Genomic DNA, 57,671 nt, shown 5'->3' with positions numbered 1-57,671 from the left:
CTTCAACAATCACATCGAGCCGCAGCCGCTCGGCCAACATAAAGATGGCCTCGCTCATCGCCCAGTTCTTATTGCGAATAAACGAGCGATCGATTTTAAGGGTGTCAAAGGGTAGGTCTTGCAGCCGTCCCAGGGACGAATAACCCGTGCCAAAATCGTCGATGTAGAGCTGTATGCCCAGCTGTTGCAGTTCAACTAGAGCCCTCAGGGCTAGGTCCTTGTTCTCAATCAGTGCGCTCTCGGTAACTTCGAGCTTAAGGCTGTGGGGGGCAATGTGGTGGCGCTCAAGAATTTGGCCAATGTGCTCTACCAGCTGAGGATGGCGTAGCTGCACCGCTGAGAGATTGACGCTGACGCTGAGGGGAGTCACCGCCGGAAACTGCACCTGCCACTGGTGCAGCTGTTGGCAAGCCTGATCGAGCAAAAACAGCCCAAGGGTATCGATCAGCCCAGCCTTTTCGGCTAGAGGAATGAAGACCTCTGGCGAAATAATGCCCCGGCTGCTGTGCTGCCATCGAGCCAGGGCCTCAAAGCCAATAATCTGGTTGTGCTCGATCGACACAATTGGCTGGTAGTCCAGGTGAATGGCCTGCTGCTCCACCGCCTGGTGCAGGTCGTTTTCGAGCTGAAGTAGCTCTAGCTCGGCAGTTGAGAGCAGCGTCAGTAAAGGGGTGGGCTGGTTCTCCAGAGCGTTGGCCAGCCGGTTGAGGCGATCGGCGTTGTTGATGGCGATCGCCAGCAGCCTTTGGCCATCGTCGGAGAGCGACCCCGACTGCTGATACCCCAAAAGCTTAAGCGCCCCCTGAATCGAGGCGAGGGGAGTGCGTAGCTCATGACAAATTAGTAGCGAGATGTCGTCAAAGGGGTGGGTTGAGCAGTCGGCAATCGAACACAAATCCTCACTGGGCCGGGCCGAGTTGGAGTACGCCATGGAAGATGCTTAAGATTCTTGAAACGTTAGTGGGTTGAGACATTGGGGGCGGGGGTAGGTGGAGTAAACGGGGCGGGGGCTAGGCGATCTGCGATCGCATCTCGACCCAGATGGTGTAGTGGGTCTTTGACACGGTGATGCACACCTTAAACCCTTTATTACTTTCCCGAGTAGCTTGGCGGTAAGCCTGGAGCCGGTCAGCCAAAGGAAACTGCTGCAAGCTAATGTAAAAGTCATTTCGGTAGAGCATGCCATCGTGGATGCCCTGATTCCAAAATTTAAAGGGCGAGACAAACTCCTCGACGACTATTAGGGGGAGCATAGCGGGGCTGCTGGCAAGACGTCTTCTTCAGAATAGAAAACAAAAGTGACAGCTATGTGAACACCCTGAATCTCCTCACAGTAGCGCTACTGCCATCCCAGGACTGCCTCAATTTGTCCGCCCAGCAGGCCGGGATCAAAGGGTTTAATCAGCACGGCCCGCGCCCCCGCCGCCACGAAGGACTGTTGGGTGGCCAGCCGCAGGGTAGCCGTCAGTAAAATGACTGGAATGTGCCGAGTTTCAGTATTTTCACCGAGTTTGAGCAGGGTGGCGAGACCGTCAACCTTGGGCATGACCACATCGAGCAAGATGGCGTCGGGACGGTAGGTGGCCGCCAAGGCCGCGCCCTCCTCCCCGGAGGCGGCGGTTGTGACCTCCCAGTTTTTAGTGATTTCTAGGCTAACCTTGGCGATCTCGCGCACGTCGGCTTCGTCATCAATAATCAAAATGCGTTTGGCGGCCATATACAAATGCCGGTGTGTGCAGGTTAAACAATACGGAGCGCGATAACTAGATAACGACAGGGCTAACTCACCCAGAGCCAGCCTTCGGCCAGTCTACCCGAGGGGAGCTAGGCGGTGAGTTGCCTGTCGATATAGGCCGTCTAGGGTATGGCCATCGGTGGGAAACGTGGCTGCGCCCAAGTGTAAGCCCAGGTGCAGGTCCAGATTGCCTGGGCTGGAGCGTAGCCGGTCGGCTAAGAACTGAGCCAGGGGTGGCCCCAGCGCATCCTGAGGGGATGACCAGGTGGGAGCTAGCGCTCCGATTAAAATTTCCTGAGTTCCCCAGCGGGCGATCGCATCGCCCCGGCGCGTGAGGGTCGGCAGCACCGCCGCCAAAGCCACCATTAAATCCTTCGCTGAGTCAGGGGTGAGGGCCAAATCAGGGCTCAGGTGTAGCAGCACCAGGCTGAGGGGCTGTGGGTAGCGATGGGCCAGGTGCAGCAGCAGGTCGAGCTCAATGGTGCCTTTGCGGCGGTTGGCCAAGCCGGTGAGCGGGTCGGTGCCCGCTAGGGTTTGCAGCAGGCGGCCCCGCTCTAGCCGTTGAAACAGGCGGTTGACCAGCTCTGGCTCCAGAATAGGTTTGGGCAGATAGTCGTCGGCCCCAGCCTGGTAGAGTTCGTAGACGGCAGTGGCCTCGCGGCAGGCGGTGAGAAATAAGATCGGCAGGGTCTGCCAGCGCTCCTGTTGGCGCAACTGCCGGCAGAGCTCCACACCCCTGATATAGGGCATATCCAAATCGAGCAGCACCAGGTCGGGAGGGCTGGCCTCTAGGGCGGCCCAGGTCTGACGGGGGTCGTTGAGCGTCACCACGTCGAGGCCCCAGGGGGGCAACAGGCGCTGGAGCTGAGCCAAAATCAATGAGTCATCGTCAATGGCCAACACCCGATACTGATTGTCGGTGGGGCGCGGCGGCCCGGCCAAAGGCACGATGCGTGACTCGCCGAGGGGGGCCGAGATCTCCCTGGGTCCGGCAGTTAGCTGAGCGTCGAGTTGTTCGACTAGGGCAATAAACTCAGCCCCCTCGGCTACATCGCTCTGCCCGAGCCAGTCTTCCAAACGGCGGGCCAGGTGCGAGCCCTCGGTCAGGCCAAACAGACCCAGGGAGCCGGCCAGCTTGTGGGCGGCTCCCTGGGCCATTGACCGCACCTCCTCGGGCAGGGGAGGCTGGTTGAGGGCTGCCGCCGCCTGACGCAGAGCGGTCATGCGATCGCCAAGGATGGGTCGAAACCGCTCAAAGGCGGCGATCGCTGCCGCTCGGGCAGCCTCTGCTTTCACCTGTTCTGAGGGAGGGTTGGACTGGGGCAGCTCTGGCTCAGCGGCCGGTGGGGCGGGCTTGAGGCGATAGCCCATGCCGTAGACATTCTCGATCATGTCGTCGGCCCCAGCCTGCTTGAGCTTGCGCCGCAGCCGCTTAATGTGGGTGCGAATGGTTTCTTCTCCAGGGGAGTCGTCGGCGCTCCACAGCCGTTCTAGCAGCACCGTATTGCTAAAAATGCGAGCGGGGTGGCGCAGCAGCAGCTCCAGTAGCCCATACTCTTTGGGGGAAAGCACCACCGTCTGGTCTGTCACCGTCACCAGATTCGCGTTGGGGTCGCACCGGAGCTGACCCCAACGCAGCGTGGGGCTACTCATCACCGTCGGGCGGCGCAGCAGGGCGCGCAGGCGGGCGGCCAGCTCGGTCAGGGTATAGGGTTTCACCAGGTAGTCATCGGCACCGGCATTGAGCCCTTCGACCTTGTCACTGTTGCTGCCGCGCCCGGTCAGCAGCAAAATTGCCCCGGCATAGCCCGTCTGGCGCAGCCGACGACACAGCGACAATCCGTCCAAACCCGGCAGGTCGATGTCTAAAACAATTAGATCGTAGGGGGCAGATCGGGCATACTCCCAGCCTAAGAGCCCGTCGGTAGTGGTGTCGACAACATAGTGTTGGGCGGCTAAGTCGTTGGTCAGCCGCTCGATTAAGACCTCGTCGTCGTCGACCAGAAGAATTTTCATGGTGACCTCAACCGTCGCAGGGGTGGCATAGCTTAGAATGCCCGCCGCGATCGTAGAATTTCCGCGCTAGCAGCATCGCTCCGCCCCAGCTTGCCCGGATGTTGCTGCTGGTGTTCACGCTGTTGTCACAGTTGCCGCCCATCATGGACATGTTCCCAAGATAGACTCACAATCAAGGGAGCAGGAGTTCCGCTCGATCGTCTATGGCCTGCCCTGAGGTAAGACAAGTCGTTGGGGAGGGGGATCTACCCCCCCTTCCCGATGGCTACGGGTTAGCTATGCTGATGGCGTAGCTGGCCTGGAAGATGCTTGAGACCCCAAACCAAATTCCCCGTTGCCGCCCCCAGCGGTTCGCCTGATTTTGGGTGAAATCCCTCCAGATCGGGAATCTTGGCTACATTGGTCTTGCTCTAACGCCTCGAGTCATGCCGCTTCCCTGCCCCGACCCTGCCATGCGCTACGCCGATCGAGTTGCGGCTGGCGAAACGCTGCTGATCGTAGATGACTCGTTAGAAAACCTCAGGTTTCTCTCCAAGACCCTCAAGGGCCAAGGCTATAGGGTGCGGTGCGCTCGCAGCGGGGCCATGGCGCTGCTGGCCGTGAAGACCACCCAGCCCGCCCTGATTCTGCTAGATATTCGCATGCCCGAAATGGATGGCTACGCAGTGTGTCAGCGGCTGAAGGCTGACCCCAATACTCAGGCCATCCCGGTGATTTTTCTCAGCGCCCTGGATGAGGCGCTCGATAAGGTCAAGGCCTTTGAGGTGGGGGCCGCCGACTATCTCACCAAACCTTTTCAAGTCGAAGAACTGCTGGCCCGAGTGGCCAACCAGCTAACGATTCGGCGCTTGCAGCACTGCATGACGGTCCAAAACCGGCAGCTTCAGCAGGAAATCTGCGATCGCAGCCAGGCCGAGCTTAGCCTTCACCAAGCGACGGCCAAGCTGTCTACGCTGATTGAGCACCTCCAGGTAGGAGTGATCTTGGAAACCCCAACCGGCCAGGTGGTCATGGTCAACCAGCCCTGTTGCGACCTGTTTCGCCTGGAGCTGCCCCCCGCCGCTCTGATTGGGGCCGATGGCCGAGCCTTTGCCCAGGATAGTGCCGGCCTGTGGATTGACGCCGTTGCCTTCACTCGGCGCATAGCGACCCTGCGACAGACCCAGCAGCCAGTGGTGGCCGAAGAGATTGCCCTGGCGGATGGTCGCACCCTTGAGCGTGACTATGTGCCCCTGATGGGCGATCGCGGCCTGGAGGGCCACCTCTGGCAGTATCGCGACATCACCGCCCGCAAGCAGGCCGAGCAGATTTTGCTGCAAAACTCCCAGGCGCTCAACCACTTTAGCCAAAGTCTGAAGCAGCTGCACCGCCTCAGCCTGACCCAGTTTGACAGCTTTGACGCCCTGCTCCACGACTACCTCGACACCGGCCGCCAGGTGCTGGGGTTTGCCGGTGGTCTGGTGGGCAAAATCGACGGTGGCGACTATGTGGCGATTGCTATGGAGGCCACCCTGCCTGGGCTAAAGTCCAACCTGCGCTGCCCCCTCGACAATACCTTCTGCGGCCTCGCTATTCAGCAACAGGGCACCGTGGGCTTTACCCACATTGGTGCCCAGCCAGAGCTGCGCCAACACCCTCTGTACCAGGCGCTGCGGCTAGAGTCATATCTAGGCACCCCGATCTGGGTGGAGGGCGAAGTCTACGGCAACCTGTGCTTTTTTGACACCACCCCGCGCCCCCATGGGTTTAATCAGCACGAGACCGAAATCATTGAGCTGATGGCCCAGAGCATTGGCAAAGTGATCAGCACCGACCGGCTAGAGCAGCAGCGACAGCGGGCCAGGGTCAAACTACAGCAGAGTGAAGAGCGCTGGCAGCTAGCCATTCAGGGCAGCAATGCGGGCATCTATGACCTCGACTTTCGCACCCAAACAGCGTTTTTCTCCGAGCGTTATCGGGCTCTGCTGGGCTACAGTGACCTGGCTACTAACGAACGGCTGAGCGACGACGACCTGCGCTGGGAGTCACGCATTCATCCCGAGGATTACGATCGCGTCATGGCGGTGCACCACGCCTACCTGATTCAGCGCCGCCTGCCCACCTACGAAGTGGAGTATCGGCTGCGCTGCCGCGACCAGGGCTACAAGTGGGTGATCTCACGGGGTCAAGCCCTGTGGGATGAGCAGGGTCGGCCGATTCGCCTGGTGGGCTCGACCGGCGACATCAGCGATCGCAAGCAGGCCGAGGCCGCCCTGCGCCAGAGCGAAGAAAAATTTCGCCAGCTGGCGGAATACATCGACAGCGTCTTTTGGATCTACGAGCCCCAGCAGCGCCAGTTTAGCTACGTTTCCCCCGCCTACGAAAGCATCTGGGGCCGCCAGCGGAAAGAGCTTTACCACAACGCACGGGCCTGGCTCGAGGCGGTGCATCCCGACGATCGCGATCGGGTGCTTCGGGGCCTGCCCCGCCGCTCCGATCCCGCCGCCCTAGCCCACTTTAGCTACGACGAAGAATTTCGCATCACTCGCCCCCTGGGGCAGCCAGCCTGGGTGCGGGTGCGGGCCTTTCCCATTCGCAACGAGCAGGGAGAGGTCTACCGCCTAGTGGGGGTGGCCGAAGACCTCACCCAGGTAAAGCGCCAGGAGGAATCGCTGCGGCTGATTGTCGAAGGCACTGCCGCCAAAACGGGCAGCGATTTCTTTGAGTCGCTGGTGCGCTATCTGGCCGACATTTTGCAGGTGCGCCATGTCCTGGTTACCCAACGGCTGCCGGCAGACCCAAGCCGAGTCTGCACCCTGGCCTTTTGGCGGCATGGTCAACTGAGCGATCGCCTAGAGTATGACCTGGCCAGTACTCCCTATGAGCGGCTGGTAGCGGGCGAAGTGATCTATGTGCCCCAGCGGGTGCAAGTGCTCTACCCCGACGATGCTGAGCTGAGATCGCTGGGGGCGATCAGCTTCCTGGGCATTCCCCTGGTGGATGCGGCCTCCCAGGTGATTGGCCATCTGGCGGTAATCGACGACAAACCCATGGTCGACGACCATACCCGCGAGCTAATTTTGCGCATTTTTGCCGCTCGGGCGGCGGCGGAGCTAGAGCGCCAGCAGACCGAAGATGCCCTGCGTCAGGCTCGCGAAACCGCCGATGCCGCCAACCAGGCGAAGAGCATCTTTCTGGCCAATATGAGCCACGAGCTGCGCACTCCCCTCAACACCATCATCGGCTTTGCCCAGCTGATTACCCGCGATTGCCATTTAGAGACCCAGGCTCAAGACTACTTGAAAATTATTAGTCGCAGCGGCGAGCACCTGCTGGCGCTGATCAATGATGTGCTTGAGATGTCAAAAATTGAGGCCGGACGCATTTCGCTCCACGTCACTACCTTTGACCTGTCATATCTGTTATCTAGCCTAGAGGCCATGCTCACCCTACAGGCTGAGGCTAAAGGGCTCAGCCTGAGCTTTGACTGCGACCCAGCCTTACCCACCTACGTCGCCACCGACGAGGGCAAACTGCGCCAGGTGTTGATCAACCTGCTAGGCAACGCCATCAAATTTACCCAGGCCGGTCGGGTGATGCTGCGAGTGCGCTGTCAGCCATTTCTGGAGCAGCCCACGGTGACTAACCCCACCGCCAACATCGCTTTAGAGTTTGCCGTAGTTGACACCGGCCCCGGCATTGACCCTGAGGACATCAACCGCCTGTTTGAGCCTTTTATTCAGAGTGCGGCGGGGCTGCGCTGGTCAGAGGCCGGTCTGGGACCATCGCACCAGGGCAGCGGCTTGGGTCTGCCCATCAGCCAACAGTTTGTGCAGCTGATGGGGGGCGAGCTCACCCTCGAGACCCGAGTCAACCAGGGATCGACGTTTACCTTTGTGCTGCCTGTGCAGCAGATCGAGCGATCGGCGGTGTTTCCGGCCCTCGACGAACCCCCCATTGTCGGTTTGGCCGACAATCACCCCCCCTGGCGGCTGCTGGTGGTTGAAGATCACCCCGCCAACCGCTACCTGCTGGTGCGCCTGCTCACCGCCGCTGGGTTTGAGGTGCAGGCGGCCCAGGATGGCTATGCCGCCGTCGACCAGGCTCGCAGCTGGTGCCCCCACCTGATCTGGATGGATATTCGCATGCCCGGTCTCGACGGCTACGCTGCTACAGGTCAAATTCGGGCGCTGCACCTTGACCCTAACCCAGTGATTATTGCCCTCACCGCCAGCCCCTTTGAAGAAGAGCGAGCTAAAATTTTAGCCGCTGGATGCGACGACTTTGTGCGTAAGCCCTTTCAGATGCAGGCGATCCTGCAAAAGATCGCTGCCTATCTGCCAGTGCGCTACCGCTACGCCGCTGAGGCTGACATCTCTCCCCCTTCTCCCAGCAGTGCTAGGGAGGCTGGATTAGGAGTTACCCCACCCGCTCCAGAGGAACTCGGGCTGTGGCTACAAACTATGTCCCCTGAGTGGCAACAAAGTCTGGCCCAGGCGGCCATTGCCGGTTCCGACGATCGTCTGCTTGAGCTGTTCAACCAGATGCCCGACGCTCCGATTAGCGTGGCTCAAACCTTGACTGGCTGGGCCAGAAACTTTGAGTTTGATCGCATTCTTGACTGTCTGCGCCCTAGAGCCGAGGCGACCCGTCAGGGAGACGCGGCGGTGTAGGTTAGGCGTCGCCTTTCCCTAGCTGGATTCCCCCCAGGGGCAGGGATCGGTAGGCTGAGGCTAAGACGGCGATCGGCAGAGCGGTAGAACAGAGTAGAGAACGGAGGTGAATGGTGTACAAGATCGAGGCGGGAGGTAACCCATGACTTCCCCTAACGATGCGGTCGTCAAGGGCGACATCTTGATTGTCGATGATACTCCCGACAATCTGCGGCTGCTCTCAGCTATGTTGGGACGGCATCAGCTGGGGGTGCGCAAGGCGTTGACCGGCCAGTGGGCGATCGCCGCCGCCCAGGCCGTCCCCCCCGACCTGATTTTGCTCGACATCAAAATGCCGGAGATGAGCGGTTATGAGGTCTGTCAGCGGCTGAAGGCCGATCCCCTAACCCAAACCATTCCGGTGATTTTTATCAGCGCCCTCGACGACGCGATCGATAAGGTCAAGGCCTTTGCCGCTGGCGGGGCCGACTACATCACCAAGCCGTTTCAGGAGGCGGAGGTGCTGGCGCGCATTGCCCACCAGCTAGAGCTGCGGCGGCTCCAGGCCCAGCTGGTGGCTCAAAACGAAGAGCTGGTGCGCTCTAACCGAGAGCTAGAGCAGTTTGCGTCGGTGGTGTCCCACGATTTGCAGCAGCCGCTGCAAAGCATTTTGGGCTACACCAAGCTGATTGGTCTCACCTGCCCCGCCGTGCAGCAGTCACCGGCCCAGCCCTACCTCAAAAGCATTCTGGATGCCAGCGATCGCATGCAGCAGATGATTCAAGACTGGCTAGCCTACGCCCAAGCGGGGCAGGCCCAGCCAGTCTTTGCCCCGGTTGACGGCAACGCCCTGCTCGAACAGGTCGTTCTCAACCTCAAGGTGGCCCTAACTGAGTCCCAGGCGCAGCTGTGCTATGGCGATTTGCCCACCGTGGTGGGTAACGAAGTGCAGCTCATGCAGCTGTTTCAAAACCTGATTAGCAACGGCCTAAAATTTGTCCGACCGGATACGGTGCCCCAGATCACCCTGACGGTGGAACCCCTGCCCCAGGCCTGGCAATTTAGCATTCACGACAACGGCATTGGCATTGAGGCCGAGCACCTGGGGCAAATTTTTGAGGCCTTTCACCGCCTCCACGACGCCCAGAGCTACCCTGGTAGCGGCATTGGCCTGGCTACCTGTCAAAAGATTGTCGAGCGCCACGGCGGTCAGATCTGGGCGGAGTCGCAGCCTGGGTTGGGCAGCACCTTCTACTTCACCCTGCGGGCTGCCTCCGGCCATGACAGCTAGTTTCGTCTGACTACCCCACTGCTCTTCAAAATCCCCATGGGTCCGCTCACTCTGTTCTGCTGTGTCGATGCCCCCGCTGCGCTGTCCGCCCTGCTGACGGTTGAATTTCCAGACTGTCGCGTGGTCACAAGTACCCCGCAATCGATGGCAGCGACCGGCCTAGAACGGCTCAGCGATAGTGAGGTCGCGATCGCCATCGTTTCCTCAAGCTGGCTCGACACCGGGGAGCTGCGATCGGTTTGCGATCGCTTCCCCCAGGCGCTGATGATAGTGCTTGACCCGGCGGTGGAGCCACACCCGGTCGCTCAACCTAGCACCAATTATTCTGGAGCAATCTATCGGCGATTGCCCTACCCCGGCACTGATGCCGAGCTGTTGTTTACGGTGGCCACCGCTCTAAGTCATTACCGCCAGGGTCAGCAGCTCGCTTTGAGCAAGATCGCCCTGGACGATGCTCATTGGCAGCTGGATATGCTGCAAAGGCGGATGTCGGCGCTGATGGTGCAGCTCGATTGGGGCGTGACCAGCGCCAGCGATCGCGCTCAAACCGAACAGGCCTTGCGCCGGAGCCAGAGCGGCTTGGCGGAGGCCCAGCGCATTGCCCAATTGGGCAGCTGGGAGTTCAACCTAGCCAGCCAAACCATCAGCTGCTCGGCGGAGCTGTCTCGCATCTACGGCCTCGACCCGGCCCAGCCTGCGCCCAGCTACGAACAGTGGCGGCAGATGATTCCTGCGGAGGATTGGCCGCCCCTGGAGGCGGCCATTGAGCAGGCGATCGCCGCTGGGGCATCCTACGAAGTTGAGCACCGCATTGTTCGCCCTGACGGCTCAGTGCGCTACATTTTGGGCCGGGGCGAGGCAGTTTACAACGACCAGGGCCAGGTAGTAAAGCTGCAGGGCACGGGCCAAGACCGCACTGAGGCCAAGCTGGCGGAGCTGGCCCTGCGGCAGAGTGAGGCTAAGAGCCAGGCCATTCTCTCGGCGGTGCCCGACCTGATGGTGGTGGTTAGCGCCCAGGGCCAGTACCTTGACTTTGCCGCCAATGGCTTTACCGGTGACATTCTGCCACTGGTGCTCCTAGACCCGGTGGGTGGCTACATGACTAACCTGCTGCCTCCAGCGGTAGCTCACCAGTGGCAGACAGCGATCGCCCGCACCCTGGCCACGGGCACCCCCCAGTTTTTTGAGCAGCAGCTGAGCTTTGGCGATCGCCTTCAGTACGAGGTGGTGCGCATGGTGCCCTACCAGGCCGATCAGGTGCTGGTGCTGGTGCGCGACATTAGCGATCGGCAGACGGCCTTACAAGAGCGGCTGAAGGCAGAGCAGGCCCTAGAGCAGGCCGAAGAGCGCTACCGCCGCGCTACCCAGGCCGCTAAGACCGGGGTGTGGGAGCTCGACCTCGCCACCCAAACTGGGTACCTCGACCCCAAGGCCCTGTCGGGGCATGGCACGGAGGTCGTTGGCAACAGCTTTGACCAGTGGCTTACCCTAGTTCACCCCGAGGATCGAGACCAGCTGAATGCGGCTGTTCAAGCTTACCTAAGGGACGAGGCTGAGGAATTTGTCTCTGAGTACCGCATGCTGCACCGCGACGGCTCGGTGCTCTGGGTACTGTCGCGGGGACAGCTGCGTCGCAATGCCCAGGGCCAGCCTGAAACCTTTTTGGGCACCACCACTGACATTACCCCCCTCAAACAGGTAGAGCTGGCCCTCAAACAGCTCAATGAAGAGCTAGAACAGCGGGTACATCAGCGCACCCAGGCTCTACAAACCCTGGCCGCCGTGGTCGAAAACAGCACCGACTTGATCGGCACGGCCAGCCTAGACGGAGTCACCCTTTACCTCAACCAAGCTGGCCAGCGCCTGGTAGGGCTAGAGCATGAACCCATCGCTTGTCGCCCTATCACAAGCTTTTTGAGTGCCGCCACGGTGCCTCAATTTGAGCGGGAGGCCCTGCCCGCCCTGATGGCCGAGGGGGTGTGGCAGGGGGAGTCCACCTTTTGTCATGCCCAGACTGGGGAGGCAATCGCCGTCGAGCAGGTGATGTTTTTGGTCAGAGACCCCGATACCCAGGTGCCTCTGTGTCTGGCCACCATCGGCCGTGATATTCGCGATCGCAAACGGTCAGAGCTGGCCGTTCAGGAGAGTGAGGCCCGCTTTCGCCAAATTGCTGAGGCGATTGAAGAGGTGTTTTGGATGAGCACCGCAGACACCACCCAAATTTTGTACGTCAGCCCCGGCTTTGAGCAGATTTGGGGCCTGTCCTGCGAGGCGCTTTACCAGTCGACATCGGTCTGGCTCAACAGCATTCACCCCGACGACCGACCAGCGGTGGAGGCAACCCTGCCGGCCAACACCGCTGCCCCCTTAGACAAGGTCTATCGCATCTACCGCGCCGATGGCGAACTGCGGTGGATTAGCGATCGCTCTTTTCCCGTGTTGAATGAGGCCGGCGAGGTCTACCGCGTGGTCGGGGTGGCCACCGATATTACCGATCGCCGCCAGGCAGAGCTATCGCTGCGGGAAAACGAGGAACTCTTTCGCGGCATCTTTGAGCAGTCGGCCATGGGTATTATCGAAGCCGATTTGGATGAGCGCATTGTGCGGGTCAACCGAATTTTCTGCGACCTGGTGGGCTACTCCACGGCCGACCTATTAGCCATGACCTACACCCAATTGACCCACCCCGATGACGTGGCACTCGACCGGGCCAATGTCGAGCGGCTGCTTAGGGGCGACCTTTCCAGCTTTACGATCGAGAAGCGCTACGTACGCCCTGATGAATCGACGGTGTGGGTAGCGCTGGCGGTTTCGCTAGTGCGGGATGCGCTAGGCCAGCCGCAATACCTACTGGGGGTGGTGACCGATATTAGCGATCGCAAGCAGGCCGAGCTGGCTCTGCAAGAGTCTCGCAATATGCTCAAGCTGGTGCTCGACACGATTCCCCAGCGGGTGTTTTGGAAAGACCAGGAGTCGCGGTTTTTGGGCTGTAACCCAGCCTTTGCGGACGACTATCACCTTACTCCAGAGCAGGTGATCGGCAAAACCGACTTAGACCTGCCCTGGGTGATCTACGCCGATCGCTACCGCGCCGACGATGCCGCAGTGATGGCGACTAAAACCCCCAAGCTGGGCTATGAAGAGCTGACCCAAAACGCTGACGGCGACATGGTGTGGCTTCGCACCAGCAAAATTCCCCTGACTAACACCCAGGATCAGGTGATTGGTGTGCTGGGCTGCTACGAAGATATCACCGCCCGCAAACAGGTGGAAGCGTCACTGCTGCAGCTTAATCAAGAGCTGGAGCAGCGGGTGCAGGAGCGCACCCGGGAGTTAGAACAGGCGGTCGCGATCTCGGAGGCGGCCAACCAGGCCAAGAGCACCTTTTTGGCCACCATGAGCCACGAGCTGCGCACCCCCCTCAACGCCATTTTGGGTTTCGCCCAGCTGATGGCCCGCGACGCTGCCCTCAGCGACGACCACGGTCAGGCCCTCAGCATTATTAACCGCAGCGGCGAGCACCTGCTGATGCTGATCAACGACATTTTAGAAATGGCTAAAATCGAGGCGGGTCAGGTCAGCCTCAACGCCGTCCGTTTCGATCTCCACGCCTTGCTCAAGGCCCTGGGCGATATGCTCTACCTGCGGGCCCAAGACAAAGGACTGGGGCTGGCCTTAGACTGCCATCCGACCCTGCCTCGCTACCTGGTTGCCGACGAGCCCAAACTGCGCCAGGTGTTGATCAACCTGCTCGGCAATGCCATTAAGTTTACCCCCGCCGGTCAGGTAACGCTGCGAGTCACCCCAGCCCAGCCCATGCCCGCGTCCCCCCCGCCAGGTGCCCTGCTGGCGGTGACCTTTGCCGTCGTCGATACCGGCATTGGCATCACCGCTGCCGATCGCGATCGCCTGTTTGAGCCGTTTGTGCAGGTGGGGCAGGGGGCTGGCACCGGTCTAGGCCTCTCGATCAGCCGTCAGTTTGTGCAGATGTTGGGCAGCGATATTACGGTCGAAAGCCAGCCCGGCCAAGGATCTACCTTTGCCTTTACCCTGACGATGCAGGTAGCTGATAGCGTAGATGGTGAAACGCCGTCACCGACCACTCCCGTCGCTAGCTTGGCGGCCGGGCAGCCTAGCTACCGTATTTTGGTCGTCGACGACGAGAGCACGCACCGACATCTGCTGGGCGAACTTCTACGGGCGGTGGGCTTTGAGGTGCGCGAGGCCGACAACGGCCAGACGGCCCTCGACCTCTGGCAGCAGTGGCGACCCCAGCTGATTTGGCTCGACATGCGCATGCCCATTCTCAGTGGCCCCGAGACGGCCCGCGCCCTGCGCAGCCAGGAGCAGGACGCAGCCGCAGCGCCCACCAAAATTATTGCCCTCACTGCCAACGCCTTTGAAGACGATCGCGCCCGCGCCCTGGCCTCGGGCTGTGACGACTTTGTGCGCAAGCCCTTTCAGTTCGACCATCTGCTGGCTAAGCTGACTGAGCATCTGGGGGTCGAATACACCTATAGCCCGGTCTTCGCCACCCTGGGCAATGCGGCTGGGCTGTCCGCTGAGGCGGCGATCGCCCAGCTGCGGTCCCTACCGCCGCCGCTGCTGGCCCAACTCCAGCAGGCCACGGTGCAACTCGACGGCGACCGACTCACCCAGCTGCTGACCCAAATTTCTCCTGAGCAGAACACCCTGATCGATTGGTTGAGCTGGCAGATCAACGAGTTTGCCTTCGACACCCTGTATCCGCTGCTGGAAGAGGCTCAGCGGCAGTAGCGCCTGGGCAGGGGCCTGACGGTTAGAGACCGGAACCTTGCCACTGGGGCTTGAACCTCAGCTACATCAGTAATCCAGAGCGACTCAGTCCCTGGCAATGAAAACCTGATTGATGTCACGGCATCCTATAGGCGATCGCCTTCAAGCTGATGCTTAAGCGAGTCGCCGGCGTCGGCGATCGCGGTTTTCAGGTGTCGATTCGTGTTTTTGGCAACAACTTTGGTGATCCGCTCGGCTTGCTCAAAGGTTGTCCCTAACTGTACTAATCGTGCCCGTAGCGCATTGTTAAACGCTTCGGCCAAAGCTGACTGATGGAAATGCAGGGTAGCGAGACGAGCTTCTTGCTCCGTTAGCTCAAAGATGCTCAGTGCTTTAACAGGGAGGGTGATAGTTCTAGCCTGAGGGGTGCTGTCTTTAGCAATCAGCCACTGCTCAATTTTGGGATGCTGCTTGACGAATTCTCGTAAGCTTTCCAAATAGGCCGCCTGACTCATTAAAGCTACCGCCTGGGCCAGGGTCGGCTCTTTTTTCGTGGTCTCGCCATAAATCTTCAGCAGCCCGGTACTGATGGAAACAAAGGGTAGCGCTGCGCCCATGAGCTTGCCCAGGGGCGCATTGATCGCCTCCAGCAGCGAGTCAAGCTGGCTTACCAAAGCAGCTACTTGCCGCAGGTTGGGACTGTCTTCCTTTAGCACCTTGGCTAGGCCCAGCACGGCATCGGCGGCATCAGCCGCTCTATCGGCCGCCTCCAACGAAGCTAGGTCGGGGTCGGTGGTGAGGAAGTTCCAGAGGCGGGTGGCCATAGCAAGCAGAGTCTTCTAGGGGATAGCTTCGGGTGGGTGCAGTTGGGAATGGGCTGAGGGTACTGATGGCTGGGTGTGCTTATTAGCCTAACGGCACCTATGCTTAATGGCATAGTGTCTCAGACTACTAGCCGCCGCGATCGCTATTGCTTAAGCGCCACACCCCGATAAAAGTATCCAGCAACCTTGGGCACCTTTCTGGCGTAGGCCGCTTCCAGATCAACCTGGTCAAACTGCTGCTCAATCAGCTGACCCATGTCGCGATCGAAGTGACATCCTCCGGCGATGCGCTTTTGCAGCGGCGTCAGGCGATGCTGCCAGGCTTGAATCGAAGGTTCATCACTGAGGCCGTGCTCGACAAAAAAGAACCGACCGCCGGGCTTCAGCACCCGATAGATTTCGGCCAGCGCCTGCTCAATTTTGGGGATGCTGCACAGGGTAAAGGTGCTGACGACGCTGTCAAAGCTGTGGTCGGCCATGGGCAGCGCTTCACCGCTGAGCATGCGATGATCTACCGTAATGGGTGAGGCGTCAATGCGCTGCTGGGCCAGGCGATGCACCCCTGGGTTGGGGTCTACGGTGACGATCTGGCGCACCGGGTCGGGGTAGTATGGCAAATTTAACCCTGTGCCAAAGCCGATTTCGAGCACATCGCCGCTCACATCAGCTAAGACTTCCCGCCGGTAAGGCCCCAGGATAGAATCGGCCATGGAAAGCTCAATCAGGTAAGGCAGAATTCTGTCGTTATAAAGGCCCATAGTGGCTGCTGTTTCGCGGGTTTAGCGAGATTCATGCTACGGGGTTATTCTACACACCGCCCACTCACCGCACCAAAGCCCTATGCCTCCAAAACTGGTAACTGAGCCTTCCATCGAAACCAAAATTGAGCGGATGCAGCAGCGGGTGCGGTGGCAGCATCGTCAGATTGTCGAGCGAGGCATTGACCAAACTGGCCTAGTGATTGACGAGCCGGGCGCCGAGGACGAAACGTTCTCGTTTTTGGTGGTGGGCGATAGCGGTACTGGGCGGCACCGCAGCGGTAGCCCCCAGCGGCAGGTGGCCGAGCAACTGTTGAAACACCTGGACTCGGCCCGGTTTACGCTGCACACTGGGGATGTAGTGTACCTGGTGGGGTCTCGCGATCAGTATCGGTCAAACTTCATCAGGCCCTACCAGGAGTGGCTGGTGGGGGGCGACGACTACCGACATATTGCCTACGATCGCATGGTGTTTAAGCAGCCGATTTTGCCAGTGCTGGGCAACCACGACTACTACGACCTGCCCACCGTGGTGGGGCTGCTGTCGGGTGTGAGCGGGCCGCTGCGCTATGCCCTACGCTCTTACCTCGATCTAGATGTGAGCTGGCGCGGCTCCCATCAGGGAGATGCCTACGCTAGAGCCTTTTTGGACTACCTAAAGGCGGTACCAGAGACTGGGCTGGGGGCGCATTTAGATGCCCACTACAGCAGCAAGCTAGACGACGCGCGGGCGCTGACCTACCGCCCTGGCGAGTTTACCCGGTTGCCCAACCGCTACTACAGCTTTCGCTACGGCGGCATCGACTTTTTTGCCCTCGATTCCAACACCTTTAACCAGCCGCTGCCGATCGCCAACGGTGAAGCCGGTCGCAAGGAATTGCAGCAGCAGTGTCAGCAGTTAGAGGTGAAGAAAGCTGACCTCCTGCGGCAGGCGGGCGTGAAGGTGTTTACTCCCAGCGATGAGGACGAACAAGAAGAAATCACGGAGCGCATTGAAGCCATCGATGAGCAGATCAACGACATCACCAAGCAGCTCAACAGCTCTCGCCTACAAACGGTGGATACTGAACAGCTCTACTGGCTGCGCGATCGCCTGATTGCCTCCTGGCAAAACCCAGCGGTGCGCGGGCGCGTTCTATTCTTTCACCACCCGCCCTACGTCACCGAAGCCACCAAGTGGGACCAGGGGCAAACCCTGGCGGTGCGCCATCACCTCCGCCAGGTGCTCGACGCTGTCGTCGCCGAAGTAGCCGACATCTCCCAAGATCGCCCCTTAGTCGATCTGGTGCTCAACGGCCATGCCCACTGCCTCGACTATGTGCGCACGGGCGACACTGGCCACGGCGATGCCAACATTCCCTGGGTAATCTGCGGCGGCAGCGGCTACAGTCTGCGTCGCCAGCGAAGAGAAGGCCCTGAGCTAACGGAAGACGACAATGGCAGCACCCGCGCCGTGGCCAAATCTCACCTCTACCTGGGCCGCGACGGTAGCCGCAGTCGCCTTAAGCGCCCCTACTCAGGTCTGCGGGTCAATGTCGCGGCGGGCACCCCACCCAAGTTGACCGTCACCCCCTTGGTGGCTGAAAAGTACGACGGCGATTGGAAGGGGTATGAGATGGAGGGGTTTGAGGTGTAAGGGGTGAGGGGCGAGGAGGGAAGAAAGTTCTAAGTTCTAAATTTTGAGTGTTGAATTTTGAGTGCAGGCCACAGAGTCTAGAATTCAAAACTTAAAACTCAAAATTCAACACTCTTTACCAACCTCCTGCCCCAGCGCCTTCACATCCACCGCATAGCCAGCAACAACTAGGTACACTGCGCCAGCGACGGTGCCGACCTGGCGAGTGAGGGTGCCGAGGCAATCGCGAAACAGCCGCCCGATTGGGTAGGCGGGCACTACGCCCCAGCCGGTTTCTTCAGAAACCAGAATCACGGTACTGGGGGTTTGCCGCAAGCTTTCGACCAGTGAATCTACAGTGGCTCGCCAGGTGTCGTCGTCTTGCTCGAGTAGGTTGGCCAGCCAGGTGCCGAGGGAGTCGATCAGCAGGCAGTCTTGGGCGGTGGCAGCCAGAATGGCCTCGGGTAGGGCAACAGGAACTTCTTGCAGCTGCCAGTGGGGAGGGCGGCGATCGCGGTGCAATTCCACTCGCTTTTGCCAGTCCAAATCTGCCGGGTCAACGTTAGAGGTAGCGATGTACGTAACGGCTTGACCGGATTTTGTGGCCAAGGCTTCAGCCCACTCGCTTTTACCCGATCGCGCCGGGCCGGTCACTAACGCAATGCGGTGGTTGGTTGTCAAGGTTCGACCTTTTGGATAAATGCCTCAATTTCGTCCACCAGCCAAGCTTTTTCGGCCACCGTTAGGGGAGTGCCAAATTTGTGCTGGTTAAGGTCGTCTAGCAGGGCGATGGTGTAAGTGGGGCGATCGCCCCTGGCATCCTCGCTAGCGCCAGAATGACCTGTTCTCACTTCCACCTTGACCAAGTCGGCGGTGTTGCCCGTCATCTGGTGTCGCCAGTTCCACAGGCGGCGGGTCAGGGAGAATCGTTGCCGGTCAATGCTCAAGCGTACGTGGGCCATCAGAGAATTCACAGCAGCGGAAATCAGGCTAAAGCCAAAGACTCCAAAGGGGGCCAGCAGCAGCAGCACAAAGCCTTCTCCCTCTAGAATCAGCGCCACTAAAACCAGCAGTATGAACCCGTTCCAAAACAGGCTGAGCAGAGCTAGCCCAGCGGTTTTGCCCCGCAGCCCCGGCGGTGGAATGGTAACCACCAATTCAGTGGGAGACCTGTACACCTGCACCTTCGTGCCCGCTGGCGGGCGCAGGGCTAAGGGCTGAACAGGAGCAGCCAGAGGCCTGGGGGCATTTAGCGTCGCCAGTGCCACCTGAGCGGACGCAAAGCGATCCTCCACAAGCGGGTCAATCAGCTGCTCAAGCCAGTCAGCGAAGGCGGCGGACACCGCCACATAGGGGCGAAAGTTGATGCGCAGCCGCTCCTGGGGCAGGTCGGCGGGCGTCTGGTGGGTGAGCAAAAACAGCAGGGTGGCTCCCAGCCCATAGAGATCGGTGGCGGGCACGGCCTGGCCGCGAAACTGCTCGGGGGCCATATAGCCGTAGGTGCCCACCACCGTGCTGCCCTGGCGGAGGCTGTCGCGGTAAACCGTCTGCACCGCGCCAAAATCAACTAAGTAAATGTGGCCATCGTCACGACGAATAATGTTCTGCGGCTTGAGGTCGCGGTGAACAACGGGCGGGTTGAGACCGTGCAGGTAGATCAGCACGTCTAGAACGGCGGTAGCGATGCGGCGGGCCTCGGCCTCGTCGATCCAACTGCCGCCTTCGACCCAGTCAGCCAAAGAGGTGCCCTCGGCCAGAGCCTGGGCCAGATAAAACCAGCGGTTGTCGGCAGTATCGACCTGAAAAAAGTCGATGTATTGAGGGATAGCAGGGTGATTGAGGGTCTTGAGGATGCGGGCTTCGCGCTCGAACAGCTCAATCTTTTTCCAGTCTTGCAGTCCGCGCAGGGAAAGTTCTTTGAGGGCAATAGTCTGGCCCGTGGCCAACCGCTCGGCGGCGTAGGTAGTGCCGCTGCTGCCATGGCCCAGACGGCCCAAAATCCGATAGCGACCGTCAATAATGGCGCTGGTAGCCTGGGTAGGTTCCATGGCAGGGGTAAGATTTAAGATGGCCTATGATCCCTATTATGCCGCTGACAAAATCTTGCTAAGCTCAAATCCCAACGGCTGGTGCGACATCTGAGGCCGCCGAATTGGGCCAGTTGTAGCCCTAAAATTTGTCTTTGCTGGGGTTAGGAGAATAATCCTAACGGTTTGGCTTCTCTGCGAGACCAGAGGCCACTAGACTAGAGGCAATGTTGTAGCCGGGGCGCAGGCGTTGACTGAGACGCAGAACACACCAACCACCCTCGCCATAGACCGCAGGGAGCTGCAAGAGCTGGTGCGATCGCAGCTCCAAGTGCTGCTGGAGCAGGGCAATTTGCCAGGGGCCAAAGCGCTGCTGGTGCCGGTGCAGCCTGCGGACATTGCCGAGGCCATTGAAGACCTGCCTGAGGCCATGCAGGCGATCGCCTTTCGGCTGCTGGGCAAAGGTGAGGCGATCGAGGTTTACGAAAACCTTGACACCAGTGTGCAGCAGGCGCTGATCGAAGATTTCAAGCGCCAGGACGTGCTTGACATTGTCGACAAAATGTCGCCCGACGACCGGGCCAGGCTCTTTGACGAGTTGCCCGCCAAGTTTGTGCGCAGCCTGCTGTCGCAGCTCAGCCCCCAAGAGCGCGAGGCCACCGCCCAACTGCTGGGCTATGAAGCCGGTACCGCTGGGCGGATTATGACCCCAGAATACGTGGCTCTCAAGGAGGGCTGGACAGTTCTGCGGGCCTTGGACTACATCCGCAGCCGCGCTTTCGTTAGCGAAACTATCTACTACCTATTTGTCACCGATGCTGCCCGCCGCATGGTCGGCATTCTGTCGCTGCGGCACCTGGTCACTGGGCAGCCTGAGCAAACCATCGGTGACCTGATGACCCGCGACGTGATCTCGGTACGCACCGACGCCGACCAAGAAGACGTTGCTCGCCTGGTGCAGCGCTACGACTTTCTAGCGGTGCCCGTTGTCGATACCGAAGAGCGACTGGTGGGCATCATCACCGTCGATGACCTGATCGACGTGATTGAGGCTGAAACCACCGAGGACATCTACGCCCTGGGCGGCGTCCAGAGCGGCGGTGACAGCTATTTTCAGTCAAACCTGTTTGATGTAGCCCGCAAGCGGGTGGTGTGGCTTTCGGTGCTGCTGATCACCAATACCGTCACCACTGCCGTCATTCGTAGCCAGGAAGATATTTTGCAGCAGGTAGTAGCCCTGGCGGCCTTTATTCCCCTGCTGATTGGCAGCGGCGGCAACGTGGGGGCACAGTCGTCTACGGTGGTGATTCGCGGCCTCAACACCGAAGAAATTAGCACTAAGCAGGCCCTCTCGGTGATTCGGCGAGAAGCGATCGCCGGTACTGTGTTAGGTCTAATGCTGGGAGCGGTAGTTACCGTCTGGGCCTACGTGCTTCAGGGCAACCTGCCCGTGGCCGTAACCGTGGGCATCAGCCTGGTAGCCATCTCTATTTTGGCTTCTACGGCTGGAGGCGCATTGCCCCTGCTATTTGATGCCCTGAAATTCGACCCAGCCCTGATGTCGGCTCCGTTTATTACCACCATTGTCGATGTGCTGGGGGTGCTGCTCTACCTCACCTTGGCTCGCCACATGCTGGGGTTGGCCTAGGCGGAGGGAGCGAGTTACGGGGCGGGTCTTCAGGTCAGTGGTTAGATCTGGCGTTGCTGAACGGTAGCCGGAGCTTGGCCAGAAGCGAACGGCCGTTTGTCCCTACGCGAGAGCCTACCCGTATCCAGCGGTCCCAAACCTCAAGCCCTGCTCTTAACCTCTGACCTCAAGCCCTGCCCCTCTGGCCATTCTGTTAGCCACGCTACTCATTTGCTTTAGGATAGAAGAACATAAAAGCCAGACCTGAGTTGATTGGGCAGTCTTTTTGCCCGACTTTCGATACAAATGTTTACAATACTCCTAAAGGTTGTTGCCGTTCAGGTTAGCTAACTGCCCATACTTAAATAAGTTCGTTTCAAGCTAGCTCAGTTTAGTATTCCGCCTGCTTAGCCTCAGCCATCCCTAGCTAGTATTTTGGGATTATGGACTTAAACGGATCGCCTACCCTGAACAAGCCTCCTCTCTCCAGCCCTGATCACCCTGAGCCTCCTGTGCTGCAAAAGATCAAGCAAGACCTCAAAAATGATCTAATTGCCGGCCTAGTGGTGGTCATTCCCCTAGCAACTACCATTTGGTTAGCGATCACCATTTCGGCCTGGGTAGTACGGTTGCTGACTCGATTTCCCAAGCAGCTGACCCCCTTTGATGGCCTCAACCCCTTTTTAGTTGACCTGATCAACCTGCTGATTGGCCTATCGGTGCCCCTGCTGGCCATTTTGATTATTGGCTTGATGGCCCGTAACATTGCCGGTCGCTGGCTGCTGGATGTGGGCGAAAAGGTGGTGCAGTCAATTCCCCTGGCGGGGTCGGTGTACAAAACGCTGCAACAGCTGCTGCAAACCGTTTTTCAAGACTCTAGTACCCGGTTTCGACGCGCGGTGTTGGTGGAGTATCCCCGTCGAGGTATTTGGGCAGTTGCCTTTGTCACCGGAGCTATGACAGCCACGGCCACGGCAACCCCCAAGATGCTCAGCATCTTTGTGCCCACGACCCCTAACCCGACTAGCGGCTGGTACGCCATCGTGCCCGAAAGTGACGTCGTCAACCTGTCGATATCTATCGAAGATGCCTTCAAGCTGATTCTTTCGGGCGGTATCGTCGGTCCAAACCTGGCGGCGGCGGTTCCATCCGATCGCATAGTATCCGTAGCCAATGAAGGTCAGGCTACGGCCCCCATGGCTCTAGACCTAAGCATCTCTGAACTTGTCCCCGACTTGGCCGACTATCCCCAGCAACTTTCCGTCTTGCCGGTAGACGAAGATTGCTAAGATATAGCCTGGTTCTAGCCCTGGGGTGAGGTTGGCCGTCGGTGTGTGTAAAACTTCGCCGGGTCAGTTTTGCCCTTGGAAGACCCTGCACCGCTGCTCCTGGGAGACACGACCTATGCAAGCTCGCCGTATGGCTCGCGAGTTGGCCCTACTGGGCCTCAGCCAGCTTTCTGACAAGCCCGGCAGACTGGCGCCCCCAGACTTTGAGAAACTGCTGCTGGCGGCTATTCAAACCCTGACCGCTGAAGCCAAAGATGCCCTTGAAACTGCCTCCGATGAGCTGAAGCGGGGCAACCAGCACTTGGTCGATAGCGGCACCCGTGCCAGCGATGTTGAGAAGGGCCGGGCCATGGTCGAAGAGGCGATCGCCCTTACCCAGACCGCCATCAATCGGCTGGCCCATGCGGTAGAGCTGCCCGAGTTCATTCGTCTCAGTAACCAGTCTGAGATCGAAGCCTTTGCTCTGGAGCTGCTTACCAACACCGCTAAACACCAGACCCAGGTCGACAGCATTCTCGACGAGGCCATGGTGGCCTGGAACCTCAAGCGCCTGCCCCGGATCGATCGCGACATTCTGCGCCTGGCCGTGGTCGAAATGAACTACCTGGGCACCCCCGATCGGGTCGCGATCAACGAAGCGGTAGAACTGGCCAAACGCTACAGCGACGATGACGGCTTCCGCTTCATCAACGGTGTGCTGCGCCGAGTGGTGAGCCGAGGGGACGAGGTGGAAGTAGAGGCTGATAGTCCCGTTGTGTAGGGAGTGGATAGGGTGGATGGGTTAGGGAGTTGGTAGCGGGCTGAGCGGACTAGAGCCTGGTGAAGTTCATCCCTTCTGCCAGTGGGTCCGAAGCCCGGCTCGGGTGTGGATGAACGTACCCGTGGTTTGCCCTGAGAACGATACTATTAACAACAGTAACAACGTCCAAGGTAGCTCTGATATGGCTGGGTTCAACTGGTTTCAGCGCGGTTTCGACAAGTCTAACAGCGCCGATGCTGATGCTAAACAGGCTGAGGCTAAAGCCCCAGAACCCGCTCAAGCACCTACTCCAGCCACCCCGCAGCTATCGTCAGAAGACTATCTGAAATGGGCCAAGGCGGCCTACCAAAATATTCAGAAACAGCAGGCTGAGGCGAAGACTGAAGATGCAGTTGCCGCAGTGCCCGCTGAAGCGGTGGAGGAGACTGCTGCTGCGGTGGCAGAGACCGATACTGAAGCCGTTGAAGAGACTGCGGCTAGTGAGCCAGTCGTTGAGACTGAGAATGCAGAACCAGCGGAAACGTTGGACGCTGAGACAGATCCGGCCATTTCAGAACCCTTAGAAACCGCCGAATCTGCCGTAGAATCTGCTGTCGTCGAACCCGCTGCTGAGGTTGAAGTCTCCACTGTAGAGCCAGCAGCGGTGGAGCCGGAACCCGAGCCCGAACCCGTTGCGCCTCGACCCTTTTGGGCACAGGCAGAGGAAGAACGCCTGCAGCGTTTAGCTCAGTTAGAGGCAACAGCGATCGCAGAGCCCGAGCCCGAGCCCGCCCCTGTTGCCGCCGTCACTACGCCTCCCGCTCTCGTTCTCCCCGATATTGATCTAGACGAAGCCTTTCTCTGGTCAGCAGAAGTTCTCGCCGCTCAGGGACGCCGTCCCGACGACATCTCTGCCGAAGAGATCACCTGGCTCAACAAGCTGCGTCAGGGGCTGAATAAAACCCGCCTCGGCTTGGTTAACCAGCTCAAGGCGATCGTCGGCCAGGGGCCGCTTAACGACGACGCGGTAATGGAAATTGAGGCTCTGCTGTTGCAGGCTGATGTGGGAGTCGCCGCCACCGACAAAGTGATCGAGGCGCTGCAAGCCCGCATGCGCCAGGAGGTGCTGCCGCCCGATCAGGCGATCGCCTACCTCAAATCTATTCTCCGGGATATGCTCGATGCGCCCCTGGCTGACTCCCACAACCTGGCGTTTACCCCCGAAAAGGGCAGCTTCAACATCTGGCTAATGACCGGGGTCAACGGCGCGGGCAAAACTACCACCATCGGCAAGCTGGCCCACATTGCTAAAAAGTCAGGCTACAACACCCTAATTGCCGCCGCCGACACCTTTCGTGCCGCCGCTGTCGAGCAGGTCAAAACCTGGGGTGCTCGCAGCGATGTAGAGGTGATTGCCAATCCAGGGCAGAACACTGACCCAGCAGCGGTGGTATATGACGCGATCGCCGCCTCCCAGTCCCGCAACATCGAACTGCTCCTGGTTGATACAGCCGGGCGCTTACAAAACAAAAAGAACCTAATGGACGAACTGGCAAAAATTCGCCGCATCGTCGATAAAAAAGCTCCCGATGCCCATGTCGAAGCGCTGCTTGTGCTCGATGCCACGCTGGGCCAAAACGGCCTGCGCCAAGCAGAAGTCTTTGCCGAAGCCGCCAACCTCAGCGGCGTGGTGCTTACCAAGCTCGACGGCACCGCGAAAGGCGGTGTTGCCCTAGCGGTGGTCGAGCAACTGGGGCTACCCATCCGTTTTATCGGTGCCGGGGAAGGCATTGAAGATCTGCGGCCTTTCTCCAGTTATGAGTTTGTCGAAGCCCTAGTGAGTGGTTGAGCTTCTCAAGTTTGTTCACCAACTCTTGCCTCTCTAAAAGTGGCAAGTTTGTTGGTGGCTAACCTCTGGTTTGCAGATTGGTAGACCGGTTGATGGGCACTATTGAATATAGTCGAGTAACTATTGCTCTAAACACGCCCATGGAACCTGAACAACGATTGGATTATCTCTATAAAGAGTACGTGCGGTTAAGCCAGCAGGCAGAAAACTATATCCAAAGCGCCTTTGAAGACCTTAAGTTGATGGGAGTGATTGGGGCTACCATCGCTCTTTGGAAACCCGTCGTCGATTTTATTGCGCTGGCAAAGCCTGAGATTGATACTAGCGGGTTGCTATTCTTAGGTTTTCTTAGCCTGCTGCTAATCATTGCCATCATTGGGTTCTGGAATCTGATCAAACAGTCTTTTATTATCTTCTTTGCAGATAATCTCCAGAGCTATGAGGAAGAAATTAGAAAAGAGCTGAGTGTGATCGAAGGGTCAGGTGTTTTTGGTCTTAACCTTGAAAAAGAAGCAAAACTTCTACAAAGTTACAGATCTACTTTCGCCGCCTTCCTTTCGGTTTTTGCCCTAGCGACAACGTTCATACCTGTTTTAATCTTGGTGTCGCTTAGCGTTACCTATGCTTTGATTTATTTGGTGCTGTCGTTAGTGCTATTTGGAACTTACTTTCGGGTTCTTAAAAAGTCAACTCGAAGATTTCTTAGGAATTGAAATATTCTTTTCATTTCAGGTGGCCAAGTGATTCTAATCTATTGACGCGGTATTACCAATAAACCTCTAAGCCACTTTATCCTGCTTCAATGAGAAACAAAAGTGAAGTACTTCAATCCCAAAACAATGAAGCCGAACACTAACCAATTTTATGAAGCCGTAAAAGATAAAATAAGCCCAGAAGGCCAAAAAAGCGTTGCTTATCAAGCTGTGCAAAACCTTTTTGTGCAAGCTCAATCTCTATACAGAATACTTGATTTTGTTACTAGTGAACAAATCGCTCACTTTAAGAAAGCTGAGAAGTACCTTACTCATCGGCAAGAGAACGACGCTATTACTTTGACGGTAATGTATGCAAGGGAGTTGAGGACAGACATTATTGATAAGTTGGTAAAAGAGGATACTTCAATAAGTGATTTAGAACGGCTAACTCTCCAAATGATCTTAGAGATTTACAAAACAACTTGTGATGCCAACTATGGAGTTTTAGGAAATCCAAGATGGATTGATGACTAAATACTTAATTCACGGAAAGTTTATTAGCGTCCCAAACTTTAAATAAGCTTGGGACGCTTATTGTACAGCCCTCTAAGGCTAAGCCATCACGTGGCGCTGGGTGAGTTTGTCGAGCTGCTTCACCAACAGACTGAGGAACAGGCCCACATCGGTCACCACCCCAGTAGACTCTAGCGAACCGCGATCGGCTAGCTTCGTCACCACGGCAGGATTGATGTCAACGCAGACCATCTTCACGCCTGAAGGGGTCATATTACCCACGCCGATCGCATGCAGCATCGTCGATAGCATGAGAATCAGGTCGCAGCCTTCGATTAGGCGAGCGTACTCGGCCTGGGCTTCGAGCAGGTTCATTTTGGTGTCGGGTAGGGGGCCGTCGTCGCGAATGGAACCAGCTAGGGAGAAGGGCACACCATGCTTGACGCACTCGTAGAGCACGCCGCGAGTCAGCACGCCCTGCTCGACCGCGTTGGCGATGCTGCCGCAGCGGCGAATGCTGTTGATCGCCCGCAGGTGGTGGCGATGGCCGCCACGCACTGAGGTGCCCTGCTTCATATCAACGCCCAGGGAGGTGCCGAGCATGGCTTGCTCAATGTCGTGAACGGCGATCGCATTGCCCCCCAGCAGCGCCTGCACATAGCCCTCGCGAATCAGTCGCCCCAGATGGTCGCCGCCGCCAGTGTGAATCACCACCGGGCCAGCCACCACCGCCACCTTGCCGCCCTGGTCGCGCAGACGGCGCAGGTCCCAAGCTACCTGTTCGACAATCAGCTCGACCCGGCGCTCGCTAGAGACCCCCGAGCCCATAAAGCTAAACTCTTCGGTGGTGGCAGCGGCGCGGCTGCGATCTTTGGTGCTGCGGACGCTGCGAATGCCGTCATAGCCGACAATTACCTGATCACCCACCGCCAGGTCGCGCAGCAGCTTGCAGGTCGCCACCGGCTCTGACTCCGACACTACAATCACGCCATCCATGCGCTGACCCTGCACCCGCACCCACTGCCCTCGCACCCGCACCTCGGTGGGGTAAATGGTGGAACTGTAGAAGTCGTCGGGGGCAACTCCGGCCTGGGTAATGGTGACCAGATGGGCATCCTGCTGTTCCTCAGGCAGTGCTACTGCACCCAGATCGATCAGCTGGGCCATGATCTCGTCCATTACTTCGCGATCGGGGGCCGAGACGCGGATTTCTGCCGATGAGGTGCTCTGGCGCTGTTCGCCCAGATCAAAATTCAGCACCTGAAAGCTGCCGCCGCCCTCCATCACTAAATCTAGCGCTCGGCTGACTAGACCTGAGTCGAGCAGGTGGCCGGTTATGGTGACGGTGCGGGCAATGATGCCTTTTTCTCTGGCAGGTTCGGGGTGCAGGGGCTCAGTCACCCGCAGGGTGAGACATTTAGCCGCACCTCCAGCCTTGAGAAACTCAGTCAGCGGCGTTTCTACCACCTCAAAGCCCGCGTCGGCCAGCTGCGCCTTCAGCTCATCGCTAGCTTTGTTCATGATCACGGTGCGATCGACATTCACCGAGTTGCAGGCAAAGTTGATGGCGTCGGGCTCATCAATAGCAATGCGCTTTTCGGGGGGCACTCGCAGCTCAATGAGCCGGTTGGAGTAAGCGTCAAAGGCGGCGGGGTAGTAGAGCAGATAGCCACCGGTCAGCGGACAAAAACAGGTATCCAAATGGTAAAAGCGCTCATCCATCAGGTGCAGCGACAGCACTTCGATGTTGAGCCACTCGGCCACCAACCCGTGGGAGTCTAGCTCGGTGCGGAAGCCATAGCCCGCCCACAGCCAGCGCCCCTCGCGATCGAGCAGGGCATCGCCTGCACCTTCGAAGGGCAGATCGGGAGGCAGGGTAAACACCTGGTGACCCTGAGCCTCAAACCATTCTTTAAAGAACGGCTCTTCGCCCTGACGCTCTGGGTGCAGAAAGCGGCTGAGCACCACCTGATTGCCCAAGATCAGCCCGGCGTTGGCGGTAAACACCATGTCGGGCCAGCCCTGCTGGGGTTTGACCAGATTGACATCGGCGCGATCGGTAATGATTTGGTAGAGGCCTTGCCACTGCTCTTGAGCGGCTTCAATCGACGAGCGGTGAATGTTGCCCTCCATCCAAGGGTTGATGACGTAATCCACCTCGTAGTGATGGGGAGCGCACATGAGAAAGCGAATGGAGGAGGTCATAGGAATGTGCCGACGTGAAGAGAATCAAAGCAAACAAACGAACCGGGCAACAGAGGCCATACCAGGAGGTGCTTAAACTAAACAGCGCTGGGGGCCAACATAATATTTTAGCCCTCAGCGCAGTCAGTATATTTGGTTGTCATGAGTCCCTGTGTATTACAGCAACAGGTTAACTGCTACTGCTCTGAGGGTAGGTCAATGAAGAAGTGGGCATCCGTTAAGCGGTTGCTGGTCATGATCGCGCTAGTCAGACTGCCGTGACGCAGACGACGGGCAGTGGCTAGCTGAGCATCTCTAACTAGGGGCTGCCCTGCAAAGGCATAGCTGGGTGTAGCAGTCACGCTCACAGAAACGGGTACTAGCGATGGGCCTGTTGCCAAGTCAGCGGCCTCAGCTTTGTTGCCCGAGGAGTCAAACCCAACGGCTAGCATGAAGGCCGCCAGACCAATCACCAAGGCCAGACGAATATCAACGATTTGCAGCACCCAAAAGGCAGCGTTTTGGACAGAGGACCAAAGGGTGGAAGATGACTTGGTGTCGTTAAGCAAGGTTAAGTTCCTCGAAACGCCAGTGACCGGTGTAAGGATTCGCCAAGACCGGTAAACCGACGCATTGACTAACCTTTCAGGGCTTCTACTGAGGCATCCGGTATGGTTCGTGGACTACTCAATAGTTTTGCTTAAGTATTGTTATACACAAAAGGTCACTAAGTCACAAGATGTTGCGCTCGCCCAGAAAATGCTGCAAAGAGTTTTGAATACGCTCAAACCCTTGCAGCGACTGATTTTGACGCGTTTCATGACCGTTGGAAATAAACTTTATAAGCCATAGTAAAGACGCCTAGGTTCTGATCTATTCCGTTAGCTAGATGGCTTCCGTATTGGCGTCCTGCTAGAGGGTGGTTCTTTAACCTAAACTGGCTCCAGCCAAAGGGAGAAAATCCAGCCACCGTCAAGCAATTCTGACCAATTGCCAGAGGTGCGCCCAGTCACAGTCACAATCGAGCCGTTGGGTACGCTTCTAATAGTGCCGAACTCGGTGCCTGGGCCGTCAAACACGGAGGTTGCGTCGCCGTCGGTGACCACTCGCCGCTGACTGGTTCCGCTAGGTGGTGGGTTGGTCGGATCTGGGCTGGGGTTGGGGCTAGGGGAAGGGAGCGGCGTTGGTGGCGCAGTGGCACGGTAAAGGGCCTGCCAGGTGGCCGCATCTACAACACCGGTGATTGGCAGCCCATTCACCCGCTGAAACTCACGCACAGCATTTTGAGTTGTCTGATCGTAGATGCCGGAGACAATAAAGTTAGACGGTAAAAAGCCGGCCTGGCGCAGTAGTCGTTGCAATTCCATTACATCGGCGTTGGGGGTTGAGCCAGGATTGGTCTGGTTGCCGCCGTGAATGGGACCGCTGTACTGAATGTGGCCACTATCAACCCAGTTGCCGTTGGTGAGCTGAGCCCAGCCGTTGCTAAATCTCCCAGTTACTGGAATGCGACTGCCGTTGATGTATTGCCCGACGATCTGATAATTGAAGCCAGGGCCGTTGCGAATATTGAGGGCAAAATTCTGCGGAGTAATTACCGTGGCCAGATTGCCCGGATTTACTTCAGGATCTATTCTCCTGATCTCGCAGCGATTCCCTGGTGTGACCACCGTGGTCAAATTTTTGTCAGGGGGATCTATTGCTACAGACCCACTGACCAGGTTGCTTGCGACCCATGTGGCATCAATGAGTTGCACCCAGCCGTTGCGCTCAACCCCAGAAACTTGTAGGGCAGTGCCCCGGAGCACACAGCGATTGATGCCACTGTTGGTGCCTGGCCCCCAGCGCACGTTGAGGGCATACCCCTCGCGAGTGTTGGCATAGACGGTGCTGCCCCAGAGATGCCCGTTGGCCAGAGCCGGTGCCCCTAGGCCGCTGCTTAGAATCATCGCCCCAGCCGCGATCGCCAACGACCGATTCCGCAGGGGCATAGTGCCCACTGGCGCTACTTGTGTTTTGCCCTGCTCGGGAGCTAACGGCAGGACTGAGGCAGAACCCGCTGGGACAGGATCAACATCTGGGTGCGTTTCCCAGAGGAGCCAAAGAAGGCTTTGGGCCAGGCTATCCATAGGTCAACGGTGGTGGCGGAAGGAGTCGGCAAAACCACCTTAATCATAGTGGTTTTTGCCGGATCCTTAGGGATTTTTACAGAAAACGCGGGTTTGCTGGGGCGATCGCCCCAAGTTAGCCAAAGCCTTTCTACCCCAGCAACTTCCCGCATTTAGGCATGGGCTGGCCCTAGCGGCGGCACAATTAGCAGGGTGAGCCCGTAGCGGCCAACTACCGTCACCCAGCTCGACGGAGCTAGGGCAATGCCGGCGTCCACGACTCCTTCATAAACTCGGGCAGGCCAGTAGGTACCTTCGTAATAGACTCGCCCTTCCAGCTGGGCTGTGATGGGGCGCTCTACCCGTGCGGTTTTGGGGGTTTCAAAAAGTTCCAGAGTGTGGGTCAGATTCATCGCTATCCTCCCGGTGATGTCTCAGATGGGGTGTGTGCTTACTCGTAAGTGATGGTTGGACACAGGGTGTGACAGCCCAATGTGCATAGATGTGCGTAGCGGTACTCCAGGGCCAGTATTCAAAGTACGGTGCTCCAAACCAGTGGCCGTAGGCTATAGGGTGGCTCCTGATGCCAACCAGGGTTTTGAACCAGGGCTGCTCTAAACCAGTAATGATGGACGATAGAGGGCACGGCCCGGGCTAAACGTCATCCCTGTGACAGATATTGAAGCGTTAGCCGTCTAAAGACAGAGGGGGCAATACATGACTATTGTGTCCCGCCTTTAAGGATCTTTATCGGTGAAATCTACCAAAATTAGGGCCGACTCAGGGGGCGATCGCCCTTCTTTTTCTAAGCTATTGCGTGTCTTGATAGAATTGGTTATGGTGTAAATAACCAAAATCTTGCCATTACCTCAATGCCCTATCCCACTCTTCTGGCTTCCCCTGACAACTATGGTCTGCTGACGGATCTGTATCAGCTCACCATGGTGAGCTGCTATGCGGGCGAAGGCTTGGCCGATCGCCGGGCCAGTTTTGAGCTGTTTGCCCGGCGGCTCCCTCCTGGCTACAGCTATCTGATTGCCATGGGGCTGACCCAGGCGATCGACTACCTGAACAATCTGCGGTTTTCAGAGCGCCATCTAGAGGCCCTGCGGCAGACGGGGCTGTTTGACCACGCCCCCGACGAATTTTGGCAGCGGCTAGCCGAGGGGGGCTTTGTCGGGGATATATGGGCCGTACCCGAAGGTACGGCAGTATTTGCCAACGAGCCGCTGCTGCGGGTAGAAGCGCCCCTATGGCAGGCTCAGATTGCCGAAACCTACCTGCTTAACACGCTCAACTACCAAACCCTGGTGGCCACCCGGGCCGCTCGCCTGCGAGATGTGGCCGGGCCCACTGCCCAGCTGCTGGAGTTTGGTACTCGTCGGGCCTTTAGCCCCCAGGGAGCTTTGTGGGCGGCGCGGGCAGCCCTGGCGGCGGGCCTCGACGAAACCTCTAACGTGCTAGCCGCGCTGGCGCTGGGGCGCAAGCCAGCGGGCACCATGGCCCACGCTTTGGTGATGGTGTTTACGGCCCTGGAAGGCAGTGAGGATGAGGCCTTTGCAGCCTTTCAGCGCTACTTTCCGGGGGCGGCGCTGCTGATCGACACTTACGACACGGTGGCGGCCGCTGAGCGGTTGGCGGCCCAGGTGCAGCGGGGGGAAACCCAGGTTGCCACCGTGCGGCTCGACTCTGGCGACCTGGTGGCGCTGTCGCAGGCGGTGCGATCGCAGCTGCCCAACACCAAAATCATGGCCAGCGGCGACCTGGATGAGTACGAAATTGCTCGCCTCAAGCAGGCCGGGGCGGTGCTCGACGGCTACGGCCTGGGTACTAAGTTAGTGACGGGCGAACCGGTGAATGGGGTGTATAAACTAGTCGATATCGACGGCACGCCCGTCATGAAAGAGGCCAGCGGCAAAACCACGCTCCCCGGACGCAAGCAAATCTTTCGCCGCTATGAAGGTGGGCAGGCGGTGGGCGATCGCCTCGGTCTGCTCGAAGAAACCGTCGCCCCCGACGAAAAACCGCTGCTTCAGCTAATAGTGAAGCAGGGTGAGGTCATGCAGGAGCTAGAATCGCTGAAGGCGATCGCCGCCCGCACCGCCGCCTCGGTGGCCAGCCTGCCTACCACCGTGCGCCAGCTAGAGTATCCGGCTGACTATGGCGTAGCATTGTCCGATGCCCTGGTGGAGTTGGCGGCCCACACCCGCCAGCATCCCCCATCTCAGCCCTGAGGGTGGCTTCCATGACTGCAACCAATTCTCCGGCGCTCCGCATTGCTCTGTTTGGCACCAGTGCCGACCCACCCCACCAAGGTCACGCCGCCATTCTCGCCTGGTTGGCCACTCAGTTTGACCACGTAGCGGTGTGGACGGCCAACAACCCCTTTAAAGCACACCAGACCCCCCTGGACGATCGCTTTCGCATGCTGGAACTGCTGATCGACGATCTCGCCGTGCCGCCTCAGCGGGTGCAGGTGCACCCCGAACTCAGCCACATGCGCACGGTGATCACCCTGGAGCGATCGCGGCAGGTCTGGCCCCAGGCCAAATTTTCCTTAGTAGTGGGGGCCGACTTGGTGGAGCAGCTGCCCACCTGGCACCGGGCGACCGAAATCTTTGCGGCAGCGAACATTCTGGTGATTCCGCGCCCCGGCTACGACCTCACGGAGGCTGGCCTAGCCAATCTGCGCCAATATACGACCGTCACTGTGGCCGAGATGCCTGCGATCGATGTGTCGTCGTCCCGCTATCGCCAGTGCGACAACATTCCCGCCGCCACCGCCCCCGAAATTCCCCCGGCGGTGCAGTCTTACATTGCTCAACACCACCTCTACCCATGTCCGCAAAACTCCACCGCACCTCTGACCACCCCCTAAGCCCGGTGCCCCTGGCCGACTTCAAAGTAGGAGTCGACAACGTGATTTTTTCTGTGGATACCCAGCAGAACCGGCTGCTGGTGCTGGTGGTGATGCGGCCCGACGAGCCCTTCGCCGGCCACTGGAGTCTGCCCGGCACCCTGGTGCGCCAGGGCGAATCTTTAGAAGCCGCCGCCTACCGAGTGCTGGCCGAAAAAATTCGCGTCAACACCCTCTATCTGGAGCAGCTCTACACCTTTGGCGGCCCCGATCGCGACCCCCGCGAGTCGCCCCAGGCCTTTAACGTGCGCTATCTGTCGGTCAGCCACTTTGCCCTGGTGCGGTTTGAGGATGCCGAACTGATCGCCGACGGCGTCAGCGGCATCGCCTGGTATCCCTTGGCCCAGGTGCCCCAGCTCGCCTTCGACCACAACGAAATTCTTACCTACGGCTACCGGCGGCTGCGCAACAAGCTTGAATACAGCCCAATCGCCTTCGACGTGCTGCCCGAGGTCTTTACCCTGGGTGATCTCTACCAGCTCTACGTCACCGTTCTGGGGGAAGGGTTTTCGGATTATTCCAACTTTCGCGCTCGGCTGCTCAAGCTGGGGTTTTTGCAGGATACCGGCCAAAAAACCTCCCGAGGTGCCGGACGGCCCGCTAGCCTGTATCAGTTTGACGCCGCTGCGTTTGAGCCGCTGAAGGAGAAGGCGATGGTGTTTATTTAAGCGCGCGGGCATAGTAGGCCATGGCGCGGGCATAGTCGGGGAGCCTGAAGGAAAACCTCATGGTGTTCAGTTAGTAGCACCGGATCCCCAGCTTAGGCCCAAGCCAATCTACTCAGGTTTGCCCTGGCGGCAGCGCCCCCTGGTTGGGTCAGCCCAGAGCCAGGCAGCAGCTTAATTTATCCTTCTAGGAGCCGCCATGACCGAGCCACCGCAAGACCCCTTACCCGCTGATCCGCAACCTACCGATTCAGGCGCACCAGGGACAGAGCCAGCCTCGCCCGTCAGCGCTAACACCGAGCCACCACAAGCCCCCCTGCCCGTCGATACCCAAACTGCCGATTTAAACACACCAGGGGCAGAGCCAGCCTCGCCTGTCAGCACTGACCAAACCACCACAGCTAACTCAGCCGAAAAACCTATGTTGGCGGCGATTGTTTCCGAGGCGTCTAAAAACCTTTCGGGCAAAATTTTTCTCGGCGCTTGGTTTGCCACCTTAGCAATTTCAGGAATCACGTTTTCGATCTCCTACTTGAAGGCCAGCGATTGGCTCAACCGAGGGAAGGAAATCGGCGAAAGCAGAAATGCTCTCAATCGAGGAAAGGAGACCGGCGAAAGTAGAAATATTCTCAACCTAGGGGAGATTGGCGAAAGAAGAAATGGTCAAGCGCAAACTAGCTGTGTGCAAAGACACTTTCAAGGAATGCTTCCCGATGTGCCCAATCCCAACCCAAGCGGTGTGGCCAATGCCGAGGAAAGCCTGGGAAGCCTTCCCTCCAGCGTGCCCAATCCTAGCTCAAACGCTGCGGCCAATACCGAAGAAAGCTTGGAAACTCTTCGCCGTAAAGCCATCGCTCAAAGGCAGGAGATCAACACTCGCAAGCTGGAGCTAATAACTCAGCGCAACACTCTGCAAGCCTCTACTCCATCCCAAAGCAATAACTCAGCAACGCCCTCTCTGTCGCAAGCAGAGTTAGCGAAGTTGCCAGATGCAGCGGAGTTAGTGCAGAAAGCGAAGTTGGCAGCGTTAGCAGCTGTTGAGGGAAACATCAAAACTGAGGACAGAAACCTCGCTGAGCTGGATAACATCCAGCGAGAGTTGGGCATACCGAAAATTTCCATGGGCGAGGTTACCCAGCTGAGCGAACAGGACCAGGCTATCCAAGATCGGATCTACGTGCATTACGACATTGCCAGAACCTTCTACGCAACTCACCAGGCGGGTTCTGTTGGCGCTTCTCTGGCGCTTCTTTTTGGCAGCATTGTGCTGATTTTTATTACTAGCGATATCTGGGAAGGGAAGATCAAAAATAATCCCGGCCTGGTGTTTCCCCTAATTCTTTTTGGCAGCACCTATATTTTATTTTTGAACCTGCCAACCGTGCTGTCAGCCGAAGAAATATACCAGGCTAATCTGGCCCAATATGTCGGCTACATAAATTTGGAAGAGGAGATTTGTACAGTTTTGGCCACCGAACGCTTTGTGGGTGACTCTGACCAGCCAGGCACCATTCAAAAAATTGAGTTTAATCGTTTGGTTCACTCCGTTGAGCAGCGCATGCGAGAGTTAAACACTCGAACTATAACCTCAAATGTCGGGGCGATCGATAGCCTCAGGTTTGATCTAGACGCGCTCAGCTATCCCCGCAAGAAGTGATGACGAAGACTAGGGCAAGTAGAAATAGAACCCTCCAGCTCACCGAGCATGACCGGCAGATCTTTGGCCAGCGGCTGTTGCGCTTGGCAGAGGGCGCAGTCCCGGAGCAGCTCATGGATAGGGTGATCTGCCAGGATATGTTTGAGGTGCTGCCTCTGTTGCCCCGCAGCTTTGTGGATTTGCTGATTGTTGACCCGCCCTACAATCTCACTAAAGACTTCAATGGCAGTAAGTTTAAGCAGTGCGATCGCCCCACCTATAGCGCCTGGCTCGACAGCTGGATCTCTCAGCTTAAACCGATGCTCAAGCCCCATGCTTCCGCTTATTTTTGCGCCGACTGGGCTACCTCAACCGCGATGTATCCAGTGCTAGAAAAATACTTTACCGTCAGAAATAGAATCACCTGGGAGCGGGAGAAGGGACGCGGTGCCCAAGCCAACTGGAAAAACGCCAGCGAAGATATTTGGTTCTGCACCGTCTCGGAAACCTATACCTTTAATGTGAATGCCGTAAAGCTAAAACGCCAGGTGATGGCCCCCTACAGAAATTTGGCTGGACAACCCAAAGACTGGGACGATACGGGTTCGAAAAACTACCGCCTCACTCATCCCTCTAACCTGTGGACCGACATTACCGTGCCCTTTTGGTCAATGGCTGAAAACACCGATCATCCCACCCAAAAACCCGAGAAACTGGTAGCCAAATTGCTGCTAGCGAGTTCCAATCCTGGCAATATGGTGCTCGATCCATTCTTAGGTAGCGGTACGACCGCTGTGGTCGCCAAAAAGCTAGGACGACAGTATGTAGGCATTGAACAAGACCCCGACTACTGCTGCCTGGCCGAAAAACGCTTGGCTGTGGCCGATAAAGACTCCACCATCCAGGGATACGCCGATGGCGTCTTTTGGGAGCGCAACACTTTGGCGGCCCAGCGCAGTCGCCCCAAAAAGTCTATTTCCTCGGAAGCCTGATTATTTCCCCGCTGATTGCCGGTAGCTGAAGCTAAAGCTACCTAACAACCTGAAGACGATTACAGCCAGCGTTTTGGTCGAAATCCCTTTTATCTATTAACTCCTATGAAATTTGCGATCGCCCAGCTTAACCCCACCATTGGCGACCTGGCCCACAACGCTCAACAGGTGCTCGATGCCGCCCGTCAGGCCGATCGCCTAGGTGCCCAGGTGCTCATCACCACCGAGCTGGTGCTGTGCGGCTATCCACCCCGTGACCTGCTGCTTCAGCCCAGTTTTATTCAGGCCATGGCCCATACGCTCGATGCCCTGGCCGCCGATCTGCCCCCCCACCTTGCTGTGCTGGTGGGCTATGCCGCCGCCAACCCCAAGGCCCGCTACCACGGCGAAAAGCCCCTGTTTAATAGCACCGCTCTGCTCCAGGGCGGCAAAGTGCAGCAGGTCTTTCACAAGCAGCTATTGCCCACCTACGACGTCTTTGACGAACACCGCTACTTTGCGCCCGGCCAGGGGCCGAGCAGTTTCACCATTCCCCTGGGCGACTGGGGCCTGCGGGTTGGCGTCACCATCTGCGAAGACCTGTGGAACGACGAGGAGTTTTGGGGCGGGCGCAGCTACCCCCGCAACCCGATCGCGGATCTAGCCGACGACCACGTCGACGTAGTGATCAACCTCTCCGCCTCGCCCTACTCGCTCAACAAAGCACAACTGCGAGCTTCCATGCTGGCCCACAGCGCCACTCGGTTTCGCTGCCCCATTCTCTACGCTAACCAGGTGGGGGCCAACGATGACTTAATCTTTGACGGCACCAGCATGGCCTTCAACCGCCAGGGCGATTTGGTGGCCCGCCTGCCCTCTTACCAGGCCGGGCTGGCGGTGGTGGAATATGACCCCATTCAGCGCGACCTGTGTCCTGGAGACATTGCCCCCCTGCCCGCCGACGAAAACGAGGCGATTTGGTCGGCCCTGGTGCTGGGGGTGCGTGACTACACCTACAAGTGCGGCTTCTCCAAGGCGGTGATTGGCCTTAGTGGCGGCATTGACTCGGCGCTGGTGGCGGCGATCGCAGCGGCAGCCCTCGGCCCAGCTAACGTGCTCGGCATTCTCATGCCCTCTCCCTACAGCTCCGACCACTCGGTAACCGACGCGCTGGCTCTAGCCCAAACCCTGGGCATTGCCCACCAAACCCTCGCGATCGGCCCGCTGATGGCCGACTACGACCAGGTGCTCGATCCCCTCTTTGCAGGCACCAGCCCTGGTATTGCCGAAGAAAACATTCAGTCGCGCATTCGCGGCAACCTGCTGATGGCGGTTTCGAATAAGTTCGGTCACCTGCTGTTGTCAACCGGCAACAAGTCAGAAATGGCGGTGGGCTACTGCACCCTCTACGGCGACATGAACGGTGGTCTGGCAGTGATTGCTGATGTGCCCAAAACGCGAGTTTACGCCCTCTGCCAGTGGCTCAATCGGCAAGTGGGCAGCGGCACTGGTTCTGTAGCTCCAGTGGCTCTGGGTGAACTGTCGGAGCGAGTTAGCCACCTGACTGACGCCCTGATTCCGCAAAACATTCTCGAAAAACCGCCCAGTGCCGAACTCAAGCCCGGCCAGGTCGATCAAGACTCGCTGCCGCCCTACGATGTACTGGATGATATTCTCGATCGCCTGGTGCAGCGCCACGAGTCGGTAGCTGAGATGGTTGCCGCTGGCCACGATGCTGCGGTGGTAGACAAAGTCTTACGGCTGGTGTCGCGGGCCGAATTTAAGCGGCGGCAGACCCCGCCCGTGCTCAAGGTGACCGATCGCGCCTTTGGCCTGGGCTGGCGCATGCCCATTGCCAACCGCTGGAAGAGCGAGGTGAAGCAATTGGCGACGGAGCCTGCTGAGCAACTGTTGGAGGCCTGATGGTGTTTGAGCTGGGTTGGCGGTTAGCTCCGTTCGGGTCAACAACGGTAGAGCTGAGGCGAGCGCGGCATTCGTTTTGGCCTGAGTTTCTGTCCCCAAGAGGTGAGGTAAAAACGCTCCTGTGATTTCCGCTAGCTAAACAACCTGGGATAAATCCGCAGGGCAGCCAGCCTTGCCATCATCACCATCCACCCGATCAGCCAGAGCAGCAGCAGGGGCCACCAGGGGGGCAACCCCAAAGGCCAGCGCAGCAGATCGACCAGGGAAGCCAAAGGCAAAAACGCGGCAAACTTGGCCAGCAGCGGCGGCAGTGTATCGCGCGGAAAGTAGGTGCCGCAGAGGGTAAACATGGGGATGATCACCAGAAAAATCGGCACATTCACCTGGTCAACCTTATTGACGGCCCCGGCCACCAGCAGGCCAAAGGCCCCAAATAGCAGGCTGCCCAGCACGATCAGCGGCAGCGACAGCACTAGGCTAGAGAGGTCATAGAGATTGGCCAGCACCGCAACCAGCCCGGTGATCGTGCCGGCAATGCTGCCTTTAGTAGCCGCCCAAACCCAGTCGCCCAAAAACACATCGGTATAGCTCAGTGGGGCCGTCAGCAGCGCTTGCCAGGTCTTTTGAAAATTGAGCCGAATGAAGCTGCTATAGGCCCCCTCAAAAAATGACTGAAACAGCACCCCAATCGCAATCATCCCCGGCGCTAAAAACCGCGCGTAGGGAATCATCTGCCCCAGGTAGTCCACCTCGCCAATCAGAGGAGAAAGACCGTAGCCAAAGGCCAGCAGATACACCACTGGCTCAGAGACGGGTGGCAGGCAGTTTACCAACCAGGTGCTGCGATACACCTGAAAGTGGCGCCACCAGACCGAATACACCCCCCAAGGGGTAGCGGTAATCAGCTTCATTCCAGCACGCTCCCGGTAAGTCGCAAAAACACGTCTTCTAAGTTGGCGGGTCGCCGCAGCAGGCGGCTGGGGTGGTGGGCAGCGATCGCACCCCAAACCACCTCAGGGTCGCGATCGGGCAGCGATATCAAGTGACCGCTGCCAAAGGCCCGATACCAGGTTTCGTAGCGGGCCGCTAGATCCTGAAGAATTTGGGCCTCAACCCCTTCAATCTCGGCCACCTCACGGCCAATCACCCGCGCCACCAGATCGGTAGGGGTGCCCTCGTCAATCACTTTGCCCTGCTGGAGGAGAAGGAGGCGATCGCACAGCCTTTGGGCCTCATCCATATAGTGGGTGGTCAGCAAAATGCCGCAGCCGCTGGCCTTGAGGTGCTGCACCAGCCGCCAAAAATCCTGACGGGCATCGGGATCGAGGCCAGTGGTGGGCTCATCTAAAAACACAATTTTGGGCCGATTCAGCAGAGCGCGAGCCAGCACCAGCTTCCGCTTCATGCCGCCTGACAGCTCATCGACCTGGGCCTCGGCTCGGTGCTCTAGATTGACCAAGGCCAGTAGTTCCCCCGCCCGCTGCCGCGCCGCCGCGCCGGTAATGCGGTAGTGGTGGGCAAAGTGGGTGAGATTCTTAAACACCGTAAAGTCGGGGTCGAGGTTATCTTCCTGGGTGACGATGCCCATTTGGGCGCGGGCCAGCTGCCCCTGCCCCGGCAGCTGCCAGGGGCCAAACTGCACAAACCCCTTCGTGGGGATGACGGTGCCAAACAGCATGCCCACCGTGGTGGTTTTGCCTGCCCCGTTGGGCCCTAGCAGACCGACGATCTCACCCGGCGCCAAGGAGAAGCTAATGCCCTGCACCACCGCCTCGTCGCCGTAGGTTTTCCAAAGGTCGTAGGCCTTTAAGTTCAGCGCATCCGACACGGTTTGCTCCTAAAAAATATCTCTGAACGGTTTCAAGCGGCTCAAAAGTCTACTCTCTCTTCTGTCTAAAGTTACGGAGATAGGCAAGGACTGCCCGACGCAAGGCCGAGGTGATGTTGGGCACTGCCCAACCTACAAGCTGAAGGATATATAGGATCCCCCTTACCCATCTACCCATCCACCCCCCACCCATCTACTCCCCACCTCCCCCAGGCACTCTAGCAAAATCCCTCCCAAACCATCCTGATTCACCCGGCTGGCCCAGAAATATGAACTGGTAGATGCACCCTGATCATTCCCTGGCCCTTGGGCTGGGGAATTTTTTTGCCAAAATCCCTGGGCCCGGCGGCTGCGAAGTTCTGAAAAATTCAGGTTAGACTGAGGCCAGAATTGGGGCATCTCGGCGGTTTGCCAATGGATTTCGAGAAAATTGCTGTACACATCAACCAAGTTGCTGTGGAGCGCAAGGGACGACCGCTGAAGGATGTCGAGCGTCTGGTGCTGAAGGGGTCTTGGGAAAATAAGACCTATGCGGCGATGGCCACCCCCACCGCCGGCTACACCGAAGACTATCTCAAAAAAGACGTCGGCCCCAAGCTCTGGCAGCTGCTTACCGAGCTGGTGGATACCGATCTCCAGGGCGTTCGGGTTACGAAGCGCAATATTCAGAACGTGCTGCACACCTGGATAGTGCAGGGAGCAGTGGCGACTGAACCGGCCCCAGATATTGTGGTAGAGCCGCGATCGCCCCTGCCCCTGCCTACCCTCGTGGTGCGCGAGTCTCCTCGTCTTGACCTGGACGACTGCGCCGGTCGTCAGGCCGATCTGGCGACCCTGACCGAATGGATTTTGGCGGAACGCTGCCGCACGGTGGTGCTGTGGGGGTTGCCAGGGGTGGGGAAGACGACGGTGGCGGCAGCGATCGCCGCCACCGTTGCCCCCCAAGTTGACCAGTGCGGCTATCTAGCTTTAACCGCCGAGGCCACCGAGCAGGACGTGCTGGGGGCGATCGTCCACTGGCTTGACCCGCAGGCGGCGATCGCCCCCCAGGCCCAGGTAGACTGGGTGCTCGAGCAGCTGGGCCAGCGCCGCGTCCTGCTAATTATCGATGGTCTAGAGCAGCTCTTTGAGACTCAGCAACCAGCAGGCAGCTACCGAGCGAATACCGACGCCCTCCAGCACTTTTTTCACCAGGGAGCCGAGCACCATCACCAGAGCTGTCTAGTCTGGGTCAGCCGCGAAAAGCCCGCCGATTTTTCCCAGGTGCAGGGGCCACGGGTGCGAGATTATGTCCTCGGCGATCTGGTCACCGATGCGGCTCGGTCTCTGCTTCAGGCCCCGACCGCCCTGAGCGCTGACGACTGGGGAGCGCTAATCGATCGCTACGGCAGCCACCCCCTGGTGCTGCGGGGGCTAGGGGCGACGGTGCGAGAGGTCTACCAGGGTCAGCCCCGGATGTTGCTTCAGGCGGCTAAGACGGTCGTGCCTGTTGTCGTACACCGCACCTTTACCCAGGCCCTAGAGCGACTGCCGGCTGAAGAATGGGCCCTGCTGTACTGGCTAGCCCTGGCCCAGGAGCCAGTCACCCTCAGCGACCTCAATGGGGCTATGCAGCCACCCCTGACCGATATGGTGGTGCAGTCGGCCCTGGGGCGTGGTTGGGTTCAGGCTCAGGCCACCGAGAGGCGTGGGTTAGTGTTGAGCCTAGGCCCCTCGGTGCAGGCCCTGGTCCTGGAGCGGCTGCAGGGCGTGCTGGCCGCGGAGCTAGAGGCCGAAACCTTTGACTGGCTCCAGCGGTTGGCCCTGGTCACCATGACCGCCCGGGAGGTCGTGCAGGAACGTCAGCGAGCGGCTATGCTCAGCCCTTTGGCAGAAGAACTCCGGCAACAGTACGCTACCGATGGAGCCTTGGCCGCTAAGGGCGATCGCCTGCTCAAGGCCCTACAGCCTCTCGTGGGCCAGCCGGGCTACGGAGCCGGCAACGTCATTCATCTCTGCCAGCATCTGGGCCTAGGCATTAGCGGTGCCGATTTTTCTCATCTGGCAATTTGGCAGGGCGATCTGCGGCGGGTGAGCCTGCAGGGAGCCAGCTTCAGCCAGGCCCAGTTCAGCGACACCACCTTTGCCACCGCCCTGGGGCGCGATCCGGTGGCCGCCTTTAGCCCCGTTGGTCCTAAAGATCGGCAAGGCCAGCGCGGATCGGCTTTGGAGGAGGGATGGCATCTAGCCACCGGCGATCACGAGGGTCGACTGCTGCTGTGGGATTTGCAGCGGGGCAAGCTGGTCTGGATGTTTGACGAGGGCCAGAGCATTCGATCGCTGGCCTTTAGCCCCCAGGGCGATCTGCTGGCCATGGGCACCGAAAGCGGGCAAATCTGGCTGTGGTCAGTGGGATCTACCTACCAGGCCGACATTTTGGACGATCACCAGGCTCCAGTGCGGGCCCTGGCCTTTAGCCCCGACGGCAGCCAGTTGGCCTCCGGCGATGACAGCGGTCGGCTGTGCCTGTGGGAAGTCGCTTCGGGCTTTCGCCAGGGCTGTCTAGATGGCCACACTGGGGCAATTCACAGCTTGGTCTACAGTGCTTTGGGCGACCACCTGGTGAGCGGTGGCGATGACCAGCGCGCCTGCCTGTGGAATGTGGGCGATCGCACCCTACTGAAAGATCTCCAGGCGCGATCGACGGCGGCAATTCGCACCGTGGGTTTTTTGCCCGACCCCAACGACCCCGACTGCCAGCCGATTCCTTTTGCAGCGGGCTGTGACGACCACTGCCTGACCATTTGGAATTTGGCCACCGGACTGCCCTGCTGGATTTTGCCCATCGACGTACAGGCTTTGCCCGCCCTCGCCATCAGCCCTGACGGGCGCTACCTGGTGTCTAGCGGCCAAGACTTTTCCGTCACGGTGTGGGATATTCCCAACCGTCGCCTCTGCTATGCTTTGCCATCCCTGGGAGCGCCGGTGTGGACCTTGGCCTTTAGCGCCGACAGCCGCTATTTTGTCACTGGCAGCAACTACACCATCAAACTCTGGAGCGTTAAACGGGGCCAGTGCTGGCGCAGCTTTCTCAGTCAGGCGCATCCGGTGCGCTGCTTGGCCTTTAGCGCTAGCGCTGATAGCGGCACCATTCTCACGGGCCACGACGATACCCACCTGCGGCTGTGGCAGGTCAACGCCCACAGCCCCTACGCCATCGGCCCCCGTGCCCTGGCGGGCCACAGCGGCTCGGTGCGCACCGTCGCTCTTAGCGTCGATGGTCAGTGGTTGGCCAGCAGCGCCGACGATCAAACCCTACGTCTCTGGTCGATTGCAACTGGCCAGAGCCAATGGGTAGTCGCTAACCCTACCCCAGCTACCCTGCTGCGCTTTAGCCCCGATGGCCAATGGTTGGTCACCGCCGGCCCCGACAGCGGCATTTTGGTGTGGGATTGCACTACCGGCAGCGCTGTAGGGGAGCTGGAAGACGCCCCTGACAGCCCAACCGCGCTGCTGTTTAGCCCCGATGGCAACTGGATTGTAGTAGGCGCTAGAGATGGCACCATTGGCCTTTGGTCGTGGCAGCAAGGTACCCTGGGCTCTGATCGTCTCATTTTGACTGGCCATCAAAGTCAGGTATACAGTCTTGCGGCCCAGGGTGAGAGACTGGCCAGCGCCAGCCATGACGGCACCGTGCGCTGGTGGCAGCTGGGGCAGCAAAATGGCTGTCTCGGCCAGTGGCAACACCCCGCAGAGCAGTGGCTGCAAGGGGTCACCCTGGGTCCGGCGGGAGACATTTTGGCGCTGACTAGCCAAAACGCCCAGGTCGAGGTGTGGGATGTTAAAACCAACCAGTGCCGTCATACTCTCAAGGGCCACAGCCAAGATATCTGGCAAGTCTCGGGTTGCTCCAGCGGCACCCATCTGATCACCGCCAGCCAGGACGACGAAATTCGCGTGTGGGATCTGGCGACGGGCCTGTGCCAGCAGACCCTTCGCCCCGATCGCCCCTACGAAGGCGTCAACATTTGTGGGGCTACGGGCCTATCCGATACCGAAGAGCGGATGCTGAAATCCCTGGGTGCGATCGTCAGCTACTAATAGCTATCCCGGGGGTTGAGCTAGCTGTTGCAACCAGTACCAGCGCCCTACTTTCCTTGAGCTGTTCAGGCCACATCTACAATGGAGGACTGTAATTGCCTCAGTTGCCGTTCCCATGACCCCGATCGCTACCATCATTGCCGCCGAACTTGAGATTCGCCCTACTCAGGTCGAGGCCACCTTAGACCTGTTTGCCGAAGGGGCGACGGTGCCCTTTGTGGCTCGCTACCGCAAAGAGCGCACGGGGGATTTAGATGAGGTGCAGCTACGGCAGATTGCTGAACGACACCAGTACCTAACGGAGCTTGAGGATCGGCGGCAGACGGTGCTGTGCGAAATTCAGTCCCAGGGCAAGCTCACGGAGGCCCTAAAAACCGCAATTCTCGCCTGTCAGCAAAAGACGGAGCTAGAAGATCTCTACCTGCCCTACCGGCCCAAGCGCCGCACCCGCGCCACCATGGCGAAGGAAAAGGGGCTAGAGCCGCTGGCCCAAAAAATTGAGGAGCTGAATAAAACGGGCAGACGGGCGGTTTTGCTCCAGGAAGCGGAGGCGTTTGTGAACCCAGCCAAAGGGGTTCAGTCTACCGATGAAGCCCTCCAGGGGGCGGCGGATATTTTGGCGGAGCAGGTGGCGGAACGGGCAGAGCTACGGCGGTATGTGCGCGATCGCCTCCTTACCCACGGCCAGTTCACCGCCAGCATCAAAAAAGGCTACCCCGAGGGCAGCACCAAGTATGAGATGTATCGGGCTTACCAGGCTCCGGCGCGCTCCATTGCCTCCCACAATCTGCTGGCGCTGCTGCGGGGCGATCGCGAAGGCATTCTCAAGGTAGGGCTAGAGGTAGAGCCCGACCCCATGCTGCAAACCCTCGAGAAGCGGGTGGTGAAGACCCCTGTAGCCGAGGTGCGCCAGTTCTACCGGGGGGTAATTCAGGATGCCTATAGCCGGTTGATGAAGCCGTCGCTGACCAGCGAGGTGATGGCCGAGAAAAAGGCTTGGGCTGACGAAGTGTCGATTCAAAACTTTGAGGCCAACCTGAAAAACCTGCTGCTGTCGCCCCCGGCAGGCATGAAGCCCACCCTGGGGGTCGACCCTGGCTTTCGCACCGGCTGCAAGGTGGCGGCGGTGGATAGCACCGGCAAGTTTTTGGAATACCAGGCGGTGTTTCCCCACCAGTCCCAAAACCAGCGGCAGCAGGCGGCTCAGACCCTGGCGGGGATGATTCGTAAGCACAAAATCGAGCTGATTGCGATCGGCAACGGCACCGCCAGCCGCGAAACCGATGCCTTTGTGGGGGAAGTTCTGAAGACTTTGTCGAATCCTCCGGTGAAAGTGCTGGTGAATGAGTCGGGAGCCTCGATCTACTCGGCCAGCGAGGTGGCGGCGGCAGAATTCCCCAACCTGGACGTGACGGTGCGGGGGGCAATCAGCATTGCCCGACGGCTGCAAGACCCCCTGGCGGAGCTGGTCAAGATCGACCCCAAATCGATTGGTGTGGGCCAGTACCAGCACGATGTCGATCAAAAGCGGCTGAAGCAAAAGCTCGATGACACCATCGAGAGCTGCGTCAACTACGTCGGGGTGGATCTAAACATGGCCTCCCGCGAACTGCTGACCTACGTGTCGGGGTTGACCCCAGCGGTGGCCAATAACATCGTCGAGTTTCGCGATGCCAACGGCGCGTTTCAGTCGCGGCGGGAACTGCTGAAGGTAAAAAAGCTGGGGCCCAAGGCCTTTGAGCAGGCGGCGGGGTTCCTGCGCATTCGCAACGGCAAAAACCCGCTCGACAACACGGCGGTGCATCCCGAGAGCTACGGCATTGTGGATGCGATCGCCGCCGATCTCTCCCTTCCTCTAGCGCAAATTTCTAAAGCCGCCGATCGCCTGAAGCGCCTCGATATCAAAAAATACACCACCGCCGAGGCCGGAGAACTCACCCTGCGCGACATTTTGCAGGAGCTAGAAAAGCCCGGCCGCGACCCCCGTGAGCAGTTTGCCTACGCCCGTTTTCAGGACGGCATCAACGAAATTACTGACCTGAAGCCGGGGATAACGCTGGAGGGGGTAGTCACAAACGTCACCAACTTCGGCGCGTTTGTGGATGTGGGGGTGCACCAGGATGGGCTGGTGCATATTTCTCAGATGGCCGATCGCTTTGTCAGTGACCCCAACGAGATTGTGAAAGTGGGCCAAGTGGTGACGGTGCGGGTGATGGAGGTGGATGTCAAGCTCAAGCGCATCGGGCTATCGATGCGGGCCGCCTCCTAAAGCTGGAGAAAACTGGGGGCAACATTGATTCCCCCCGGGCGATCCCCTAAGGTGATCAAGGGCACATTGCCCTGGAGCCACGATCGACCCCTACCATGACCAAGCAGCTAATTCTCTTTCGCCACGGCAAATCTGACTGGAATGTGGGTACCGGGCGCGATCGCGATCGCCCCGTCGCCGAGCGCGGCATTGCCGCTGCTAAAACCATGGGCAAGCTGCTGGCGGCGGCGGGCAAAGTGCCCGATCTGGCCATTACCTCGTCGGCGGTGCGAGCCCGTACCACCTTGGAGATTGCCATGGCGGCCGGCCACTGGCCCTGCCCCACAAGCGTGACTGACGACCTCTACGAAGCCTCGATCGACCAGGTGCTACAGGTGATTCACGCGGTGCCAGACCACCACCGATCGCTCATGCTGGTGGGTCATCAGCCGACTTGGTCTGACGCAGCTTCGTTTTTTTTGGGTGGTGGCACCGTAGCCATGCCCACCGCGGCGATGGTTTGCCTTGAGTTTGAGATCGCCACCTGGGCTCAGATTGACTATGGTCGAGGCACCCTGCTGTGGCTGCTGCCCCCTAGGCTGTTTACCTAGGGCGCTGCCTGATGATGGCCACGGTTGCAGACTGGCTATCAGCCTTCAACTCTTTGCCTCTATAACGACCATTCCTACAGATATTTGGACATAGACCTGGAGCCCCAATTTCAGTCAAGGGGCTACCCCCGGCCCTGGGGGTTCTCGGTATAGTGAAGGAGACGTCAAACCCGGTGGTGCCATGACCGCAACCGTCAGCAGACAGCACGGGTTTCTCCAAACCAACGGCCTGCACCTGCACTACGTTCACCAGGGCCAAGGGCCGCTGATGCTGTTTTTGCACGGCTTTCCAGAATTTTGGTACTCTTGGCGACACCAGCTCGACCATTTTGCGGCCCACTATACCTGCGTCGCCCTAGACCTGCGGGGCTACAACGACAGCGACAAGCCTTCAGGTGTTGATGCCTATCGCCTGGATGTTTTGGTGGAGGATGTGCGGGGGGTCATTGCCGCTCTGGGCTATGACCGAGCGGTGCTGGTAGGGCACGACTGGGGGGGCGCGATCGCCTGGGCCTTTGCCTACGCCCACCCTAAGCTGCTCGAGTCGCTGATCGTGATGAATATCCCTCACCCAGCTAAGTTTGCCGAGGGGCTGCGCCATCCTCAGCAGCTATTACGCAGTTGGTATATCGGAGCCTTTCAGCTACCGCTGCTGCCCGAACTCCTGTTGCAGGCAGGTGACTACTGGGCGATCGAGCAAATGCTGCGGGGCATGGCGATCGACAAAAACACCTTTAGCGACGCCGATCTGCAAGCCTACAAAACCGCCGCCGCCAAACCTGGTGCCCTCACCGCCATGGTCAACTACTACCGAGCTTTGAGCTATAGCGGCCCCCAGTGGCAACCCTGGGGCATTCTCGAAGTGCCCACCCTGCTGATCTGGGGCGAAGCCGACGCGGCCCTAGGGAAAGAACTCTCCTTTGGTACCGAAGACTACGTACGCCATCTGCGGCTACGCTACATTCCCCATTGCAGTCACTGGGTGCAGCAGGAGCGCTCCCACCAGGTCAACGCTTTTATGGACGAATTCCTCGCCCTAGAGCCATGACCGTTTCTGCAGACCTGCGGACCACCCTGCTCGGTTTGCTTGCCCAGCGCAGCCCCGACAAAACGATTTGCCCCTCCGAAGTCGCTCGCACCCTTAGCCCTGAAAACTGGCGCGAACTGATGCCCGCTGTTCGTGAAGTTGGAGCTGAGCTAGTGGCCGAGGGGGAGATAGTTGTCCGACAGCAAGGGCAAGTGGTCGACCCTAAAACGGCCAGGGGACCGATCCGCTACGGCCAGGCCAGTGGTGCAGCAGGCGAGCGAGAGGGTTGAGGAAATAGTTTTCGGATAGTGACGAGTAAAAGGCATAGGGTCAGCTCTGGCGACAATGCTTGACACCTGCGTTTGAGTATTGCCCGCTGTCTGATTCTGTTGCCCAGTGCAACCCCTGAGCGCCCCTTGGGCAACCTAGAGGTGCCCTTTGTGGATGTCTGCCAACCATGCGCGTGCTCGTGCTCAGCCACACCTATATCGTTGACCTCAACCGCGAAAAGCTGCGCGCCCTGGCCCAGTCCCCACAGATGGAGGTGGTGGTAGGCGTTCCTCGGCGCTGGCAGCCCGGCGGCGTGCAAAACCGGCTGATTGTTTCTGAGCCCTTCCAATCGGGCAACTTTCGGGTGCAGCCCCTCAGCAATCTCAGCCAAAACAACCAGGGATTGCTCACCTTTGGCCCCGACCTGATTAGCTTGCTGCAGAAGTTTCGGCCCCAGGTGATTCAGGTTGAGCAGGGGGCTAAAGCGTTGGCCTATGCTCAAACCATTACCCTCAACCGCCTGCTGGGTCTGAGGGCCAAAAACGTCTTTTTCACCTGGTGGAACTTGCCCTACCAGGTCAAATTCCCTATCTCTGCCCTCGAAGCTTATAACCTGCGGCATACCCACGGTTTGGTGGTGGGCAACCAGGACGGGGCCGATATTCTGCGCGATCGCGGCTACACTGCCCCCTACCAGGTGATGCCTCAGCTCGGTGTCGATGAAACCCTGTTCCGGCCTCAGCCTCAGCCAGAGTTGGCCCAGTTGCTCGCCATTCCCAACGATGCCTTTGTGGTGGGCTATTGCGGTCGCTTTGTCGAAGAAAAGGGACTGCTTACGCTTTGCGCTGCCTTGGCGACTCTGCGAGACCAGCCTCAGCCCTGGGTGTGGCTACTGGTGGGTCGGGGAGAGTTGCGCGATACCATTCAGGCTAAGGCTGATGGGTTGGGCATCGGCGATCGCCTCCGCTGGGTGACCGGCATTCCCCACGACCAGGTACCCGACTACATCAACCTCATGCACACCCTAGTGCTGCCCTCCGAAACCACCGACAAGTTTCAAACTCTCACCGCCAAAGGCTGGAAAGAACAGTTCGGCCACGTGCTGATCGAAGCCATGGCCTGCGCCGTCCCGGTGATCGGCTCCGACTCCGGCGAAATTCCCCACGTTATTGATCAAGCTGGTCTCGTCTTTCCCGAAGGCGATGCCCCTGCCCTCGCCGACCGTCTGCGCCTGCTGATCGAGCAGCCCGAACAGCGACAGTTCCTCGCAGAGGCGGGCTATCACCGCGCCATGAGCCACTATACGAACCGAGCGCTGGCGAAGCAGCTGCTGGAGTTTTACCGGGAAATTGGCGCGGGTGAAGAGGAAGGGAGGTGAAATGGGAGATGGGTGACAAAGTGCAAAATTCAAAATTGAGAATTCAAAATTTTGCACTTTGAATTTTGAACTCATCCCCCCGCTCCCCTCGCCCCCAATCTCCACTCCCTCCCCCCATGCGCGTTCTCCAAATCGTCCCCTCCATCTCCCTCATCTACGGCGGCCCCAGCCAGATGGTGCGCGGCTTTGCCCAGGGTTTGGCAGCGGCGGGGGCGGAGGTGACGATTCTCACCACCAATGCCAATGGTGATTCGGGTCAGTCACCGCTGGCGGTTCCCCTAGGCGTACCGGTGCAGGAAGAGAACTACACGGTGCGCTACTTTGCCTGTTCGCCCTGGCGGCGGTATAAGTTCTCAGCGGGGCTTTTGGCTTGGCTCTACCAACATGCTCACGAATTTGACCTGGCCCACATTCACGCGTTGTTTTCGCCCCTGAGCACGGCGGCGGCAACGGTGGCGCGCGATCGCAATCTTCCCTACGTGCTGCGTCCCCTGGGCACCCTCGACCCAGCAGATTTACAGAAAAAAAAGCGCCTCAAGCAAATCTACGGCCGGCTGTTTGAAGCCCCCAATATTGCTGGGGCGGCGGCGCTACACTTTACCAGCCCGATCGAGGCCGAGGTCTCCCACCGGTTTGGAGCCAGCGCTGAAGATTGGGTAATACCGCTGGGAGTGCAGCCGCCAAAACTGTTGGCAGAGGTTGAATGCCGGAGAACTTTGACACAGATGAAGATCCCTCAGGATCGTCCCCTCCTGCTCTACCTCTCCCGCCTAGATCCTAAGAAGGGGCTCGATTTGCTGCTGCCGGCTCTGGAACAGCTCACGGCCCAAGGCATGGCGTTTCATTTGGTGCTAGCGGGGGGAAATCCTCAGGATCCGGCCTACGAGCAGGCCATTGGCGATCGCCTGCGGACCACTCCTCTGGGCGATCGCACTACGCTCACGGGGTTTGTTACCGGCGATGCCAAAGCCGCCCTTCTGCAAGCTGCCGACGTGTTTGTGCTGCCCTCTTACTATGAGAACTTTGGCATTGCTGTAGCTGAGGCCATGGCGGCAGGGGTGCCGGTGGTCGTGTCTAAGGGGGTCTACATCTGGCCCGATATCGTTGCCAGCGGCAGCGGCTGGGTGTGCGACTTGAGCCTAGACGGGGTCACTCAGGCCTTAGCTGAGGCCTTAAAAGATTCTGCCCAACGGCAGCTGCGGGGGCAGCGGGCTAGGGCCTATGCTAGGGAATATTACGACTGGGATGCGATCGCCCATCAAACCCTAGCCGCTTACCACACCGTTCTGCCCAAGCCCCTAGCTAACTCCCAAGCTCTGTTCCCTTAGTAACCTACTTTGGCTAGTGTCATAACCCGCACTTCCTGCCCTCGGGGAAACGGTGTATAAAGATACGTATAACAGTACGTTAAGAAACTCATCAGGTTTTTCACCCCTTAGGGGAAAATTTTAACTACAGAGCGAGATCTACCCCTAACCACTGTCGAGTTTATAGGTCTACCTCCCATGCTTCAGGATGCCAAAGCTATTCGGTACTATCAACGGATTACCGATGCCTTCGTCGACCAGTGGAACCGAGGCTATCGCACCAGCGAGCTGCGTCTTTACCTTGAAGGCTATTTGGCGGCCCTCCGCCACTCTGACTCCCTCGAGCCCTATCTGATTCACCGCCTCGAAGAAGACACCATTCGCTATCTCAACGACCCCTCTAATTTTGTTGTCCCTCTGCCAGAGCCCGAAATTTACTAATCTTCGACATCACTCTATAGCGTTTTGAACTGGGACGTTGCAGCGATCGCCATCTCCTTAGCAGCGCGCTCTTTGGCAATCACTACAAGCCGTGGGGTTGGCATGCTTAGGGTTTGATCAGTGAGAGAACAAGCTAGTTTATTGGTAAACACTGCGCCCTTCGCCGGGCAAAATGACGAGCGATCGCGGTGCAATGACGACACCCGCTGTGACCTCCAGGTTGCCGTCCCAATCTTCAACTGACAGCACTTTTTGATCGGGGCCTTCGTAGTCAAAATAGCGGCAGGTTTCCGCCTCGGGACGACGGGGGTTACCCTCGCGGCGCATGGTAGCCAGGCCTGTTTCTCGGCGGTGGTAGGTGTCGCCGTTGTAGACCAATTCCTGTGGGGGCGCAGCGCTGACCTCTAAAGAGTTAACTGGAGCCAGCAGCGCCACCGTCACCCAGTCGTCTTCTTCGACGGCCAGCCAGCGAATCTCGTCACCATCTTGCAGCATGTACTCTAGCCAAGAGAAACCTCCCTCCTGGTAAATCAGCTTGCCTTCCACTACCCAGTCTTGGCCCATGTGCTGCACAATATCGCCAATTTGTAGCTCAAACACGGAGGGCTGGTCAGTTAGGTGGCGAGAGGTCTCTCGGGTGGGCAGCGATCGCCGCTGAGCAGACCACCACAGTCCTGCCGCCGCCACCAGAAGAACTAGAAAAATGAGAATCCATAGAACAGAGAGAGACATGACGACAACGCCCTACACATTTGGCAACTTAGAATTAAAAAGGACTCGGGGACTGGAGCAAATACTCAAAGGTTCGCCCGCTAAGGAGATTGAGCGTTCAACCCTGGCGGTTTAGTCGCGCACCTCAAACTTAGCTCAATCATATAAAGTCCATCGAGGGTCATTTTGGTAGCGCACAATTACCGGGTGACTGAGTCGATTGACCTGCACGGCATCGAGGCGAATGTCCCCCGGCAACACAAACAGCGTTGGCAGCAGTTGAGGCGTGAGAAAACGAGTGACTACAGGCAAAGTCAGCGTTGCTGGGGCAAGCTCGACTTGGCTGGCCAGCACAAACCCCCAGGGGCCAAAGCTGGGCACGCTGACGGTATAGGGGTAGGTTTTGAAGGCGGCGGCGGCTAGGGTGGTGGCGATGCAGGCGAAGGCTTTAGGGGCAAAAAACGGGCTGGAGGCTTGGGTGACAAAGACCCCCGCCGGGCTGAGGTGCTGGCGAATTTGCTGGTAAAACCCCAGGCTGTAGAGTTTGGCGATCGCATCCACATCCGGGTCAGGAAAATCCGCCACAATCACATCAAAGGTTTGGTCGAGGGCCGCCACCAGCTTAAAAGCATCGCCGTAGCGCACCGTCACTCGGGGGTCGTCAAAGGCGTGGCCATTGGCTAGGGCCAGGGCCGGGTAGCGCCGTGCCAGCTCCAGCAGTTGCGCATCTAGCTCAATCACCAGCACCGATTCTAGCTGCGGCCATTTGAGAATTTCCCGTAGAGCCATACCATCGCCGGCCCCCAACAGCAAAATGCGCTGAGGATTGACCTGGGTCGCCAGGGCCGGATGCACCAAAGACTCGTGGTAGCGGTACTCGTCTAGGGTAGACATCTGCAAGTCGCCATTGAGAAACAGCCTTACATCTGGCCCAAACCGAGTCAGCACAATGCGTTGGTAGGGCGACTGCTGCCGATTGATGATCGGAGCTGCGTAGAGGCTATTTTCGAGCTGGTTGCTCAGGGGCAGAGCCAGGGGCGTAAACAGCAGCAGCGCTAGCCCCACCCCCAGCCCTCGCCGTCGCCAGGGACGCATCTGCGGAAAACTGCCTCCCATGCCGTACACCATCCAGGCCGGGGCCGCCCCAATTAGCACCGCCGAGGGAAACAGCCCCAGCAGCGGCAGCAGCAAAACCGGAAACAGCAGAGAACCCACCAGCGCGCCGACATAGTCTAGGGCCAGTACCTTCGCTAGCGCCTCTCGCACCCCGGTGTCGAGCTCGATCAGTCGGGTCAGCAGGGGCACCTCGATGCCGGCCAGCACGCCCAGCAGCAGCGCGGCCAGCAGCAGCCCTAGCCACAGGGGACCATCTACGGCAAAGAGGGCAAACAACCCCAGGGGCAGCAGGGCCGTCAGCGGAGCGACCAGCAGCTCCACCTGAAAAAAACGGGTCAGCAAAACGGTCTGCACCCGGTCTGAGGAAGCTTCGGGGGCAATAAAGCGGCTCAGGTAGGCCCCTAGCCCCATCGCGGCTAAAAAACCCCCGATCGCCACCCCGTAAGCTAGCGCTTGGTTGCCGACCAGGTAACTGGCCAGAGTACCCAGCAGTAGCTCTGCCGCCAGGGCACAGCTCGACGACACCGCTGCCGCCGCCAGTAGCCAGCGCACTTGGTGCGGAGTGAGGGGGGTGGCAGTCACTTACCGACTCCGATGCCTCCCCCCTGGAAGCCCTCGTAGGCGCTGCGGTTGGGCGAGGGCTTCCAGGTATTGTTGGTGCGCAGGCCAGACAGACGGGTGCTGCGGTGCGGCCAATATAGCGGCTGGCTCTGCTGCCCCAATCGCAGCGCCGACATTTGGCCGTAGCTACCGACGATCGCCAAAATCGCGATCGCAAAGGCACCCAGGGCAGCGAGTTTTGGCAACATTAGGCAGGTTCCGTCGAGGGCTGAATGTAGGTAATCGCGGTGGGAGTGAGGGTGCGAATGCCCTCCTTCACCGTCAAAAAGGTGTGATCGACTGGGCCATCGGGGGTAATGGCGACCGAGAACCCGTAGGAGCCCCTGGGGTCCAAAATTAGATCGACGCTGGCGGAGCCCCTGGCACTCTCCACCTTGCCCTCCTCTCGCCGAATCGACAGCGGTATGACCACCTCACGGCGGTATACAGACTCGCCGTAGCTGTCGTTGATGGCGAGATTAGCGGTCAGCTTGGAGGGCGAGGTTTCATCGGAGACCACAGTAATGATCACCCGCAGCAGTGTATTGGGACCGCCCAGAGTGCCGCGCCCCACCAAATCGCTATCGTTGATCTGCTCACTTATGACGGTTTGCCCGGCGGCTTTGACGGCAATCGTTGTCAAAGCCGCCACTAGCAATACCCCAATTGCCCCACTCCACAAAAACCGGTGGTCGATCACGCCCTCCGCCACCGTGACGCGATAGACCACAGGACTATCTAGGGGCTGCCCGGTACTGCTGCCCTGCTCCAGCACCGAAATCGCCACTACCACCGGCCCATCGATCGCGGCCTGCCGAATATCAAACCGCCCAGCCTGGTCCTGCTCCTGCCAGACGCCCGATTCTCCCTCCTCTTGCCAGGTGCCCGACTCATTCCACACTTGCTTAATGGCTGAGGCCAGCACATTGCCTTGGCTGTCAAGCACCTGCACTTCAAACACGCTCCAGGCATTGCTAGGCAATTGGGCTTCGACATCGATTCGCAATGCTCCAATTGCCCCTTTGCGGGGCTGCACCGGGTCCAATTGAACCGTCTCTTCTGGCCCCACGTAGACACCAGTACTCAACAGCTGACGGCGAAAAAAAGGAGCGATCAGCAACGCTATCCCCAACAGTCCCAGAGCCCCTAGCGCCATCAACGGCGATCGCTCAGTAAATTGCGTTGTCACCAACGGTTGAATCTTACTGGGCATGAACGCGCATACCCTTTAGTCCGTCGCTGATTGCCCAGCTTAGGCTCTGTTTAGGTTTGGGCATTGTCTTCTAAAGAATTGCCTCAATCAAAATAGATGAAATTGGAAGGACTCAAATTATACCCTCGCAATTTGAGAGACAATTGCCCACTAGGCTTTAATATTCTTCACTAGGTCGTTGCTAGACCAAGCAATTCGGTAGGCTAGGGGAAATTTTTTTAGGAGCTTGCACCCGTGCCCATTATTCAGGATGCCCTTGCCACAGTCGGGTGGACATTCCTTGCCGTGCTCCTGTTTTACGGTGGAGTGCGGCTGTTCGATCTCCTCGACCCCATCGACTACCAAACCGAAATCCGTCGGGGCAACATTGCCGCTGGCATTTTACTGGCAGCCGTGATTGTGGCGCTGGCTGCCATCATCATTGCGGTAATTATGACCTAAGCGATCGCTAGCCAACCCTCCGTTTTTCAAAAAAGAGCAAGCGAAAATCTCATAACTTCTTTCTATAAACCAGAAAAAAAGCTCCTGCCCTAAGGCAGGAGCTTTTTAGTTCAGCCCGAGAGGGCTTAGCCTCAACCTTAGTCGAGGTCGCCCATAGCGAGCACGGGTTCAGTTTCGCGATCGATACCCTTCTCGAAGCCTGCCTCAGCCGCGCGAGCGCGACCAGCATGCCAGAGGTGGCCAATCAGGAAGAAGAAGCCCAGTACGAAGTGAGAGGTCGACAGCCACTGGCGGGGGTTCACGAAGTTCACAGAGTTGATTTCCGTGATCACACCGCCCACCGAGTTGATCGAGGCGTTGGGCGCGTGAGTCATATACTCAGCCGCGCGACGCACCTGCCAATCTTGGATATCATTGGTCAGCTTATCGAGGTCAAGGCCGTTGGGGCCACGCAGGGGCTCCAACCAAGGACCTTGGAAGTCCCAAAAGCGCATGGTTTCACCACCAAAGATGATCTCACCAGTGGGGGAGCGCATCAGGTACTTACCCAGACCAGTGGGGCCTTGGGCCGCACCGATGTTAGCACCCAGGCGCATGTCGCGCACCAGGAAGGTCATCGCCTGGGCCTGAGAAGACTCAGCGTTGGTGGGACCGTAGAACTCAGAAGGATAGGCCGTGTTGTTGAACCACACGTAGCAGGAGGCGATAAAGCCCATCAGGGACAGAGCGCCCAGGCTGTACGACAGGTAGGCCTCACCAGACCAGATCAAAGCACGACGGGCCCAGCCGAAAGGCTTGGTGAGAATGTGCCAAATGCCGCCAGCAATGCAGATCAGGCCAACCCAAATGTGGCCGCCGATGATGTCTTCCATGTTGTTGACGCCGACGATCCAGCCGTCGCCACCAAAGGGAGAACCCACCAGGTAGCCAAAAATAACGGCGGGGTTCAGAGTCGGGTTGGTGATGATACGAACATCGCCACCGCCCGGCGCCCAAGTGTCATAGACACCACCGAACACGCAAGCCTTCAGAACCAGCAGCAGCGCACCGCAACCCAGCAGGATGAGGTGGTAGCCGATGATGTTGGTCATCTGGTTCTTGTCTTTCCAGTCGTAGCCGAAGAAGGAAGAGTACTCTTCCAACACCTCGGGACCGCGCAGGGCGTGGTAGATACCACCAAGGCCCAGCACTGCCGACGAAATCAGGTGCAGCACACCGATAACGAAGTAGGGGAAAGTGTTGATCACTTCACCACCGGGCCCTACGCCCCAGCCCAGAGTGGCTAGGTGAGGGAGCAGAATGAAGCCCTGCTCATACAGAGGCTTATCAGGAACGAAGTGGGCTACTTCAAACAGGGTCATAGCCCCGGCCCAGAACACAATCAGACCAGAGTGGGCCACGTGGGCACCCAACAGCTTGCCGGATAGGTTGATCAAACGAGCGTTACCAGACCACCAGGCAAAGCCGGTGGATTCTTGGTCGCGCCCAGCAATATACGAGTTGCTAGAGAGCGTTACCACGGGGGAGTACCTCTTCGGGGAATACAAACTTCTCATGGGGCTGGTCAGTCGGTGCCATCCAAGCCCGAATGCCTTCGTTCAGCAAGATGTTCTTGGTGTAGAAGGTCTCAAA

At 58.6% G+C, this 57,671-nt stretch carries 44 protein-coding genes and 1 pseudogene (1 of these 45 running past the window's edge); 25 read left to right on the top strand and 20 right to left on the bottom strand.

The window, feature by feature from the left end; translation table 11 throughout:
* The 4 genes from H6F75_RS20165 to H6F75_RS20150 all read right to left on the bottom strand — a co-directional run.
* Positions 1-931: the 5' portion of an EAL domain-containing protein gene (locus H6F75_RS20165; protein ID WP_190754253.1), read on the bottom strand. It extends 170 nt beyond the left edge of the window; the window shows 931 of its 1,101 coding nt (coding positions 1-931); its start codon is at positions 929-931; the stop codon falls past the left edge of the window.
* Positions 932-1,010: 79 nt separating this feature from the next.
* Positions 1,011-1,253, bottom strand: a complete 243-nt coding sequence (locus tag H6F75_RS20160) for a hypothetical protein (RefSeq protein ID WP_190754252.1) — start codon at positions 1,251-1,253, stop codon at positions 1,011-1,013.
* A gap of 86 nt (positions 1,254-1,339) precedes the next feature.
* Complete coding sequence (locus H6F75_RS20155; protein ID WP_190754251.1) at positions 1,340-1,717, bottom strand: response regulator; 378 nt, start codon at positions 1,715-1,717, stop codon at positions 1,340-1,342.
* A 93-nt stretch (positions 1,718-1,810) separates the two neighbouring features.
* Positions 1,811-3,751 carry a response regulator gene (locus tag H6F75_RS20150; RefSeq protein ID WP_190754250.1) on the bottom strand — a complete coding sequence of 647 codons (1,941 nt, stop codon included), beginning with the start codon at positions 3,749-3,751 and terminating at the stop codon, positions 1,811-1,813.
* Between the two features lie 425 nt (positions 3,752-4,176).
* Between H6F75_RS20150 and H6F75_RS20145 the strand changes: the two genes are divergently transcribed.
* From H6F75_RS20145 to H6F75_RS20135, 3 genes are all read left to right on the top strand, one after another.
* Positions 4,177-8,403 carry a response regulator gene (locus H6F75_RS20145; protein ID WP_190754249.1) on the top strand — a complete coding sequence of 1,409 codons (4,227 nt, stop codon included), beginning with the start codon at positions 4,177-4,179 and terminating at the stop codon, positions 8,401-8,403.
* A gap of 142 nt (positions 8,404-8,545) precedes the next feature.
* On the top strand, positions 8,546-9,673 hold the full coding sequence (locus tag H6F75_RS20140; RefSeq protein WP_190754248.1) for a response regulator: 1,128 nt from the start codon (positions 8,546-8,548) through the stop codon (positions 9,671-9,673).
* A 36-nt stretch (positions 9,674-9,709) separates the two neighbouring features.
* Positions 9,710-14,449: a PAS domain S-box protein gene (locus tag H6F75_RS20135; protein ID WP_190754247.1), complete on the top strand. Its 4,740-nt coding sequence runs from the start codon at positions 9,710-9,712 to the stop codon at positions 14,447-14,449.
* A gap of 125 nt (positions 14,450-14,574) precedes the next feature.
* Here H6F75_RS20135 and H6F75_RS20130 read toward each other — a convergent pair whose 3' ends face one another.
* Together H6F75_RS20130 and H6F75_RS20125 are read right to left on the bottom strand one after the other, a co-directional pair.
* Entirely contained in the window at positions 14,575-15,252 is a 678-nt protein-coding gene (locus H6F75_RS20130) for a hypothetical protein (RefSeq protein WP_190754246.1), read from the bottom strand.
* A gap of 143 nt (positions 15,253-15,395) precedes the next feature.
* Positions 15,396-16,010, bottom strand: a complete 615-nt coding sequence (locus H6F75_RS20125; protein ID WP_190754245.1) for a class I SAM-dependent methyltransferase — start codon at positions 16,008-16,010, stop codon at positions 15,396-15,398.
* An 82-nt stretch (positions 16,011-16,092) separates the two neighbouring features.
* Here H6F75_RS20125 and H6F75_RS20120 point away from each other — a divergent pair, with 82 nt between their 5' ends.
* Entirely contained in the window at positions 16,093-17,646 is a 1,554-nt protein-coding gene (locus H6F75_RS20120; protein WP_190754244.1) for a metallophosphoesterase, read from the top strand.
* A gap of 105 nt (positions 17,647-17,751) precedes the next feature.
* Here the strand turns inward: H6F75_RS20120 and cobU are convergent, their stop codons facing one another.
* Positions 17,752-18,306 carry a bifunctional adenosylcobinamide kinase/adenosylcobinamide-phosphate guanylyltransferase gene (gene cobU / locus H6F75_RS20115; RefSeq protein WP_190754243.1) on the bottom strand — a complete coding sequence of 185 codons (555 nt, stop codon included), beginning with the start codon at positions 18,304-18,306 and terminating at the stop codon, positions 17,752-17,754.
* Entirely contained in the window at positions 18,303-19,673 is a 1,371-nt protein-coding gene (locus H6F75_RS20110; RefSeq protein WP_190754242.1) for a serine/threonine-protein kinase, read from the bottom strand. The genes cobU and H6F75_RS20110 overlap by 4 nt, the downstream gene beginning before the upstream one ends.
* A 229-nt stretch (positions 19,674-19,902) precedes the next feature.
* Here H6F75_RS20110 and mgtE point away from each other — a divergent pair, with 229 nt between their 5' ends.
* The 6 genes from mgtE (at position 19,903) to H6F75_RS20080 (ending at position 26,385) form a co-directional block, all read left to right on the top strand.
* Positions 19,903-21,300 carry a magnesium transporter gene (mgtE, locus tag H6F75_RS20105; protein ID WP_190754241.1) on the top strand — a complete coding sequence of 466 codons (1,398 nt, stop codon included), beginning with the start codon at positions 19,903-19,905 and terminating at the stop codon, positions 21,298-21,300.
* Between the two features lie 491 nt (positions 21,301-21,791).
* Positions 21,792-22,568 carry a DUF502 domain-containing protein gene (locus H6F75_RS20100; protein ID WP_190754326.1) on the top strand — a complete coding sequence of 259 codons (777 nt, stop codon included), beginning with the start codon at positions 21,792-21,794 and terminating at the stop codon, positions 22,566-22,568.
* A 115-nt stretch (positions 22,569-22,683) separates the two neighbouring features.
* The gene (gene nusB / locus H6F75_RS20095; protein ID WP_190754240.1) at positions 22,684-23,328 is read left to right on the top strand and encodes a transcription antitermination factor NusB; all 645 of its coding nucleotides are present in this window, start codon (positions 22,684-22,686) and stop codon (positions 23,326-23,328) included.
* Between the two features lie 181 nt (positions 23,329-23,509).
* Complete coding sequence (gene ftsY / locus H6F75_RS20090; RefSeq protein WP_190754239.1) at positions 23,510-25,156, top strand: signal recognition particle-docking protein FtsY; 1,647 nt, start codon at positions 23,510-23,512, stop codon at positions 25,154-25,156.
* Between the two features lie 140 nt (positions 25,157-25,296).
* Entirely contained in the window at positions 25,297-25,869 is a 573-nt protein-coding gene (locus H6F75_RS20085) for a hypothetical protein (RefSeq protein ID WP_190754238.1), read from the top strand.
* Positions 25,870-25,995: 126 nt separating this feature from the next.
* Entirely contained in the window at positions 25,996-26,385 is a 390-nt protein-coding gene (locus H6F75_RS20080; RefSeq protein WP_190754237.1) for a hypothetical protein, read from the top strand.
* 78 nt (positions 26,386-26,463) lie between these two features.
* On the opposite strand, the gene H6F75_RS20075 is transcribed toward H6F75_RS20080, so the two are convergent.
* The 4 genes from H6F75_RS20075 to H6F75_RS20060 form a co-directional block, all read right to left on the bottom strand.
* Complete coding sequence (locus tag H6F75_RS20075; protein WP_190754236.1) at positions 26,464-28,569, bottom strand: TIGR00300 family protein; 2,106 nt, start codon at positions 28,567-28,569, stop codon at positions 26,464-26,466.
* Between the two features lie 176 nt (positions 28,570-28,745).
* Complete coding sequence (locus H6F75_RS20070) at positions 28,746-29,117, bottom strand: hypothetical protein (RefSeq protein ID WP_190754235.1); 372 nt, start codon at positions 29,115-29,117, stop codon at positions 28,746-28,748.
* 363 nt (positions 29,118-29,480) lie between these two features.
* Complete coding sequence (locus tag H6F75_RS20065; protein ID WP_190754234.1) at positions 29,481-30,677, bottom strand: peptidoglycan-binding protein; 1,197 nt, start codon at positions 30,675-30,677, stop codon at positions 29,481-29,483.
* Between the two features lie 152 nt (positions 30,678-30,829).
* Complete coding sequence (locus H6F75_RS20060; protein ID WP_190754233.1) at positions 30,830-31,069, bottom strand: NfeD family protein; 240 nt, start codon at positions 31,067-31,069, stop codon at positions 30,830-30,832.
* Between the two features lie 459 nt (positions 31,070-31,528).
* On the opposite strand from H6F75_RS20060, the gene H6F75_RS20055 reads away from it, so the two are divergent.
* The 6 genes from H6F75_RS20055 (at position 31,529) to H6F75_RS20030 (ending at position 38,768) form a co-directional block, all read left to right on the top strand.
* Positions 31,529-32,890, top strand: a complete 1,362-nt coding sequence (locus H6F75_RS20055; RefSeq protein ID WP_190754232.1) for a nicotinate phosphoribosyltransferase — start codon at positions 31,529-31,531, stop codon at positions 32,888-32,890.
* An 11-nt stretch (positions 32,891-32,901) separates the two neighbouring features.
* Positions 32,902-33,534 carry a nicotinate-nucleotide adenylyltransferase gene (locus H6F75_RS20050; RefSeq protein ID WP_190754231.1) on the top strand — a complete coding sequence of 211 codons (633 nt, stop codon included), beginning with the start codon at positions 32,902-32,904 and terminating at the stop codon, positions 33,532-33,534.
* Positions 33,495-34,241 carry an NUDIX domain-containing protein gene (locus H6F75_RS20045; RefSeq protein ID WP_190754230.1) on the top strand — a complete coding sequence of 249 codons (747 nt, stop codon included), beginning with the start codon at positions 33,495-33,497 and terminating at the stop codon, positions 34,239-34,241. The genes H6F75_RS20050 and H6F75_RS20045 overlap by 40 nt, the downstream gene beginning before the upstream one ends.
* Positions 34,242-34,659: 418 nt before the next feature.
* A complete protein-coding gene (locus H6F75_RS20040; protein WP_190754229.1) occupies positions 34,660-35,895 on the top strand; it encodes a hypothetical protein in 1,236 nt (411 codons plus the stop codon).
* A complete protein-coding gene (locus H6F75_RS20035; protein WP_190754228.1) occupies positions 35,895-36,866 on the top strand; it encodes a DNA methyltransferase in 972 nt (323 codons plus the stop codon). The genes H6F75_RS20040 and H6F75_RS20035 overlap by 1 nt, the downstream gene beginning before the upstream one ends.
* Before the next feature lie 105 nt (positions 36,867-36,971).
* Complete coding sequence (locus H6F75_RS20030; RefSeq protein WP_190754227.1) at positions 36,972-38,768, top strand: NAD+ synthase; 1,797 nt, start codon at positions 36,972-36,974, stop codon at positions 38,766-38,768.
* Between the two features lie 131 nt (positions 38,769-38,899).
* On the opposite strand, the gene H6F75_RS20025 is transcribed toward H6F75_RS20030, so the two are convergent.
* Both H6F75_RS20025 and H6F75_RS20020 read right to left on the bottom strand, forming a co-directional pair.
* Positions 38,900-39,679, bottom strand: a complete 780-nt coding sequence (locus H6F75_RS20025) for an ABC transporter permease (RefSeq protein ID WP_190754226.1) — start codon at positions 39,677-39,679, stop codon at positions 38,900-38,902.
* Positions 39,676-40,596 carry an ATP-binding cassette domain-containing protein gene (locus tag H6F75_RS20020; RefSeq protein WP_190754225.1) on the bottom strand — a complete coding sequence of 307 codons (921 nt, stop codon included), beginning with the start codon at positions 40,594-40,596 and terminating at the stop codon, positions 39,676-39,678. Before H6F75_RS20020 ends, H6F75_RS20025 begins: the two co-directional genes overlap by 4 nt.
* A gap of 414 nt (positions 40,597-41,010) precedes the next feature.
* Here H6F75_RS20020 and H6F75_RS20015 point away from each other — a divergent pair, with 414 nt between their 5' ends.
* From H6F75_RS20015 to H6F75_RS19980, 8 genes are all read left to right on the top strand, one after another.
* Positions 41,011-44,676 (top strand): NACHT domain-containing protein, encoded by a 3,666-nt coding sequence (locus H6F75_RS20015; protein WP_190754224.1) that lies wholly within the window; start codon positions 41,011-41,013, stop codon positions 44,674-44,676.
* A gap of 115 nt (positions 44,677-44,791) precedes the next feature.
* A complete protein-coding gene (locus tag H6F75_RS20010) occupies positions 44,792-46,945 on the top strand; it encodes a Tex family protein (protein ID WP_190754223.1) in 2,154 nt (717 codons plus the stop codon).
* A gap of 95 nt (positions 46,946-47,040) precedes the next feature.
* Positions 47,041-47,535 (top strand): histidine phosphatase family protein, encoded by a 495-nt coding sequence (locus H6F75_RS20005; protein WP_190754222.1) that lies wholly within the window; start codon positions 47,041-47,043, stop codon positions 47,533-47,535.
* A gap of 181 nt (positions 47,536-47,716) precedes the next feature.
* Entirely contained in the window at positions 47,717-48,583 is an 867-nt protein-coding gene (locus tag H6F75_RS20000; protein WP_190754221.1) for an alpha/beta hydrolase, read from the top strand.
* Positions 48,580-48,852 carry a DUF3253 domain-containing protein gene (locus H6F75_RS19995; RefSeq protein WP_190754220.1) on the top strand — a complete coding sequence of 91 codons (273 nt, stop codon included), beginning with the start codon at positions 48,580-48,582 and terminating at the stop codon, positions 48,850-48,852. Before H6F75_RS20000 ends, H6F75_RS19995 begins: the two co-directional genes overlap by 4 nt.
* A 167-nt stretch (positions 48,853-49,019) precedes the next feature.
* On the top strand, positions 49,020-50,210 hold the full coding sequence (hpsO, locus tag H6F75_RS19990) for a hormogonium polysaccharide biosynthesis glycosyltransferase HpsO (RefSeq protein WP_190754219.1): 1,191 nt from the start codon (positions 49,020-49,022) through the stop codon (positions 50,208-50,210).
* Between the two features lie 116 nt (positions 50,211-50,326).
* Positions 50,327-51,538 carry a hormogonium polysaccharide biosynthesis glycosyltransferase HpsP gene (gene hpsP, locus H6F75_RS19985; protein WP_190754218.1) on the top strand — a complete coding sequence of 404 codons (1,212 nt, stop codon included), beginning with the start codon at positions 50,327-50,329 and terminating at the stop codon, positions 51,536-51,538.
* Positions 51,539-51,715: 177 nt separating this feature from the next.
* Positions 51,716-51,958, top strand: coding sequence for a DUF6761 family protein (locus tag H6F75_RS19980; protein ID WP_190754217.1), 243 nt, complete (start codon positions 51,716-51,718; stop codon positions 51,956-51,958).
* A gap of 138 nt (positions 51,959-52,096) precedes the next feature.
* Here the strand turns inward: H6F75_RS19980 and H6F75_RS19975 are convergent, their stop codons facing one another.
* From H6F75_RS19975 to H6F75_RS19960, 4 genes are all read right to left on the bottom strand, one after another.
* Positions 52,097-52,690 (bottom strand): DUF4178 domain-containing protein, encoded by a 594-nt coding sequence (locus H6F75_RS19975; RefSeq protein WP_190754216.1) that lies wholly within the window; start codon positions 52,688-52,690, stop codon positions 52,097-52,099.
* Positions 52,691-52,825: 135 nt separating this feature from the next.
* On the bottom strand, positions 52,826-54,367 hold the full coding sequence (locus H6F75_RS19970; protein WP_190754215.1) for a polyamine aminopropyltransferase: 1,542 nt from the start codon (positions 54,365-54,367) through the stop codon (positions 52,826-52,828).
* Positions 54,364-54,594, bottom strand: coding sequence for a hypothetical protein (locus H6F75_RS19965; protein ID WP_190754214.1), 231 nt, complete (start codon positions 54,592-54,594; stop codon positions 54,364-54,366). The genes H6F75_RS19970 and H6F75_RS19965 overlap by 4 nt, the downstream gene beginning before the upstream one ends.
* Positions 54,594-55,598 carry a hypothetical protein gene (locus tag H6F75_RS19960; protein WP_190754213.1) on the bottom strand — a complete coding sequence of 335 codons (1,005 nt, stop codon included), beginning with the start codon at positions 55,596-55,598 and terminating at the stop codon, positions 54,594-54,596. The genes H6F75_RS19965 and H6F75_RS19960 overlap by 1 nt, the downstream gene beginning before the upstream one ends.
* Positions 55,599-55,832: 234 nt before the next feature.
* Here H6F75_RS19960 and H6F75_RS19955 point away from each other — a divergent pair, with 234 nt between their 5' ends.
* Positions 55,833-56,039: a DUF350 domain-containing protein gene (locus H6F75_RS19955; RefSeq protein WP_073609451.1), complete on the top strand. Its 207-nt coding sequence runs from the start codon at positions 55,833-55,835 to the stop codon at positions 56,037-56,039.
* A 137-nt stretch (positions 56,040-56,176) separates the two neighbouring features.
* Here H6F75_RS19955 and psbC read toward each other — a convergent pair whose 3' ends face one another.
* Both psbC and H6F75_RS19945 read right to left on the bottom strand, forming a co-directional pair.
* Positions 56,177-57,559 carry a photosystem II reaction center protein CP43 gene (gene psbC / locus H6F75_RS19950; protein WP_190754212.1) on the bottom strand — a complete coding sequence of 461 codons (1,383 nt, stop codon included), beginning with the start codon at positions 57,557-57,559 and terminating at the stop codon, positions 56,177-56,179.
* Positions 57,543-57,671 (bottom strand): annotated as a pseudogene (locus H6F75_RS19945) (photosystem II D2 protein (photosystem q(a) protein)); the annotation flags it as partial. The gene psbC and the pseudogene H6F75_RS19945, both read right to left, overlap by 17 nt.

The sequence above is a fragment of the Nodosilinea sp. FACHB-131 genome, from assembly GCF_014695395.1.
Lineage (GTDB): Bacteria > Cyanobacteriota > Cyanobacteriia > Phormidesmidales > Phormidesmidaceae > Nodosilinea.
This window is presented reverse-complemented; position numbering and strand designations above follow the sequence as displayed.

Excerpts from the sequence above, each read along its gene's own strand:
- H6F75_RS20160 (WP_190754252.1), bottom strand. The coding sequence starts at position 1,253 with ATGCTCCCCCTAATAGTCGTCGAGGAGTTTGTCTCGCCCTTTAAATTT.
- H6F75_RS20155 (WP_190754251.1), bottom strand. The coding sequence starts at position 1,717 with ATGGCCGCCAAACGCATTTTGATTATTGATGACGAAGCCGACGTGCGC.
- H6F75_RS20150 (WP_190754250.1), bottom strand. The coding sequence starts at position 3,751 with ATGAAAATTCTTCTGGTCGACGACGACGAGGTCTTAATCGAGCGGCTG.
- H6F75_RS20145 (WP_190754249.1), top strand. The coding sequence starts at position 4,177 with ATGCCGCTTCCCTGCCCCGACCCTGCCATGCGCTACGCCGATCGAGTT.
- H6F75_RS20140 (WP_190754248.1), top strand. The coding sequence starts at position 8,546 with ATGACTTCCCCTAACGATGCGGTCGTCAAGGGCGACATCTTGATTGTC.
- H6F75_RS20135 (WP_190754247.1), top strand. The coding sequence starts at position 9,710 with ATGGGTCCGCTCACTCTGTTCTGCTGTGTCGATGCCCCCGCTGCGCTG.
- H6F75_RS20130 (WP_190754246.1), bottom strand. The coding sequence starts at position 15,252 with ATGGCCACCCGCCTCTGGAACTTCCTCACCACCGACCCCGACCTAGCT.
- H6F75_RS20125 (WP_190754245.1), bottom strand. The coding sequence starts at position 16,010 with ATGGGCCTTTATAACGACAGAATTCTGCCTTACCTGATTGAGCTTTCC.
- H6F75_RS20120 (WP_190754244.1), top strand. The coding sequence starts at position 16,093 with ATGCCTCCAAAACTGGTAACTGAGCCTTCCATCGAAACCAAAATTGAG.
- H6F75_RS20110 (WP_190754242.1), bottom strand. The coding sequence starts at position 19,673 with ATGGAACCTACCCAGGCTACCAGCGCCATTATTGACGGTCGCTATCGG.
- nusB (WP_190754240.1), top strand. The coding sequence starts at position 22,684 with ATGCAAGCTCGCCGTATGGCTCGCGAGTTGGCCCTACTGGGCCTCAGC.
- ftsY (WP_190754239.1), top strand. The coding sequence starts at position 23,510 with ATGGCTGGGTTCAACTGGTTTCAGCGCGGTTTCGACAAGTCTAACAGC.
- H6F75_RS20085 (WP_190754238.1), top strand. The coding sequence starts at position 25,297 with ATGGAACCTGAACAACGATTGGATTATCTCTATAAAGAGTACGTGCGG.
- H6F75_RS20080 (WP_190754237.1), top strand. The coding sequence starts at position 25,996 with ATGAAGCCGAACACTAACCAATTTTATGAAGCCGTAAAAGATAAAATA.
- H6F75_RS20075 (WP_190754236.1), bottom strand. The coding sequence starts at position 28,569 with ATGACCTCCTCCATTCGCTTTCTCATGTGCGCTCCCCATCACTACGAG.
- H6F75_RS20065 (WP_190754234.1), bottom strand. The coding sequence starts at position 30,677 with ATGGATAGCCTGGCCCAAAGCCTTCTTTGGCTCCTCTGGGAAACGCAC.
- H6F75_RS20060 (WP_190754233.1), bottom strand. The coding sequence starts at position 31,069 with ATGAATCTGACCCACACTCTGGAACTTTTTGAAACCCCCAAAACCGCA.
- H6F75_RS20055 (WP_190754232.1), top strand. The coding sequence starts at position 31,529 with ATGCCCTATCCCACTCTTCTGGCTTCCCCTGACAACTATGGTCTGCTG.
- H6F75_RS20050 (WP_190754231.1), top strand. The coding sequence starts at position 32,902 with ATGACTGCAACCAATTCTCCGGCGCTCCGCATTGCTCTGTTTGGCACC.
- H6F75_RS20045 (WP_190754230.1), top strand. The coding sequence starts at position 33,495 with ATGTCCGCAAAACTCCACCGCACCTCTGACCACCCCCTAAGCCCGGTG.
- H6F75_RS20040 (WP_190754229.1), top strand. The coding sequence starts at position 34,660 with ATGTTGGCGGCGATTGTTTCCGAGGCGTCTAAAAACCTTTCGGGCAAA.
- H6F75_RS20035 (WP_190754228.1), top strand. The coding sequence starts at position 35,895 with ATGACGAAGACTAGGGCAAGTAGAAATAGAACCCTCCAGCTCACCGAG.
- H6F75_RS20030 (WP_190754227.1), top strand. The coding sequence starts at position 36,972 with ATGAAATTTGCGATCGCCCAGCTTAACCCCACCATTGGCGACCTGGCC.
- H6F75_RS20025 (WP_190754226.1), bottom strand. The coding sequence starts at position 39,679 with ATGAAGCTGATTACCGCTACCCCTTGGGGGGTGTATTCGGTCTGGTGG.
- H6F75_RS20015 (WP_190754224.1), top strand. The coding sequence starts at position 41,011 with ATGGATTTCGAGAAAATTGCTGTACACATCAACCAAGTTGCTGTGGAG.
- H6F75_RS20010 (WP_190754223.1), top strand. The coding sequence starts at position 44,792 with ATGACCCCGATCGCTACCATCATTGCCGCCGAACTTGAGATTCGCCCT.
- H6F75_RS20005 (WP_190754222.1), top strand. The coding sequence starts at position 47,041 with ATGACCAAGCAGCTAATTCTCTTTCGCCACGGCAAATCTGACTGGAAT.
- H6F75_RS20000 (WP_190754221.1), top strand. The coding sequence starts at position 47,717 with ATGACCGCAACCGTCAGCAGACAGCACGGGTTTCTCCAAACCAACGGC.
- H6F75_RS19995 (WP_190754220.1), top strand. The coding sequence starts at position 48,580 with ATGACCGTTTCTGCAGACCTGCGGACCACCCTGCTCGGTTTGCTTGCC.
- hpsO (WP_190754219.1), top strand. The coding sequence starts at position 49,020 with ATGCGCGTGCTCGTGCTCAGCCACACCTATATCGTTGACCTCAACCGC.
- hpsP (WP_190754218.1), top strand. The coding sequence starts at position 50,327 with ATGCGCGTTCTCCAAATCGTCCCCTCCATCTCCCTCATCTACGGCGGC.
- H6F75_RS19980 (WP_190754217.1), top strand. The coding sequence starts at position 51,716 with ATGCTTCAGGATGCCAAAGCTATTCGGTACTATCAACGGATTACCGAT.
- H6F75_RS19975 (WP_190754216.1), bottom strand. The coding sequence starts at position 52,690 with ATGTCTCTCTCTGTTCTATGGATTCTCATTTTTCTAGTTCTTCTGGTG.
- H6F75_RS19965 (WP_190754214.1), bottom strand. The coding sequence starts at position 54,594 with ATGTTGCCAAAACTCGCTGCCCTGGGTGCCTTTGCGATCGCGATTTTG.
- H6F75_RS19960 (WP_190754213.1), bottom strand. The coding sequence starts at position 55,598 with ATGCCCAGTAAGATTCAACCGTTGGTGACAACGCAATTTACTGAGCGA.